The sequence below is a fragment of the Stenotrophomonas sp. YJH_SMC_94-11 genome (assembly GCF_059370435.1).
In genome coordinates, this window is record NZ_JCAFTR010000005.1 from 1 (window position 1) to 56,468 (window position 56,468).

The window sequence follows — 56,468 nt, forward strand, 5'->3', positions numbered from 1 at the left end:
CACCGTGCGGTGCCCGTTGAGCAGGATGCGGTGCTCCACATGGCGGCGCACCGCGCGCGCCAGCACCAGCGATTCGGTATCGCTGCCCAGCCGCACCAGCTCGCGCGGCGCCATCGCGTGGTCCACGCGGGCCACGTCCTGTTCGATGATCGGGCCTTCGTCCAGATCCTCGGTGACGTAGTGCGCGGTGGCACCGATGATCTTGACCCCGCGCGCGTGCGCCTGGTGATACGGCTGCGCGCCCTTGAAGCTGGGCAGGAAGCTGTGGTGGATGTTGATCGCACGGCCGGCCAGCGCGCGGCACAGCGTGGGTGACAGGATCTGCATGTAGCGCGCCAGCACCACCAGGTCGATGCGCTCACGCTCGACCAGGTCGATGATCTGCTGCTCCTGCACCGCACGCGTATCGGCGGTCACCGGCAGGTGGTGGAACGGTACCTGGTAGGACGCGGCCAATGGCGCGAAGTCGGCGTGGTTGGACGCCACTGCCGCGATATCGACCTTCAGCTGGCCGCTGTGGGCACGGAACAGCAGGTCGTTGAGGCAGTGCCCCTGCTTGCTGACCAGCACCAGCAGGCGTGCCCGGCGGCGCCCATCATGCAGCTGCCAGTCCATGCCGAAGCCTTCGGCAAGTTTGGCCATCGCGGCATGCACGGTCTCCAGCGGCAAGCTGGCATCGCGGTCGAAATGCACGCGCAGGAAGAAGCGGCCACTTTCCTCGTCGCCGAACTGCTGGGCGTCGAGGATGTTGCAGCCGTGGTCGAACAGCAGGCCGGACACTCGGTAGACGATACCGGTACGGTCGGGGCAGGACAGGGTGAGGATGGAATCGGGGCGCATCTCCACAGTGTAGGGCAGCTTCCTGCCCAGCAGCCGGATGATCACCGATGCAACCGAACCGCTTGGTTCAGTCCCAAGCGATACTTGGCCATCACCGTGGCAAGCTGGTCGGTCATGAACCTGTTGCAACTGATCCGCAGCTTCACCCGCACCGCAGAGACCGGCAGCATTGCCGCCGCGGCCCGCATCCTTGGCATCAGCGCCACCGCAGTCGGCCAGAACATCAACCGACTGGAAGCGCATCTGGGCGTACGGCTGCTGAACCGGAGTACGCGCCAGCTGGCCCTCAGCGAGGCCGGCGCGCTGTACCTGGCGCAGGTGCGCCACATCGAGGGCGACCTGGCGCGCGCGCAGGCGATGGTGACTGCCGGTGATATCGAACCGGCCGGTCCCCTGCGCATCGCCAGCAGCAGCGCCTTCGGCCGCCACGTGCTGGCACCGTTGCTGCCGTCACTGCAGCAGCGCTACCCGCAACTGCAGCTGGAGCTGCGCCTGACCGACCGCGCCGTGCAGCATGGTCCAGAGGCGGTGGATGCCAGCATCCGCATCGGCGCGCAGCTGGAGGACGGTGTGGTCGCACGGCAGCTGGCGCGCGTGCCATTCGTGTTCTGCGCCTCACCAACCTACCTGAAGACCCATGGCACGCCGCAGGAACCCTCGGACCTGGGCAGCCATCGCGGGCTGCTGCACCGCTTCCCCACCGATGGCCGGCCGCTGCGCTGGGGCCTGCTGAAGGACGGCCAGCGCGTGGACGCCGCGCTGCCGCCGAGCATGGTCTGCGATGACATCGATGCGCTGGCGTCGCTGGCGGCGGCCGGTGCCGGCATCACACGATTGGCTGCGTTCGTGGCCGAGCCCTACCTGCGCGACGGCCGCCTGCAGGCGGTGTTCGGCGCCGACACGGCGTGGCGCCCGGAGCCAATGGAGGTCTATTTCTGCGTCAGCGACCGCCGCGACTTCACCGCCAAGATCCGCGCGCTGTTCGAGCATCTGCAGGCCGGCATGGCGCCGGCCTGGCGGGTGTGAGCCTCAGCGCGCCTTGAACACGCCACGCGCATCGCGCGGCTCGCAGCGCAGGTACTGCGGCGCCGGCTCCACGCTGTCGCGCAATGCGGCAGCAGCGTGCCACGGCCAGCGCGGGTCGTAGAGGATGCCGCGTGCCAGCGCTACCGCATCGGCGTGGCGATGGCGCAGGATCGATTCGGCTTGCTCGGGCTCGGTGATCATGCCCACCGCGATCACCGGCATGCGTACCTTGGCCTTGATCGCCGCGGCGAACGGCACCTGGTAGCCGGGACCGACGGTGATCTTCTGGCGTTCGTCCAGGCCACCGCTGGAGACATGCAGGAAATTGCAGCCGCGCGCGTCCAGCACCTGGGCCAGCGCTTCGCTCTGCACCAGGTCCCAGCCACCCTCGACCCAGTCGCTGGCGGAAATGCGCACGCCCACGGCGATCTTGTCCGATACCGCCGCACGCACGGCGTCGAACACCTCCACCAACAGGCGCAGGCGGTTCGGCAGCGAGCCGCCATAGCCATCGGTGCGGTGGTTGCTCAGCGGCGACAGGAACTGGTGCAGCAGGTAGCCGTGCGCGGCATGCAGCTCGATCAGCTCGAAGCCCAGGCGCTCGGCCCGCACCGCACTGGCGGCGAAAGCGGCGATGAGCTCGGCGATGCCGGCCTCGTCCAGTTCCTGCGGTGCCGGATCGGCGGCATGGAACGGCAGCGGCGACGGCGCCACCGTGGCCCAGCCACGCGCATCATCGGCCGGCAGCTGGCCGCCGCCGTCCCACGGGCGCTTCACCGAGGCCTTGCGACCGGCGTGGCCGAGCTGGATGCCCAGCGGCATCGGCGACCAGCGGCGGACGCTGGCCAACACCTGTGCCAACGCGGCCTCGGTGCCGTCATCCCACAGGCCGAGGTCGGCCCAGCTGATGCGGCCGCGCGGCTCGACCGCCGTGGCTTCCAGGATCAGCAGGCCGGCGCCGGACTGCGCCAGGTTGCCCAGGTGCATGGCGTGCCAGTCGCTGGCGCGACCGTCTTCGGCGGAGTACTGGCACATCGGCGCGATGACGATGCGGTTGGACAGGGTGAGGGGGCCGAACGAGATCGGCGAGAACAGCTGGCTCAAGACGGTGATGAACGACGTAGGGGGTGCGTATTGCACCGCTGCGCGGCTCGCGGATCAACCATCTGGATGGATCGCTGTTTCGTGTGACCTGCAGCAGCCGAGCGTGCGCCCGGCTCTACAGAAGCCCTCGCCCCTTGTAGAGCCGAGCCCGTGCTTGGCTCAGCGCGCAGCCCACGTGGCCAGCGCTTCAGCGCAGTCCCGCTCATCCTTGAACAACAGCAGGTCGTCGGCTCGGGTGCGGCCTCGGTTCAGCGCCACCACCGGCAACCCTGCCTTCGCGGCCGCCTGCACGAAGCGGAAGCCGGAATAGACCATCAGCGACGAGCCCACCACCAGCACGGCGTCGGCCTGCTGCAGGTGATCGTGCACCGCCGCCACCCGTTCACGCGGCACGTTCTCGCCGAAGAACACCACATCCGGCTTCAGCAGGCCGCCGCAGTAAGGGCAATCGGGCACCACGAACGTGGAGAAATCGGTCTCCAGATCGGCATCGCCATCGGGCGCGATACCGGCCTCCAGCGCATCCCAGCCCGGATTGGCGTCCAGCAGCCGCTGCTGGAAATCCTCGCGGCCACTGCGGCGCTCACAGCCCATGCAGCGCACCCGGTCCAGGCGGCCATGCAGGTCGATCACCTTGTGGCTGCCGGCACGCTGGTGCAGGCCGTCCACGTTCTGGGTCAGCAGCAGCTGCAGCTTGCCGTTGTTTTCCAGGGCGGCCAGGGCCTGGTGGGTGCCGTTGGGCCGGGCCAGGCCGAAGCGCGGCCAGCCCAGCAGGCTGCGTGCCCAGTAGCGCTGGCGGGTACCCGCTTCGCCCATGAACGCCTGGTAGGTCACCGGCGGCGTGCGCTTCCACTGGCCGTCGGTATCGCGGTAATCGGGGATGCCCGAGGCGGTGCTGCAACCGGCGCCGGTCAGCACGAACAGGCGCTGGGCGCGGTCGATGAAGTCGGTCAGCGGCGAGGTCATGGCTGCCAGATGGGGGCGCCGCAGCGCCCGTGCAAGCGCCGGCTCAGGCGGCCGGCAGCGGCGGCACCGCGATCGGGTGGCCGTCCTCGTCCAGCGCGATCATCACGAAGTGGCCGCGGGTACACAGCTTGCGCTCACCGCTGTGCAGGTCCTCGGCGACCAGTTCGACCTCGACCTTCATCGAGCTGCGCCCGACTTCGACGATGCGGCCGATGGTTTCCACCATCTGGCCGATGCGGATCGGCAGCTTGAAGTCGACCTGGTCGCTGCGCGCGGTCACCACGGTGCGGCGCGAATAGCGGGCGGCGGCCAGGAAGGCGGCCTTGTCCATCCACGCCAATGCCTGGCCACCGAACAGGGTGCCGAGGTGGTTGGTGTGGTTGGGGAAGACGATTTCGGCCATGCGCACTTCAGTGGGCGGCACGATCTCGGGGATCGGGGTCATGGGGGTGCTTCGGTGTGGGGTCCGGTAATTTTAAGCCAGGCCCCGTGCAGGCGGCGCTACACTGCGCCACGCCCACTGCCAGGACCGCCCATGCCCGCACTTTCCGACCTGCTGGCCTTCGCGCTGGTTTCCCTGGCCATGGTGCTCACACCCGGGCCGAACATGATCTACGTCATCTCGCGCTCGATCTGCCAAGGGCCGCTCGCCGGGCTGATCTCGCTGGCCGGGGTGGCGCTGGGCTTCGTGTTCTACATGCTGTGCGCGGCGCTGGGCATCACCGCCCTGCTGATGACCGTGCCGTTCGCCTATGAGGCGCTGCGCATCGGTGGCGCGCTGTACCTGCTCTACCTGGCGTGGCAGGCGCTGAAGCCCGGCGGCCGTTCGCCGTTCGCGGTGCGCGAGCTGCCGCAGGACAGCCCGCGCAGACTGTTCACGATGGGCTTGCTGACCAATCTGCTGAACCCGAAAGTGGCGGTGATGTACCTGTCGCTGCTGCCGCAGTTCCTGCATCCGGACAGCGAAGGCAGTGTGCTGATGCAGTCGATCGTGTTGGGCTGCACCCAGATCGTGGTCAGCGTCAGCGTGAACGGCCTGATCGCGCTGACCGCCGGCAGCATCGCCGGCTTCCTGGCCGCGCGCCCCACCTGGCAGAGGGTGCAGCGCTGGCTGATGGGCACGGTGCTGGCCGGGTTGGCGGTGCGCATGGCGGTGGAAGGGCGGCGCTGATCGTAGAGTCGAGCCATGCTCGACTCTACAAAAGCCAGGCGCGCAACAAAAAACCCCGGCATTGGCCGGGGTCTTTCGTTGCGACAGGCCTGACCGGTTCGATCAGAAGTTCATGTCGAAGGCGACTTCGCCCTGCACGCCGACCTGGTAGGCCGAGACGCGGCGTTCGAAGAAGTTGGTCAGTTCCTGCACGTCCTGCAGTTCCATGAACGGCAGCGGGTTGCGCACGTTGTACTTCTTTTCCATGCCCAGCTTGGCAAAGTGCTGGTCGGCGCAGTGCTGCAGGTACTGGCGCATGTCGCGGGTGGAAATGCCAGCCACGCCACCGGACAGCACGTCCTCAGCGAACTGCACTTCGCATTCGATGGCTTCGGCCAGCATGTCGTAGACCTGCTGCTTCATTTCATCGTCGAACAGGTCCGGCTCTTCCTCACGCACCACGCGCACCGACTCGAAGGCGAACTCCATGTGCGCGCTTTCGTCGCGGAACACCCAGTTGGTGCCCGAGGCCAGGCCTGGCAGCAGGCCGCGCGAACGGAAGTAGTACACGTAGGCGAACGCAGCGAAGAAGAACAGGCCTTCGATGCAGGCAGCGAAGCAGATCTGGTTGAGCAGGAACTGGCGGCGCTGTTCGCGGGTCTCGATGCGGGTCAGGTCCTGGATCGAGTCGATCCACTTGAAGCAGAAATCGGCCTTCTTCTTGATCGAGTCGATGTTCTCCACCGCCGAGAACGCCTTGGCGCGCTCTTCCGGGTCCGGCAGGTAGTTGTCGAGCAGGGTCAGGTAGAACTGCACGTGCAGCGCTTCTTCATACAACTGGCGCGACAGGTACATGCGCGCTTCCGGCGCATTGAGGTGCTGGTACAGGTTCAGCACCAGGTTGTTGGACACGATCGAGTCGCCGGTGGCGAAGAACGCGACCAGGCGGTGGATCAGGTGGCGCTCGCCCGGCGACATCTTGCTGTGCAGGTCGGTGATGTCGATCTGGAAGTTGATCTCTTCCACCGTCCAGGTGTTCTTGATCGCATTCCGGTACATGTCATAGAACTGCGGGTAGCGCATCGGGCGCAGGGTCAGTTCAAAACCGGGATCGAGCAGCATCTGCTTGGGCTTGTCGGCCATGGGTGTTTCCTTGAATTCTCGGGTCAAAACGCCGGGCATGGCCCGGCGCTACCTTGGTGTTTCCGTGCTGCAGCCGAGCATGGCTCGGCTCTACAGGTGCGAGGTGTTCGAGTGCCGACCAACGGTCGGCACCCACCGCGCGGCGTGTTACTGGCAGGCTTCGCAGGCTTCCGGGTTTTCCAGCGAGCAGGCGATGGCTTCGTCCGGGCTGAACACCTTGGCCGGTGCGGCGGCACTCACCGTGGTCTTGGCGATCTTGGTGGCCGGGCGCGAACGCAGGTAGTAGGTGGTCTTGATGCCCTGCTTCCAGGCGTACATGTACATGGAGGACATCGCGCCGATGTTCGGGCTTTCCATGAACAGGTTGAGCGAGGCCGACTGGTCGATGAAGGCGCCACGCTCGGCGGCCATGTCGATCAGCGAACGCATCGGCAGTTCCCACGCGGTGCGGTAGACCTCGCGCAGCGTTTCCGGGATCTGCGCCACGCCGGCGATGGAGCCTTCGGCCAGCTTGATGGCATCGCGCATTTCCGGCGTCCACAGGCCCAGCTTCTTCAGCTCGTTGACCAGGTAGCGGTTGACCTGCAGGAAGTCACCGGACAGGGTCTCGCGCTTGAACAGGTTGGACACCTGCGGCTCGACGCACTCGTAGCAGCCGGCGATCGAGGCGATGGTCGCGGTCGGCGCGATCGCGATCATCAGCGAGTTGCGCAGGCCGTGTTCCTTGATGCGCTCACGCAGGGCATCCCAGCGCGCAGTGTCTTCCGGCACCACGTTCCAGGCATCGAACTGCAGTTCGCCGCTGGCGGCACGGGTGTCGTTGAACGACGGGTGCTTGCCGCGTTCCTGGGCCAGCTCGCAGGAGGTTTCCAGCGCGTGGAAGTAGATCGCTTCGGCGATCTTCTTCGACAGCGCGCGGGCTTCGGCGCTGTCGAACGGCAGGCGCTTGCGGAAGAACACATCCTGCAGGCCCATGCAGCCCAGGCCGACCGGACGCCAGCGCAGGTTGGCGCGGCGGGCGGTTTCGATCGGGTAGAAGTTCAGGTCGATGACGCGGTCGAGCTGGCGCACGGCCAGGCGCACGGTCTCGGCCAGCTTCTCGAAGTCGAACTCGTTGTGCTCGTCGAAGTGGTTGCCCAGGTTGATCGAACCCAGGTTGCACACTGCGGTTTCATCGTTGGAAGTGACTTCCAGGATTTCGGTGCACAGGTTGGACAGGTGGATCACGTTGCCCGGACGCAGGGTCTGGTTGCTGGCGCGGTTGCACTTGTCCTTGAAGGTCATCCAGCCGTTGCCGGTCTCGGCCAGCGTACGCATCATGCGGGCGTACAGCTTGCGCGCGGAGATGGTGCGGTTGGCCTTGCCCTGGGCTTCGGCCTGCAGGTAGGCAGCCTCGAAGGCTTCGCCAAACAGGTCGGTGAACTCCGGCACGACGCGCGGATCGAACAGCGACCATTCCTGGTCGGCCTCGACGCGCTTCATGAACAGGTCCGGCACCCAGTTGGCCAGGTTCAGGTTGTGCGCACGGCGGGCTTCGTCACCGGTGTTGTCACGCAGTTCGAGGAAGTCCTCGATGTCGGCGTGCCAGGTTTCCAGGTACACGCAGGCTGCGCCCTTGCGCTTGCCGCCCTGGTTCACCGCGGCCACGGACGAATCCATGGTCTTCAGCCACGGCACGATGCCGTTGGAGTGGCCGTTGGTCGACTTGATCAGCGAACCGCGCGAACGCACGCGGGTGTAGCTGACGCCGATGCCGCCGGAGAACTTCGACAGCTGGGCGATGTCGCCGTACTTGGCATAGATCGACTCCAGCGAGTCCTGCGGCGAGTCCAGCAGGAAGCACGAGGACAGCTGCTCGTGGGTGGTGCCGGAGTTGAACAGGGTCGGGCTGGACGGCAGGTAGTCCAGATTGCCCATGCGCTTGTACAGCGCCAGGGTCTCGGACACGTCCTCGCTCAGCGCGCTGGCGATGCGCAGGAAGAACTGCTGCGGGGTCTCGATCACCTTGCGGGTGTGCGGATGGCGCAGCAGGTAACGGTCGTACAGGGTACGCAGGCCGAAGTAATCGAAGTTCAGGTCCAGCGCGCCGTCGATGGCGTCGTTGAGCTTGCGTGCATTGGTCTGCACGAAGTTCAGCAGGCGGTCGTTGATCAGGCCGACTTCATGGCCGCGGCTGACCGACTGCGAGAAGGCGTAGATTTCCTGGCCCGAGACTTCCTTGGCGATGTAGTTGGCCAGCAGGCGCGCAGCGAGGCGGCCGTACTCGGGCTCTTCACCGATCAGCAGGGCGGCGGTGCGGATGGACAGTTCGTCCAGTTCGCGGGTGGTGGCGCCGTTGTACAGGCCGGAAATGGTACGGGTGGCCACGCGCATCGGATCGACGGCGTGCAGGCCTTCGGAGGAACGCTGCACCGCGCGCACGATCTTGTTCAGGTCCACCAGCTCGGTGGTCCCGTTGCGCTTGGTCACACTCATCGCGTTGGCCGTCGGCGGCGACGTCAACAGGAACTCGCTTTCCTTCTCGATGGTGGCGCTGGATTCGGTGCTCACGGCGTATGTCCTCTTGGCGTGATTGGGGGTGCTCGATGCATCGGGGTGACGCAGCCCGGGACATGACGGCCCAGGATGGCAGGACGGCGTCGCAGGGGATGAGACCCTGCGCCTGCCACTGCCGTTGACGATCGCGGATGGGTGCTGCTGCCAACCCCCAGACCTGGGGTTACTGCGACCGACGGCCACAAGATAGTGGGGGTAGTGGGGTCCGTCAACGCCAAATGTAGTGAAATTCGGCAATCCCTTGCGCCGCAAGGATCGTGCCGACGGCGCCCGGATCAGACGCTTCAGACCTGCCGGAACGGGCTGCGCAGTCAAGCCCGAAAGGCGTCACTGCGGTGGCACAACGCACCGCGGAAACGGAACAATGACAGCTTCACATGACAGTGATGAAGCTGGCTAGGGACAACCCTGTGGATAGGTGGTGGGCATCCGGTGGACGTCGGGATCACCCGCCGGGCAGCGACGCGAGGCCGCATGTGTCGGCCGGGCCGGAGGAGTGGCCGTTGGGGAGCGCGGTTGCGCCCACCCGATAGCCGCGCCGTGCTGTTGTAGAGCCGAGCCCACGCTCGGCTGCTTCTGAATGATGTGCCGAAAAGCAGCCGAGCGTGGGCCCGGCTCTACAAACGGCACTACCCTCACGCCCGGTGCGGGGTGCCCAGGTACTCGGCGCTCTGCATCTCGATCAGGCGCGAGGCGGTGCGCTCGAACGCGCCCTGCAGGCGCTGGCCGGTGTACAGCTCGACCGGCGAGGTGCTGGCCGTGCAGACCAGGTTGACGTGGCGGTCGTACAACTCGTCGATCAGGTTGACGAAGCGACGCGCGGCATCCTCGTTCAGGCGATCGAAGGCCGGAATGCCGCCCAGCAGCACCGTGTTGAACTCGTGCGCGATCTCGATGTAGTCCGAGGGCCCGCGCGGGCCCTCGCACAGCGCGGCGAAATCGAACCAGGCGATGCTCTTGCCGCGGCCGCGGACCGGAATCTTGCGGCCCTCGATCTCGATGTTGCCGGGCCTGGCCGGTTGGCCGCCGCTCAGTTCGCTCCAGCGCGTGGCCAGCCAGTTGTCGCTGTCGGCGGCCAACGGTGCGCGGTACACCGGCGAGCGGGTCAGCGCGCGCATCCGGTAGTCCTCGGTGCCTTCGGCGTACAGCTCCACGCAGAAGCGCTGCAACAGGCCGATGGCCGGCAGGAAGCTCTCGCGCTGCAGGCCGTTGAGGTACAGGTTCTCCACTGCGGTGTTGGAGGTGGTGACCAGGGTCACGCCCTCGGCGAACAGGCGCTCCAGCAGCCGAGCCAGCAGCATCGCATCACCGATGTCGGTGACGAAGAACTCGTCCAGCACCAGCACGCGCAGGTTGCTGCGCCACTCCTGGGCGATCTTCGCCAGCGGGTCGCTCTGCCCCTGGTGCTCGCGCAGACGCTCGTGGACGCTGCGCATGAAGCGATGGAAATGCGTGCGGTACTTCTGCTTGATCGGCAGCCCGTCGTAGAACAGGTCGACCAGGAAGGTCTTGCCGCGGCCGACGCCGCCCCAGAAGTACAGGCCCTTGACCGGCTCGGGCTTCTTCCAGAACGAGGACAGGCGGTCCAGCCAACCGTCCTCGGCACTGTCCAGCAGGCCCAGGTGGATGCGGTCCAGCTCGGCCAGCGCTGCATGCTGGGCCGGGTCGTCCTGCCAGTCACCACGGGCGACCCCTTCCGCGTACCGCTGCGACGGGGTCAACTCGGTTGCACTCATGCCGCCGCGCCCAGCCAATGCTTCACGCCGTGGGTCAGCGCGCCGCGCAGGTCGATCAGCTTGCGGTGGAAGAAGTGGCTGGTCTCGGGCATGCGCACCAGCTCATGCGGGAACTCCAGCGTGTCCAGCCACTGGTAGACAGCCTGCGGGTCGACGATCTCGTCCTGCTCGCCCTGGATCACCAGCCAGCGCGCCGGCGGTACGATGCCATCGAAGTCCCAGCGGCCGGCCGGTGGCGCGATCGAGATCAGCGCCTCCGGCTGCAGCGCGGCAGCCGCCTTCAGCGACACGAACGAACCGAAGCTGAAACCGGCCAGCCACAGGCGGTCGTGCGGGCGCTGGCTGCGCACCCAGGCGGCGACCGCCTTCAGGTCATCCTGCTCGCCCACGCCGCCATCGAAGGTACCGGCCGAAGCGCCGACGCTGCGGAAGTTGAAGCGCACCGTGGCGATGCCCAGCTCGCGCAGGGTGGTGGCGGTCATGGTGACCACCTTGTTGTGCAGGGTGCCGCCTTCGGTGGACAGCGGATGGCAGACAATGGCCACGATCGGCTGCACCGGCACATCGGCCTTGGGCAGGTCGACGACCACTTCCAGCGGGCCGGCCGGGCCATCCAGTTGGAGACAGGCGGTTTCGCCGGGGGCGACGGGGAACGAGGGCTTGTGCATGGCACCATGATACCGTCCCCCGCCCCTGCCCTGTGCCCGCCCCATGCTCTACCTGTCTTTGGCCGTGATCTGCAGCGTGCTGGTTTCGGTGGTGTTGAAGGTGGCTGGACGCCGCCAGCTGGATGTCGCGCAGATGGTCACCTGGAACTATCTGGTGGCGGCAACGCTCACCGCGGTGGTGCTGCAGCCGCCGCTGGATGCGCTGCGCGCGCCGCATGCGCCGTGGCTGTCATTGCTGGCGCTGGCGGTGGTGCTGCCCTCGATCTTCCTGGTGCTGGGCCGCGCAGTGGCGGTGGCCGGCATCGTGCGCAGCGATGTGGCGCAGCGCCTGTCGCTGCTGCTGTCACTGGCTGCCGCCTTCCTGTTCTTCGGCCAGAGCGCGACGCCGTGGAAGCTGGTCGGCCTGGCGCTGGGCCTGGTCGCCATGGCGGCGATCAGCCTGCGCCCGCGCGGCCCGGCGGTGGCGTCCTCGCCCGGCGGCTGGGGCTGGCTGCTGGGCGTATGGGGCGGGTTTGCGGTGGTGGACGTGCTGCTCAAGCAGGTGGCGCTGTCGGGCACGCCGTCGATGGCGGCGGTGCTGGCCAGCTTCAGCGTGGCCTTCGTGCTGATGCTGGCCCTGCAGCTGTGGCGGCATGTCAGTGGCCGCAGCCGGCTGTCCTGGCGCAACCTCGGCGCGGGTGCGCTGCTGGGCCTGCTCAATGGCAGCAACATCCTGTTCTATGTGCATGCGCACCAGTCGATGCCGGACAACCCGGCCACCGTGTTCGCCGGCATGAACATCGGCGTTGTGGTGCTGGGTGCACTGGTGGGCGTGTTCGTCTTCGGCGAGGCCACCACGAAGTGGAACCGCGCAGGTCTGGCGCTGGCGGTACTGGCGATCGGCTTGATCGCCTGGGGGTGAGCGTTGGTTGCGGCGGGCCATTTCCGCGCCCGCGGTGGGATGTCACTTTTCTTTTCGCGCGAAAAGAAAAGTAACCAAAAGAAACGCGCCGCCAGCCGCGAGCCGGCGCTGTGCACCGGTACCCTGCGCTTCTCGGCGAACCAGGGGACGGCGCCGAACTCGCTGCGCTCAGACATCGGCGCCTCTTCGCCCCTGGTTCACCTGCGATGCTCGGCTCGCTTGAAGGCGGACTGGTAGATCAAAAGCAAAGGCGGCATCCGTGCCGATCAAGGTGACTACCAGAGCAGATCCCCGGCGAACCTTATCTGTCGAAACCCAGCAGCAGCGGGTCGTGGTCGGAGCTGCGCCACGGGCCCTGCACGTTGCGGCCCTGGTAACCGCTGGCGTCCTGCTCGTCGGCGTTGCTGTGCCATTCGGCGGCACCGCGCAGGCGCTTGGCCATGCCCGGGCTGAGCAACGCGTGGTCAAGGCGGCCGGTGTAGCCGTTGTAGACGTAGCTGTAGGGATGCTCGACCTTGGCGACCTTGAACGCGTCCTGCCAGCCCAGGTCGTGCAGGGTGCGGATCGGGTCTTCCATCGCGTAGGCGTTGAAATCGCCGAGCAGTACCGCGTCCTTTGTACCGGTACCGGTCGGATCCGTCTGCAGCCAGGCATGCAGCTGCTGCGCCGAGGTCACGCGGGTGGCGTTCCAGCAACCCTGGTTGTCGTTGCGGTCGGCGTCGGCGCCGCTTGCGTCGCGGCAGCCCTTCGACTTGAAGTGATTGGCCACCACCACGAACGGCGCGCCCTGCTTGCCCTGGAAGGCCTGCGCCAGCGGCACGCGGCTGTGCTCGACGAACGGGCCGCCGGTCAACGTGGCCGGCGTGCCGACCGGCTGCAGGCGTGAGCTGCGGTAGATGATGCCGACCCGGATCGGGTTGTCGCCGGGGCCGTTGCCGGCATCGACGAAGCGCCAGTCGCCCTGCGCGCCGCGGTCACGGTTGAGCGCATCGACCAGTTCGGCGATGGCCGACTGCGGTCCGTAGCCGTCGTTCTCCAGCTCCATCAGCGCGGCGACGTCGGCGCCCAGCGCGTTGACCGTGGCGACCAGCTTGGCCACCTGCGCTTTGTGCTCGTCCAGCGTGCGGGCGCCGCGCAGGGTGGGGAAGCCGCCGCCCTGGCCATCACCGTTGAAGAAGTTCTCCAGGTTGAAGGCGGCCACGTGCAGGCTGCCTGGCACCGTCGGCACCGCCGGACGCTTGAGTTCCGGCAGTTTCAGCACACCCTCGACCTGCAGGCGCGGACGGCCCTGTGCATCCACGCGCACGATGCCCTGCACGTCGCGCAGCTGCATGCCGGTGCGCAGCACCGGGCTGCCCGGCAGGTACGCCACGCTGGCGGGGGCTCGGGCATCACTGCCATCTTCCAGCACCAGGCGGCGGCGCTGGTTGTCGGCCATCACCTGCTCATAGCCGGCCGTACCCGGCGCGGCCACTTCGGTCGGCTGCCAGAGGCGACCATCGAAGGCTACGGTGAGCTGGCCGAAGCGCTCCAGGCCGTCGCTACCGGCCAGGGTCAGCGGTGCGGCGATGCGCACGCGCTGGCCATCCAGCGCGCGCCAGTCGGCCGGCGCGGCGGTCAGCACCACGGTGGCGCTGCTGCGCGCGGCGGAGGGTGGCGCGACCGGTGCGGCCTGCGGCTGGGCCTGGGCAAAGGCGCTGGCCGGCAGCAGCAGGGACAGGGCAAGGGCGAGGGAACGGCGGCGCATCGACGGGCGATTCCTTGGAAGAGGGCGCACAGACTAACCCTGAAATGCGAAACCCCGCCTGCGCATCGGGGGCATATGACGATCAGGCCTCGGTGGGCAAAGCCGGGGGATCGTAGAGCCGAGCCCATGCTCGGCTGCACCTGGCCACACCGCGCGCAGAGCAGCCGAGCGCGGGCTCGGCTCTACAGGAAGCGGCGCGTTGCGGCGGTTACTTCAGGTTGCCCAGCATCCAGTCCACGGTGGCATGGATCTGTTCTTCGGTCAGGGCCGGGTTGCCGCCCTTGGGCGGCATGATGCCGCCGTCGGGGCCGGTATAACCCTCGATGGCGTGCTTGTAGAGGGTGTCCTTGCCCTGTGCGATGCGCTTGTCCCAGTGCGAATGGTCCAGCGTCGGTGCCATGCCCACGCCGGTGGTGTGGCAGGCGGTGCACAGGTTGTCGAAGATCACCTTTCCATCCTTGGTGCCGCCGTAGGCCACCTGCGACGCAGCCTTGGCCAGCGCGGCGGCCTTGGCTGCGGCCTGCGCGGCGGCGCCGGTACTGCCGGCATAGACCGCGCCGGTGGGCGAGATGCGCTGTTCGGTGCGCTTGGCTGCGGTCGGCGACACCTCGGGCGGAATCCGGGTGTGGATGTAGGCGGCAAGGAGGATGAGGCCGAGGGTGATGGTCGCCAGCAGCGCGATCACCATGGAGAAGCGTTTCAGGAACTCCAGATCGTAATTCCGCACTCTTCGTTACCCCTGGCTGATAGTCGTTGGACCACGGCTGAGCGACTGCGTGATGGGCCGAGTATAGAACGCACTTTGCGTGCGACAACAGGCGTCACTGCTGATGCGGCGCAGCATGCGGCCGTGGCCGCATGCGGGTAGCGCCGGGCCGTGCCCGGCGAGCGCGAAGCGCGGCAACAACGGTCGAGGATGGCAACAGCCGCCGGGCATGGCCCGGCGCTACCGTTTTGCGGGGGCGCCGATCGCACGCAGGCAGAAGCTGCAGATCGCATCCACCAGCGCATCCTCGTCGCGGTGCGCTTCGCGGCTGGGCGCGGTCGGGCCGACCATCGCTTCGGTGAAGGCACCGACCAGGCACGCGGCGGCCACATGCGCGTCCTGCACCGGCAGCTCGCCGGCCGCTACGCCCTCCTCCACCAGCCGCAGGAACACGTCGCCGAAGGCGCGACGGCCGCGCATGCGCTCGGCTTCCACGTCCGGGTCGACCGGTTCAACGATGAAGGCGTGCGCCAGCCCCGGCCCGGCCAGGGCACGACGGACGAAGGCGGTGATCGCCAGCCGCAGCCGCTCGCTGGCCGCCTCCGGGCCACTGGCGATGCGCTCCATGATCGCGACCTCGTGGGCGACGGCGGCATTGAGGACTTCCACGAACAGCTCTGCCTTGGACGGGAAGTGGCGATAGATCAGGCCGGTGGACACCCCGGCCTGGGTCGCCACGGCCGTCACCGGGGCATTGCGCCAGCCGCCAGTGGCGACCAGCTCGCGGGTGGCCAGCAGGATCCGTTCACGGGCGCCCGCCAGGCGTTCTTCCATCAATGCAGAGCGTTTATAAGCCATGTTCTGATTCTAGTTTCAATTTTTGAATTCGTATTCACTTCTTACCCGAACCCCGCTACGCTGGGGCCATCGCCCGTGTGGGTGGCGGTCCTGCAGACCGCCCCCCACTCCCCCGCCGGGTGCGTCCATTCCTGCCATCCCGCCGTGGAGCCACCACAATGCACGTGCCATCCCTGAACTTCGATCTTGGCGAAGACATCGACCTGCTGCGCCAGAGCGTGGCCCATTTTGCCGCCGCCGAGGTCGCTCCGCTGGCCGCCGAGGCCGATGCCAGCAACCAGTTCCCTCTGGCGCTGTGGCCGAAGCTTGGCGAACAGGGGCTGCTGGGCCTCACCGTGGAAGAAGCATACGGCGGCACCGGCATGGGTTACCTGGCCCACGTGGTGGCGATGGAAGAGATCTCGCGCGCGTCCGGCGGCATCGGCCTGTCCTATGGCGCGCACTCCAACCTGTGCGTGAACCAGCTGCGCAAGAACGGCAACGAGGAACAGAAGCAGCGCTTCCTGCCCGACCTGTGCAGCGGCGCCAAGGTGGGCGCGCTGGCGATGAGCGAACCAGGCGCCGGTTCGGACGTGGTGTCGATGAAGCTGCGTGCGGACAAGCGCGGCGACCGCTACGTGCTCAACGGCAACAAGATGTGGATCACCAACGGCCCGGATGCCGACGTGCTGGTGGTCTACGCCAAGACCGACATGGAGGCCGGCGCCAAGGGCATCACCGCGTTCCTGGTCGAGAAGGGCATGAAGGGCTTTTCCACCGCGCAGAAGCTGGACAAGCTGGGCATGCGCTCTTCGCCCACCTGCGAGCTGGTGTTCCAGGATTGCGAGATTCCTGAAGAGAACGTGCTGGGCCAGGTTGGCGGTGGCGTGCGCGTGCTGATGTCCGGCCTGGACTACGAGCGCGTGGTGCTGTCCGGTGGCCCGCTGGGCCTGATGGCTGCGGCGATGGACGTGGTGATGCCGTACGTGCACGAGCGCCACCAGTTCGGCGAGCCGATCGGCAGCTTCCAGCTGATCCAGGCCAAGATCGCCGACATGTACGTGGGCCTGGGTGCCTGCCGCGCGTATGTCTATGCCGTGGCACGTGCCTGCGACCAGGGCCGCACCACCCGCCAGGACGCCGCCGGTGCCATCCTGTACGCCGCCGAGAAGGCCACCTGGCTGACCGGCCAGGCGATCCAGATCCTCGGCGGCAACGGCTACATCAACGAATACCCGACCGGCCGCTTGTGGCGCGATGCCAAGCTGTATGAGATCGGCGCCGGCACGTCCGAGATCCGCCGCATGCTGATCGGCCGCGAACTGTTCCAGCGCACCCTGTAAGGCCACTGCGATGACCGTATTGAGCACCCAGCTGCAACCGGGCAGCGAAACGTTTGAAAGCAACCGCGCGGCCATGCAAGCCGTGGTCGACGACCTGCATGCCACCCTCGCCCGCACCGCGCTGGGTGGCAGCGAAGCCGCACGCGCCAAGCACACCGCGCGCGGCAAGCTGCTGGTGCGTGACCGCATCGACGCGCTGCTCGACCCCGGCAGCGCCTTCCTGGAAATCGCGCCGCTGGCTGCGCACGGCATGTACGAAGACGCCGTGCCGGCCGCTGGCGTAGTGGCCGGCATCGGCCGCGTCAGTGGCGTGGAATGCGTGATCGTGGCCAACGATGCCACGGTCAAGGGCGGCACCTACTACCCGATGACGGTGAAGAAGCACCTGCGCGCGCAGGAGATCGCCGAGCAGAACCACCTGCCGTGCATCTACCTGGTCGATTCCGGTGGTGCGTTCCTGCCACTGCAGGACGAAGTCTTTCCCGACCGCGACCATTTCGGCCGCATCTTCTACAACCAGGCCAACCTGTCGGCGCAGGGCATTCCGCAGATCGCCTGCGTGATGGGCAGCTGCACCGCTGGTGGTGCCTATGTGCCAGCGATGAGCGACGAGACGGTGATCGTGCGCGAGCAGGGCACGATCTTCCTTGGCGGCCCGCCGCTGGTGAAGGCGGCCACCGGCGAAGTGGTGACGGCCGAGGAACTGGGCGGCGCCGATGTGCACACGCGCATCTCCGGCGTGGCTGACCACATGGCCGACAACGATCTGCAGGCGCTGGCACGGGTGCGCGCGATCATCGCCCAGCTCAACTGGCGCAAGCCGGAACCGGCGATGGCGGTGCAGGCGCCCGAGGAACCGCTGCTGCCGGCACACGAACTGTACGGGGTGATCCCGGCCGATACGCGCAAGCCCTACGACGTACGCGAAGTGATCGCGCGGCTGGTCGATGGCTCACGCTTCGACGAATTCAAGCCGCGCTACGGCGCAACGCTGGTCACCGGCTTCGCCCATCTGAACGGCTACCCGATCGGCATCATCGCCAACAACGGCATCCTGTTCTCCGAGTCGGCACTGAAGGGCGCGCACTTCATCGAGCTGTGCACCCAGCGCAACATCCCGCTGGTGTTCCTGCAGAACATCACCGGCTTCATGGTCGGTCGAAAGTACGAACAGGGTGGTATCGCCAAGGACGGGGCCAAGCTGGTGATGGCGGTGGCCTGCGCCAAGGTACCCAGGTTCACCGTGGTGATCGGTGGCTCGTTCGGTGCCGGCAACTACGGCATGTGCGGCCGTGCATACTCGCCGAACTTCCTGTGGATGTGGCCGAACGCGCGCATCGGCGTGATGGGTGGCGAACAGGCCGCCAGCGTGCTGGCCACGGTCAAGCGCGATGGCATCGAGGCCAAGGGTGGCCAGTGGCCGGCAGCGGAGGAAGACGCGTTCAAGGCACCGATCCGCGACCAGTTCGAGCAGCAGGGCCACCCGTACTACGCCAGCGCGCGCCTGTGGGACGACGGCGTGATCGATCCGGCCGACACCCGCCGGGTGCTGGCGCTGGCGCTGTCGGCCAGCCTCAACGCCGCCCCGCAGCAGACGCGCTTCGGCGTGTTCCGCATGTAACCCGTGCCATGACCGAGCCTGTTGCCATGTTCACCAAAGTCCTGATCGCCAACCGCGGCGAAATCGCCTGCCGCGTCATCGCCACCTGCCACCGCCTCGGCATCGCCACCGTGGCGGTGTATTCCGATGCCGACCGCAACGCACGCCACGTACGCCTGGCCGACGAGGCCATCCACATCGGCCCGGCCGCCGCGCGTGAGAGCTACCTGCGCGGCGATGCCCTGCTCGACGCCGCACGCCTGACCGGCGCGCAGGCGATCCACCCCGGCTACGGCTTCCTGTCCGAGAATGCCGACTTCGCCGATGCCTGCGCTGCCGCCGGCATCACCTTCATCGGGCCGCCGGCCAGCGCCATCCGCGCGATGGGTGACAAGAGCGCCGCCAAGGCATTGATGGCCAAGGCCGGTGTGCCGCTGACCCCGGGCTACCACGGCGACCAGCAGGCGCCGGACTTCCTGCGCGCGCAGGCCGATGCCATCGGCTACCCGGTGCTGATCAAGGCCAGCGCCGGTGGCGGTGGCAAGGGCATGCGCAAGGTCGAACGCAGCGAGGACTTCGTCGATGCACTGGCCAGCTGCCAGCGCGAAGCCGCCTCGGCATTCGGCAACGACCATGTGCTGGTCGAGAAGTACGTCGAGCGCCCGCGCCATATCGAGATCCAGGTGTTCGGCGACAGCTACGGTGAGGCGGTCTACCTGTTCGAGCGCGACTGCTCGGTGCAGCGCCGCCACCAGAAGGTGCTGGAAGAAGCACCCGCCCCGGGCATGAGCCCCGAACGTCGTGCTGCGATGGGCAAGGCCGCGGTCGATGCCGCGCGCGCGGTGGGCTACGTCGGTGCTGGCACGGTGGAATTCATCGCCGGCCCGGACGGTGATTTCTACTTCATGGAGATGAACACCCGCCTGCAGGTCGAGCATCCGGTCACCGAGTACATCACCGGCACCGACCTGGTGGAGTGGCAGCTGCGCGTAGCCTCGGGCCAGCCGCTGCCGCTGCGCCAGGAGCAGCTGGCGATCCACGGCCACGCCATCGAGGCGCGGCTGTATGCCGAAGACGCCGACCGTGGTTTCCTGCCGTCCACCGGCCTCCTGCGCCGCCTGCGCCTGCCGTCGCCGTCGACTCATGTGCGCGTGGATACCGGTGTCGAGGAAGGCGATAGCATCACGCCGTACTACGATCCGATGATTGCCAAGCTGATCGTCTGGGACGTGGACCGCGACGCCGCGCTGCGCCGCATGAGCCAGGCCCTGGCCGACTGCCAGGTGGTGGGCGTGACCACCAATGCCGGTTTCCTGCGCCGCCTGGTGAACACCGATTCGTTTACCCACGCCAAGCTGGATACCGCGCTGATCGAGCGCGAGCAGGCCGCATTGGGCCGGGTAGGTGACAGCGATGATGCGCTGTGGCTGCTGGCGGCGGTGGCCGCCGTGGCCACTACTGCAGGTGCAGCCAGCGACGCGCGCGACCCGCATTCGCCGTGGCAGGTGCAGGATGGCTGGCGCCTTGGCGCGCCCGCGCCACGCGTGCTTCCGCTGCAGCAGGGTGAACGCCGGCACACGCTGAAGGTGTGGGCGCAGACCGATGGTTGGCGCGTGCAGTGCGACGACGCGGCACCCGTGCAGGTGATCGGCACAGCCGATGTACGGGGGCTGGCGGTACAGCTGGGCGACCGCCGCGGGTCGCTGCAGCTGCTGCGCGACGGTGACCAGCTGTACCTGTTCGGCACCGACGGCCAGCACCGTTTCACCCTGCATGATCCGGTGAGCGAATCGGACCACGCCGTGGCCGATGCCGGCAGCCTGCTGGCACCAATGCCCGGGAAGATCGTGGCCACGCTGGTCGCCGCCGGTACCGAGGTCAAGCGCGGCACGCCGCTGGTGGTGCTGGAAGCGATGAAGATGGAGCACACCCTGCAGGCGCCGGCCGACGGCACGGTGAAGGGCTACCGCGCCAAGGCCGGTGACCAGGTCAGCGACGGCGCGGTGCTGGTGGACTTCGAAGCGGCGTGAACGCCGGGGCGACGGTCGCTCAGCGGTCGTCGCCCGCCGTCACCCGACCTGCGGGATCGAATTCGGCCGTGTCCAGCGTGGCACTGCGCCAGCCCAGGCCGCAGATGGCCATCGCGCTCTGACCGATGCCATCGAAGCCGAAGGCACGATCGACATCGGCATCGTTGATGGCCGCTGTCACGAACGCCGCCAGCCCGCGCTCGGTCGCGCACAGGTACAGCAGCTGCGAGATGTGGCCAACATCCAGCGTCACCGCACGATGCGCCTTGGCGTGGTTGCGGTACTTCCAGAAGCAGCGGTCATAGCGCGGCGCCAGCACCAGCAGCGCCGGCGCGTCGGCGAACCACGCCTGCCCGGACAGCATCCGCCGCGCCAGCGCCGGCAGTGCCTGCGGCGGTGGCGAGGGCAACGGCAGCACGGCGTGCTGCACCGGGTGGTAGTGGTACAGGCCCGGTGCCAGTCCTTCCACGTTCTGCACCAGCAGGAAGCCTTCGGTAGGATGCAGGCCGCCACCGGAAGGCACGTTCTTCTTCAGGAACTCGGTATCGCGCTCGACCTTCTGCACCGCGTGCGCCATCAGCGTGCGCTGCAGCACCTGGGCCAGCAATGGCAGCGGCAGCGCGCGCTGCGGGTCGAAATTGCGGCAGGTGGTGCGGCGCGCCAGCAGTGCGTCGAACGCGGCCTCTTCGCTGCGCGGCAGCGGCTGGTAGTCGCCCTGCATGGGCTGCACCACCGGCGGTGGCGGCCCGAGGCGCTGGCGCAGGCCGGCAGCGGTGTCCAACCCCTGCCGACGCATGTCCTCCACGCTGTCCACGGCCTGCCAGCGCGCATGGCGATGGGCCAGCGCGGCTAGCGGCCACCACTGGCTGCGCCGCAGCGCCTCGTCGCGCAGCTGGTGCCCCACCTCGCTCGGCGGGTCGGTCAGCAGCAGGCCCTGCTCGACCAGGCGGGCCAGCATCGCCGGGGAGGCATCGGCAGGCGGTTCACTCCAGCGGTGCGCGCTGAGCTCGCCCAGCAGCTGGCGCTCCTCGGCGTCCACCGGCAGTGGCTGGTCCAGATGTGCGGCCAGCGCCACCCAGCTGATCTGGCTGTCCATCTCGGCGTGGCCGGCCAGCATCGCGCGCAGGTCCAGGGTGACCGCCTCGCGGGGTTCGAACATCAGGCTGGCGCAGCGGCGCAGGCGCATAAGTTTCCTTCCTTCTGCCGCACAACCGGCATAGCAGCAACGACCGCGGCGCGGCCAACTTTAGCGATGTGGGCAGCGCGGCCCTCAATGGCAGGCTGTCGCGGCCGATACGAGAAACTCCACCTACGGACGATCCCCATGAGCACCCATCCCCGCCTTTCCGCCGCAGACGCCAGCACCCTGCTGGACCACCTGATCGGCAGCGACGACTTCCGCCGCCACTTCACCGCGTCGCCGGCCAAGGCCCTGGCCTCGATCGGCCTGGACGGTGCCGTTGGCGAGAACGACTGCATGAAGATCGGCACCCTGGCCTCGGTCGAGGAGCTGAGCCAAGTGCGTGACGGGCTGCAGGCCCACCTGTCCGGGTCGGTGGCGGCCATGACCGTGGTGTTCTGCTTCGAAGCCGGCAAGGTCGGCGAGCGCATCGACGGCTGACCCGCCATCAGGGCGCGCCGGCCGTGGCCGGCGTAGCCCACGTGGAGACGTCATACACGTTCAGCGGTTGCCACACCTGCAGGGCGGTGACCTCGGCAATGGCCTGTCCGCGATGCTGGGCCAGCCAGGCCTGCTGGCGGCGCACGGCGGCTTCATCGCCCTGCGCACGCAGCGCGAGCAGCAGCACGACGCGCGCCTGCACCGGCTCGCTGCCATCCAGGATCGGCTCGATCAGGGCGCGGGCAGCCTCGGGACGCTGCATCTGCAGCTCATCCATGGCGCTGACGATGCGCAGCCAGCGGTCCGCGACCGGACTGCGCAGGCTGCGCAGCAGGGGCCGCTGCTCGTCCAGCCAGCGCCTGGCCAGTTCGAACTGGCCCTGCCGCTGCGCCAGGTGGACCAGTGCCAGCCATTGCAGGCCACGGGCATGCAGCATGGGATCATCACGCTCCTGCAGCATCGGCTGCAGCAGCGCCGCGATCGCCTGCAGCCCGGCACGGTCAGCGCCCGGGCACAACGCCGCCACGCTGGCGTGCTGCAGGCGCTGCTGCACCTGAAGATCGACCAGCGTCGGCGCCGCTGCATCTTCGCGTATCGCCCGCTGCATCGCCGGGCAGTCGCGCTGCGCGGCCGCCAGCAGCAGCTGCGCACGCAGCTTCATCCGCTGCTGCAGGGCATCGCTGGCATGGATCTGCGGCAACAGCTTCGCTGCCTTGGCGTACTGCCCCTGCGCCACCAGCACATCCACGCCGGTCTCATCGGCGTCATCACGGCCGCGCAGGATCTGCGCCTGTGCCAGTGTTTCGGCGGCAAGCTGCGGTTGGTTGGCAGCGATCTGTATCCGCACCAGGTGGACCAGCGGATACAGCCGCAGCGGATCCTGCGGCACTGCGGCGGCACGCGCATAGGGCTCGGCCTCGCTGAACTGGTTGGCCTGCAGCAGGTACCAGGACGTGTTGGACAGCCCCGCGAACGAATCCGGATAGACCTTGGCCAGCGTGCGCCATTGCTCCAGCGCCCAGCCACCCGGCTCCAGCTCGGCCATCCAGGCCTTCAGGTACAGCCGCTCGCGTGGCGGCAGCCGATCCTGCAGGTCCAGCGCATGCTGCATGGCTTCGCGTGCACGCCGCCCTTCCTCGACGCGCGCATGCAGTTTGGCCACGCCCATGTAGGCCAGGGCGAAACCGGGATCGATATCGATCGCCGCCTGGTAAAGGTTGCGCGCCTCCTCGAAGCGACGCTGGCCCAGTGCACTCTCCGCCAGCGCGAATGCACGCAGTGCGCGCAGGTCCTGGGTCGATGCCCGCGGCAGCGGCAACGACTGTTCCAGGCTCGCCACCGATTCGCCCAGTCCGCGCCGCAGGCGCCCGACCACATCGTCCACCGCGAACACCATCTGATCGGATCGATCCGCGGTGGCGGTGAACGTCTGGATCACCTGGCCGCTGCCCGGTGCTGCGACGTCGATGGCCAGCTCGTAGCCACCGATCTTCTGCCGCACGGTCGGCAACAGCACGGCGCGCGCGCCTTCCCGCACCGCCACGTTGGCCGCGGTATCGCGGCTGAGCCGGGTATCGCCCGAGAGCCGCGCCATTTCCAGGCTTTCGCGGATCTTGCCCTCCGACAGCACGTTCACGTAGCGCGACTGCTCCAGCGCGATCCGGATCGCGTGCCGCATCGAGTCGTCGAAGATCGGGTCGCCGGTGAGGTTGTCGACATCGCCGAGCACCACCCAGTCGCGCTCAGCGAACGCAATCGCCGGTTCCGGCCGCAGCAGCAGCCAGCCGCCGAGCACCGCCACCGCCAGCACCAGGCCTTCGGCGGCCAGCACCAGCGGCTGCCGCCACAACGGCAGGTCGCGGCGGGCCTTGGCATTGGCACGTGGCATGCGCAGCGGTGCGGAGCCGATCTCGCCCACTTCGATCACTTCCTGTACCACCGCCACGCCCTTGAAGCGCCAGCGCCCGTGCGACTTCCACAACAGGCGCGTGCCGCGCTCGCCCAACGCATCGGTGGCACGGCGGGTCAGCGATTCGGCTACCGCCGACAACAGGATCTGGCCGGGCCGCGCCAGCATCATCAGGCGCGCCGCCATCGGCTTGGCCAAGCCTTCCACTTCCATCGACTTGGCGCCGGCGCGGACCGCCTCTGCACTGTTTTCCCAGGTCAGCACGTCACCCACATGCAGGCCGGCACGCGCGCGCAGTTCAATCGCACGCTGCTGGCCCAGCGCATGCAGTTCGCGCTGGTAGTCCAGGGCGAAGCCCAGGGCATCGATGGCGCGCTCGAACAGCATGAACAGGCCGTCCGAACGATCGATCAGCTGGCCGTTCCAGCGGTGCTGCAGCACCAGCACCAGGCGGTCGTGTTCCTGGAACAGGCTCGCCGCCGCCACGTCGCCGATCCGCTCGACCAGCTGCAGCGAATCACACAGATCAGTGAACAGCAGGGCGCGTAGCTGTGGGCTATGCGGGGCTGACGTTCCGTTGTCGCCATTCATCGCCTGCATCTCCCTATTGGCCGTCCGGATCATCCACCCAGCGCAGGCAGTTGCCGCCATCACGCTTGGCCCGGTACAGCGCCCGATCGGCGCTGGCATACCACTCGCTCCAGTCCGCGTCGGCATCCAGCAGGCTGGCTCCGATGCTGACCAGGCTTACATGCGGCGTGCCATGGCTGCGCTCGAGCAGGCCGTGCACCGCGCTGAGGATGAACTCGGCAGCGTGCTGCACGATCTCGCGGTTGCCACGGCGCAGCATCAGGCAGAACTCATCACCGCCAAGCCGGCAGGCCAGGTCCTGTTCGCCAGCCATCGAGCGCAGGATGTTGCCCATGCTCTGCAGCACGCGGTCGCCGGCCTGGTGGCCGTGGCGGTCGTTGATCTGCTTGAAACGGTCGCAATCGATCAGCAGCAGCGCCTGCGGCGGCCCCTCGGCACGCTCGCGGCACTCCTGCAGGTACAGGGTGAGGCCACGGCGGTTGTGCAGACCGGTCAGTTCATCGGTACGCACCAGCTCGCGGGTGTGGGTCAGCTGGTGGGTGGTGATGTAGAGGTTGTCCAGCGCGGTTTCCAGATCGTGGTTGCGCCGGCGCAGCTGGCTGATCAGGGCCTGTTCGTTGGCCAGCACGCGCATGATCGTGCGGCGCAGGAAGTAGGCCACCAGGCCCGGATCGGATTCGACCAGCCGGTGGAAATCAGCCGGCCCCAGTTCCAGCACATCGCAGTCGACCAGCGCGCGCGCGCTGGCGCTGCGCAGGTGGTCGCCGACCAGCAGGCCCAGTTCTCCGAAGAACTCATGCGGCCCGAGTGTCTTGATCACCAGGTCCTCGCCGAAGTCCAGTTCGATCTGGCCTTCGAGGATCACATACATGCGCTCGCCGCGGTGGCCACGCTGGAACAGCCACTGTCCGGCACGGAGCTTGCATGCGCGGGCGAATCTGGCAAACAATGCCACCTCGGCATCTGACAACAGCGCGTGCACGATCTCGGCCATCGCCACCCGGGCGATACCTGTCGTCACATCACTGTTCTCGGCCGCACCCCTGCCGGTCATTCCCTGCACCCGCCGCCAGCGTCCCCTGGTGAGCCGCGGAGCATAGCACCGCTTTAAAGTGTGCGCCCTATCTCATTTTGACCGTTCTGCCGATCTTGATTGATGTGAAGATCGGTGGTGGCCCGTTCTGGTCACGGGTGCCCGGGCAAAACCCCTGCTGGATCAATTCGATGCCGGGTTTCACAGGGTTTCGGCCAAGTTGCCGGAACCCGGGGTGCGCCTGATTGACGCTGCCCGCTGGCTGCCCCCCTTGCATCGATACAACAACGCCGGCAGGTCCCCCGACCGGCCGGCGTTGCCTGGCCCTTCCCTGGCCACCCTGATCGGATTTCCAGGCCCCGGTAGAGCCGGCCGCTGGCCGGCTGCCACGCAGCGCCCGGAGCATCCTGTGATTGCCGGCCAGCGGCCGGCACTACCGGATCACGCGGCGCACCGGATCACGCCGCGCGTTCGCTGCGCCCGCCGTGGAACTGCTCTTCCTCGGTCGATCCGGTCAGCGCGGTGGTCGACGACTGGCCCTGCTGGATCGCCTGGGTCACCGCATCGAAATAGCCGGTACCGACCTCACGCTGGTGCTTGACCGCAGTGAAACCGCGCTCGGCCGCTTCGAACTCGGCTTCCTGCAGTTCCACGAACGCACTCATCTGGCGGCGCGCGTAGCCGTGAGCCAGATTGAACATGCCGTAGTTCAACGCATGGAACCCGGCCAGGGTGATGAACTGGAACTTGTAGCCGTAGCTGCCCAGTTCGCGCTGGAACTTGGCAATGGTGGCGTCGTCCAGGTTCTTCTTCCAGTTGAAGCTGGGCGAGCAGTTGTAGGCCAGCAGCTTGCCCGGGAACTTCGCGTGGATCGCCTCGGCGAACCTGCGGGCGAACTCCAGGTCCGGCTTGCCGGTCTCGCACCACACCAGGTCGGCATAGGGTGCATAGGCCAGGCCGCGGCTGATCGCCTGGGCCAGGCCGTTGCGGGTCTTGTAGAAACCTTCGACGGTGCGCTCACCGGTGGTGAACGGCTTGTCGTTGCCGTCGATGTCACTGGTCAGCAGATCCGCAGCTTCGGCATCGGTACGTGCCACCAGCAGGGTCGGCACGCCCAGTACATCGGCGGCCAGGCGCGCGGCGTTGAGCTTCTCGATCGCCTCGCGGGTCGGCACCAGCACCTTGCCGCCCATGTGCCCGCACTTCTTCACCGAGGCCAGCTGGTCCTCGAAGTGCACGCCGGCGGCGCCGGCCTCGATCATCGCCTTCATCAGTTCAAAGGCGTTGAGTACGCCGCCGAAGCCGGCCTCGGCATCGGCCACGATCGGCTGCAGGAAGTCGATGTCATCCTTGCCTTCGGCGTGATGCAGCTGGTCGGCGCGCAGCAGCGTGTTGTTGATGCGCTTGACCACCGCCGGCACCGAATCAGCCGGGTACAGCGACTGGTCCGGATACATCTGCCCGGCCAGGTTGGCGTCGGCCGCCACCTGCCAACCGGACAGGTAAATCGCCTTCAGGCCGGCCTTGACCTGCTGCATGGCCTGGTTGCCGGTCAGTGCACCCAGCGCGTTGACGAACTCGCGCTCGTGCAGCGACGCCCACAGCTTCTCCGCACCCAGGCGGGCCAGCGAATGCTCGATGTGGACGGTGCCGCGCAGGCGCACCACGTCGGCGGCGCTGTAGTTGCGCTGGATGCCTTCCCAACGCGGGTTGGTATCCCAGTCGTGCTGGATCTGTTCGGCAGTGGGCAGCTTGCTCATGTCTTTCTCCAGTTCGGTTCGTGCGTGCAGCGGGGAGGGAAACGGCGGTAGACGCGGGCGGCAGTCAATCGATGCGCGCGTAAGCCGGCAGGGTCAGGAAATCGGTCAGTTCTTCGCTGCGGCTCAGTTCGCCGAGCAGGGCGATGGCCTCGCTGATGCGCGCGCCACCGGGCAGCGCGGCGGTATCGCCCAGCCGTGCCGGCAGCTGCGACAGGGTGGAATCCAGCAGGGCCAGGTCGATGGCGGTGCCATCGTCCAGCTGCTGGCCCGGCGTATGCAGCCACTGCCACAACTGGCTGCGGCTGATCTCGGCGGTGGCCGCGTCCTCCATCAGGTGATGGATCGGCACGCAGCCGTTGCCATCCAGCCACGCCGCCAGGTAACGCACGCAGACTTCCACGTTGCCTTCGAAGCCGGCGCGGGTGATGGTGCCCGGCGGCCGCGCGATCAGTTCGTCGCGGCCGACGCGCACATCCTGGCGCAGCACGCCGTGCTGGTTCGGGCCGGGCATGTGCTCGTCGAAGATCGCCATCGCCACCGGAATCAGCGCCGGGTGCGCGACCCAGGTGCCGTCGTGGCCGGCGCTGACTTCGCGTAGCTTGTCGGCGCGCACGCGGGCCATCGCCTGTTCGTTGGCAGCGGCATCGTTGTTGATCGGAATCTGCGCGGCCATGCCCCCCATCGCATGCGCGCCACGGCGGTGGCAGGTCTGGATCAGCAGTTCCGAATAGGCCTTCAGGAACGGCTGGGTCATGGTCACCTGGCCACGTTCGGGCAGGACGCGGTCGGCGTGGCGGCGGAAGGTCTTCAGGTACGAGAAGATGTAGTCCCAGCGCCCGCAGTTCAGGCCGACGATGCGATCACGCAGCGCGTGCAGGATCTCGTCCATCTCGAACACCGCCGGCAGCGTTTCGATCAGCACGGTCACCTTGATCTGGCCGTGCGGCAGGCCGAGCATGCCCTCGATGTGCGACAGCGCGGTCTCCCACAGCGCCGCCTCTTCCATGCTCTGCAGCTTGGGCAGGTAGAAGTACGGGCCACGATCCTTCGCCTGCAGGGTGTGGGCGTTGTGGAAGGCGAACACCGCTGCGTCGAACAGGCCACCGGCGAGGAACTGGCCGTCGACGCGTACGTGCTTCTCGTCCAGGTGCCAGCCGCGCGGGCGCACGATCAGCACCGCCTGTTCGTCGTATGGGCGCAGCGTGTAATGCTTGCCATTGGGGGCGGTGTATTCGAGATCGCCGCGCACCGCCGCGGCCAGCGACTGCTGCCCGGCCAGCAGGTTGCGCCAGGTCGGCGAGGTCGAATCCTCGAAGTCGGCCATGAACACCTTGGCGCCGGAGTTCAGCGCGTTGATGACCATCTTCGGGTCGGTCGGGCCGGTGATCTCGACGCGGCGGTCCTGCAGCGCGGCCGGCAGCGGTGCAACGCGCCAGTCGCCGCTACGGATCGCGGTGGTGTCTTCGCGGAAGTCCGGCAGGCCGCCCTGGTCGAAGAACGCCTGGCGTTCACGGCGGGCCTGCAGCCTCGCCTGCCGGCCCGGCTCCACCGCACGGTGCAGCGACACCAGCAGGGCCAGCAGCGGCGCCGGCAGCAGGGTGTCCTGGCCGGCCACGCGGGTCGCCAGGGCGATGCCGGGAGTAGCCTTGGTGGCGGGAGTGGGAACGGCGGAAGCGACGGCGGACATGGGCGACTCCAGCGGTGGGGGAACGTCTCCACGGTGCCGCCGGGCCTCAGTATTTGGCAAAACAGTTTTTGCAATGTTTTACATAAGTTGTGCTAATACTCGTTACACGATGAGCACACGCGCCCCGCCAAGTCCTCGTTTTTCCTACAAATCCGACCGGCTCAAGCCGCTGCGCGCGTTCTGCCAGACTGTGCGCCTCGGCTCGGTCTCACGGGCGGCTGAGGCACTTTTCGTCAGCCAGCCGGCCATCAGCCTGCAGTTGCAGGCGTTGGAACGGGAGCTGGGGGTGCCATTGTTCGAGCGCAGCGGGCGGCGCCTGGTGCCCAGCCGCGAGGGCCAGCTGCTGTACGAGATGGCACAGCCGCTGGTGGAGAACCTGGACGGGCTGGAGGCGCGCTTCCGCGACAAGGTGCGCGGCCTGGACGCGGGCGAGCTGAACATTGCCGCCAACAGCTCGACCATCCTGTACCTGCTGCCGAAGATCGTCGAACGCTTTCGCCTGCACCACCCGGACGTGCGCCTGACCCTGCACAACGCGATCAGCGCCGACGGCACCGACCTGCTGCGCGAGGATGCCGCCGACCTGGCGATAGGTTCGATGACCGATGTGCCGGCCGACCTGACCTACGCCCCGGCCTACCGCTTCGAGCAGGTGCTGATCGCACCGCACGATCATCCGCTGGCCAAGGGCGGCGAGCTGGAGCTGGCCGACATCGCGCGCTATCCGCTGGTGCTGCCGCCGAAGCGGCAGATCACCTACCGCCTGGTGGACCAGGTGTTCCAGCGCCACCGCATCGCCTACACCGTGGCGCTGGAAGTGGGGGGCTGGGAAGTGATCAAGCAGTACGTGGCGATGGGCATGGGCATTTCCATCGTGCCGGCGCTGTGCCTGAACGAGGCCGACCACGAGCGGCTGGCGGCGCGGTCGATGAAGCGCTGGTTCCCCGAGCGCAGCTACGGGGTGATCGTGCGCCGGGGCAAGGCGTTGTCGGCGCAGGCGCGGGCGTTCATCGAGCTGATCCAGCCGGAGTTGTTCAGTCCGCGCGATTACGATCAGAGCGGGCATTCGGAGCGGTAGGGGTGTTCGGCAGGGCTGCGCCCTGCACCTGCCGAAGCCGAAGCCGAAGCAACAGCAGAAGCCGGCTATCCGTGGGATGGCGGGGCGGTGTGGGTGGGCAGGACACGCCGTAAACCCGTCCATGGGGGCTCGATGGCGCCATCCATACGGTCCTGCCCACCCACACCGCCCCGCCTCTGACAGTTGGTCGCTGCTGTTGGTGGGTGCCGACCGTTGGTCGGCACGGGGTCAGAGCCCGTTGCTGTGCAACGGGCTCTGACCCCATCTCTGATTCATTTCCGGCCGGCGATGCATAGACTGGGCGCATGTCCATCGAACTGCGCCACCTGCGCTACTTCCTCGCCGTCGCCGATACGCTGCACTTCGGCCAGGCGGCGGAGCGGCTGGGCATGTCACAGCCGCCGCTCAGCCAGCAGATCCGCCAGCTGGAAGAACTGATCGGGGCGCGCCTGTTCGTGCGCAGCCATCGCCGCGTGCAGCTGACGCCTGCGGGCGAACTGCTGCAGGAACGTGCACGCGCCATCGTGCAGCAGGTGGAAACGGCCGTGGACGAGGTGCAGCGTGCACAGCGTGGTGAGCAGGGTGAACTGCACATCGGTCTGACTCGCGCCACGCCGCTGTCGCCGCAGATTCCGCGTTCGATCCTGCGCTACCGTCAGCAGTACCCGCAGGTGCGGCTGCAGCTGAGCGAGATGAACACGCTGCAGCAGATCGACGCGCTGCTCGACGGTTCACTGGACGTGGGCATCATCCGCAAGCGCGCGCTGCCGCCGGAACTGGTGGCGCACAGCCTGTTCGTCGACCCGCTGGCGCTGATCGTGCACGCCGACCACCCTGCCCTGCGCAGGCTGTCGAAGCAGGGCACGCTGTCGCTGCGCGACTTCGCGCAGGAGCCTTTCGTAGCATTCCGCCGCAGCGCCGGCGCGGGCATCCACGACCACATGATCGCGTTGTGCGCGGCGGCGGGCTTCACGCCGCGCATCGTGCAGGAAGCCGGTGAAGCATCGACGTTGATCAGCCTGGCCGCTGCGGGCCTGGGTGCGGCGATCCTGCCGTCGTCATGCGATCACATACGCGTGGAAGGATCGCGCTTCGTGGCACTGGCCGATGCCGGCGCGCATTCGGAAGTGCAGCTGGCCTGGCACCGCGAACGGGTAACGCCGCTGATCCGCAATTTCGCCACGCTGCTGCGTGAGGCGTTCGCCGAAGGGTGAAGTGCAACCCACCCGGGTAGTGCCGGCCGCTGGCCGGCAACCCCACATGGGCCGGCATGCCGGCCAGCGGCCGGCACTACCGTACGCGGTGGATCACGCGGTGACCGGCTGCGGCGCGCGCTGCTGCAGTGCCCAGACGATACCGCCGCCGACCAGCGTCAGCACGGCCGCGAACGCGCACACGCCGAGCCAGTCCCAAGCCGCATAGGCCAGGCCACCGACCCCGCCCAGCACGCTGGATCCCAGGTAGTAGGCGAACAGGTACATCGCCGAGGCTTCGGCGCGCATCGTACCGGCGCGGCTGCCAACCCAGCTGCTGGCCACCGAGTGGCCGCCGAAGAAGCCGAACGTGACCAGCGCGATACCCAGTGCCATCGCACTCAGCCACGGCATTGCCAGCAGTGCGATGCCCGCGCCGATCAACGCGAACGAGACCGACAGGATGCGGCCGCGCCCGTAGCGCGTTGCCTGCTGGCCCATCCACGCCGAACTGAAGGTGCCCACCAGATAGACGCTGAAGATCAGGCCGACCACGGTCTGGCTGAGGTGGTACGGCGGCGCCAGCAGGTGGTAGCCCAGGTAGTTGTAGAGGGTGACGAACACGCCCATCAGCACGGACGAGGTGGCGAACAGCCACGGCAGGCCCGGGTCGGCGAACAGCATGCGCCAGCGCGACGGCAACTGGCGCAGGCCGTCACGACGGGGATGGAAGTGGCGCGACGGCGGCAGCTGAAGCCACAGCAGCACGGTGCTGGCCACCGCGATGATCGAGACCACGCCGATACCCCAGCGCCAGCCCCAGTGGTCGGCGATGATGCCGGCCAGCAGGCGTCCGCTCATGCCACCGATGGCGTTGCCGCCGATGTACAGGCCCATCGCCAGGCCCAGCGCGCGGCTGTCCATTTCCTCGACCAGGTAGGTCATCGCCACCGCCGGCACGCCGCTCAGCGCCAGGCCGAGCAGCGTGCGCAATACCAGCAGCGTGGTCCAGTCATCCACCAGCGCCGAGCTCAGCGACAGCATGGCCGAGGCCAGCAACGCGACGATCATCAACGGGCGGCGGCCGACCGCATCGGACAGCAGACCAGCCAGCAGCATCGCCACGGCCAAGGTGCCGGTGGTCAGCGACAACGACATCGCGCTGCCGGCGGCGGACACGCTGAAATGGCGGCTGAACTCGGGCAGCAGCGGCTGCACCGTGTACAGCAGGCCGAAGGTGGAAAAGCCGGCCAGGAACAACGCCAGCGCGGTGCGGCGGAAGGCCGGTGTGCCCTGCTGGATGCGGGTCTCGGCGCTGGAGTCGACAGTGGGGGGGCGGCATTCGACGGCCGCCGCGGTTTCGCCAGTCATGGGATCGATGGGCCGGTGGGGGCGGCCAAGCGTGGGAGGGAACGGGCCTCAGACTAGGCCCGTCTATCCAGTCGATCCATAACCTGATAGGTCATGATTGATATACGAGAAGTATCAATTCAGCTTACAGGCGCTGCCACTCGAAGCCGTCGCCCCGGCGGTAGTACACCGCCACCGCGCGGCCGTAGAGCTTGTCGGCGTCGACGAAGCCGAAGAAGCGGCCATCGAAGCTGTTGCCGCGGTGGTCACCCAGCACCAGCACCTTGCCGGCTGGCACCACCAGGTCGGCGATGTCCGGACCGCCGCCCATGTCCAGATCAAGGCGGGCACGTCGCTCGCCGAAGGCTTCCACGTCCTGCAGGTCGGCCATCTGCAGCGGCTGCCCGTTGATGCTCAGATGGCCCTCGCGCATCTGCACATGGTCACCGGCCACCGCCGCCACGCGCTTGATCAGGCGGGTGCCGTCGGCCGGTGAGTCGAAGACCGCCACCTCGCCACGCTGCGGGGTGCCGGTCGCCATCAGTTCCGTGTTGGTGAACGGCAGGCGCAGACCGTAGGCGCGCATGTCCACCACCACCCGGTCGCCGGGCTGCAGGGTCGGCTGCATCGAACCACTCGGCACCACGTAATGGTTGGCCAGGGTATCGCGGGCGGCGGCGAGCAGGCCGAGCATCACCAGCAGCGGCAGCGCCTCTTTCTTCAGCCAGGCCAGCGCGCGTTCGGAAAAGGGAGGGCGGGCAACAGCGTCCATGGCAGGCTCCGGTTGGGTGGTGGCTGCATCAGACCACGTCCGGGCGCAAGAGGTTCCCGCGCCGCGCTCCTGTAGAGCCGAGCCTACGCTCGGCTTGTTCTTTGTAGCGTCGAGGTTGCCCGACTGGGGCGCAGAGCAGCCGAGCGTAGGCTCGGCTCTACAGGATGGGTTACGCAGGTTTTACGCCCCGGCCCGGCCGCGGGCATCGCACCTTTACGGGCAGCACGCGCATCGTGTGCCCACCGCGCCACACGGCGCATTCCGCAAGGTGTTGTATGACCCTCCTGGTGATCCGCCACGCCTCTTCGTCGGCACCGCGCCCCCAACTGCCGGCACAGCTGGCCGGCCATCGCGTGCTGTGCAGCGACTGCGCCAGCCTGTCCGAGGTACGCCAGTGCCTGTGCCAGCCGCAGGCGCGCTCGGCCGACTGGGTACTGCTGGATGTCGGTGCCGCCGACGAGGCGCAATGGCAGGCCGAAGGTGGCGCGCTGCAGGCGGCGCTGGAACGGCTGCCGGCGCAGTACATCGAGTTGCAGGCACCCAGCGAACCTGGCCTGGATGCACGCCTGCGCCTGCAGCACGGCCCCGCCGCCGTGGTGGTCGACCAGCGGAGCCAGCAGGCCGGTTACCCGTTGTCGCTGGCCATTGTCGGCCGCCGCCTGGCGCAGGAGGGCTGAGTCATGTCGATCTTCATCATCCGCGGCCCGGAAGCGGCCGGCGCCCTGATCCGCACCGCGATGCCGCTGCCGGCACCGGTCCTGAAGTCGCTGGTGCATCGCGCGATCGACGCCGGCACCAGCGTGGCGATCCGCGCCTGCGGTTCGGAACAGGAGCTGCTTGATGCGCTGCGCGTGGCCGATCACAGCCGCGGCGAGGTGACGCTGCTCGATCCGGGTGCGTGTGCCAACAGTCTGCGCCTGCAGCGGCTGCTGCCCTATCTGCACAACGCGTACGTAGAGGTGCATGACGACGGCGCAGTGGCCGAACCGTGCCTGCCGGCTGGTGTCGGCCAGCGCCTGGGCATCGCTGCTGGGTATGGCGCGCAGAGTTATGTGCTGGCGCTGGATATCGCGCTCGATCACCTGGGCCTGGCCGAGCAGGCGAACCGCGTGCACGTGGGGACGTAATGCCGATCGTAGCGCCGAGCCCATGCTCGGCTGCGTCTCCAGAAAAAGCCAGCCGAGCATGGGCTCGGCTCTACACAAAGAAAAACGGCGGGGTTGCCCCCGCCGTTTCCGCTTTCTTATTTCAGCCCGCGGAACTTCAGCAGCGGTTCCACCGACGGGTCCTTGCCGCGGAAATCGCGGTACAGGGTCGACAGCTCCACGCTGTTGCCGCGCGAGAGGATCTTGTCGCGGAACTCCTGGCCGTTGGCCGCCGTCAGCCCACCGTGTTCGGTGAACCACTGGTAGGCGTCATGGTCCAGCACTTCGGCCCAGAAGTAGGCGTAGTAACCGGCCGAGTAACCACCACCCCAGATATGGTCGAAGTAGGTGGTGCGGTAGCGCGGCGGTACCTGCGGCAGGTCGACCTTGAACTTCTTCAGCGCGCTGGCTTCAAAGGCGCCGACATCCTGCAGCGGTGCATCGGCCTTCTGCGTGTGCCAGGCCAGGTCGAGCAGCGCGGCCGACAGGTATTCGGTGGTCGCATAGCCCTGGTTGAAGCTGCGCGCCTTCAGGATCTTGTCGACCAGTTCCTGCGGCATCGCCTCGCCGGTCTTGTAGTGCTTGGCGTAGTTGGCGAATACCTTCGGGTCCAGTGCCCAGTGCTCGTTGAACTGCGACGGGAACTCGACGAAGTCACGCGAGGTGGCGGTGCCGGCGATCGACGGGTACTTCACGTTCGAGAACATGCCGTGCAGCGCATGGCCGAACTCATGGAACATGGTGGTGACGTCGTCGAAGCTGATCAGCGCCGGCTGGCCGGCGGCCGGCTTGGTGAAGTTGCAGACGTTGTAGACCACCGGCTTGGCACCGGTCAGGCCGTCCTGCTCGACGAACACGTCCATCCAGGCGCCGCCGGACTTGCTGTCACGCTTGAAGTAGTCGGTGTAGAACAGCGCCAGCGAGGTGCCGTCCTTGTCGAACACTTCGTACACCTTCATGTCCGGGTTGTAGGTCGGAATGTCGGTGCGCGGCTTGAAGGTGATGCCGTACAGCTGGGTGGCGGCGTAGAAGACGCCGTTCTGCAGCACGTTGTCCAGTTCGAAGTACGGCTTGATCTGCGACTCGTCGAGATCGTACTTGGCCTTGCGCACCTGCTCGGCGTAGAAGTCCCAGTCCGAAGCGGCGACCTGGAATCCGCCCTTCTGCGCGTCGATGACCTTCTGGATCTCACCGGCCTCGGCGCGCGCCTTGGCGGTGGCGGCTGGCACGGTGTCGGTCAGCAGCTTGAGCGCGGCAGCCGGAGTCTTGGCCATCTGGTCGCCCAGCTGATAGTCGGCGAAGGTGTCGAAGCCGAGCAGCTTGGCCTTCTGCGCACGCAGCTGGGCCAGGCGCTGCACGGTCTGCCGGGTGTCGTTGGCATCACCGCGCTCGGCGCGGGTTTCAGAGGCCTTCAGAACGGCGGCACGCTGGTCGCGATCGCTCAGCGAGCCGAGCACCGGCTGCTGGGTGGTGTTCTGCAGCGGCAGCAGGAATTTGCCATCCAGCTTGCGGTCCTTGGCGGCGGCCGCAGCGTTGTTGATCGCGCCCTCGTCCAGGCCGGCCAGCTTGGCCTTGTCGTCAACGACAACAGCCGCAGCGGCGGTCGCGGCCACCAGGCGGGTGTGGAACTGGGTGGAGAGCGTGGTCTCTTCCACGTTGAGCTTGCGCAGGGTCGCCTTGTCAGCGTCGGACAGCTGCGCACCGGCGCGCACCAGGCCATCGTAATAGTGCTCGACCAGGCGCTTCTGCACCGGGTCCAGCTCCAGCGTGTCACGCTGGTCGTACAGCGACTTCACGCGCGCGAACAGCTTCGGATCGAGGTTGATCTCGTCCTGGTGCGCGGCCAGCTTTGGCGCCACTTCTTCCTGGATCTTCTGGCGCGCATCGTTGGTGTCGGCCTGGACCAGGCCGAAGAAGATGCGCGACACGCGGGTCAGGGTCTCGCCGCTGCGCTCCATCGCCACGATGGTGTTGTCGAAGGTGGCCGGCTCGCTGCTGTCGGCGATCTTGCGCACGTCGGCCAGGTGCTGGCGCATGCCTTCTTCGAAGGCCGGCAGGTAGTCGCTGTCCTTGATCTTGTCGAACGGCGGCGCCTGGAACGGCAGCGTGCTGGCGCTCAGCAGCGGATTGGTGGAGGCTTCGGCCGGCTGCGGGGCCGGGGTCTTCTGGGCATCGGTCACGGGGGTGGACTCCTTGCCGGAACAGGCCGCCAGCGCCAGGCTGATGGCGGCGGCCAGGACTACGGTACGCGACATGTAAAACGCTCCTTGGGCAGACGGTATGGATACCAGCCCTCCACCCTACTCCTGTCGCGCTCGCCCGGCATGTGCCGGACGTGGCGTCTATGCGGCGGCCTGCGGCCGGCTCAGACCGTGCCGCGGGTCTTGCCGATCCAGGGCCGGTAGAACTCGCGGATGGCAGCCATGTCGGCCACATCGTCGCCACTCGGGGTGAACAGCGGACCGATGCCGATGGTCTTTTCCGGATAGTGGAAATACGCGGTCAGGATCGGCACGTCGGCCATCCGGGCGATCTTCAGGAAGCCGGCCTTCCACTCCTTCACCGCCTTGCGGGTGCCCTCGGGCGTGATGGCGAACCACATCTTCTCGTTGTTGCGCAGCAGGTCCACCGCCTGGCCCACCGTACCCTGTGGCGAGCTGCGATCGAGCGGAATCACGCCCAGCCGGTGCAGCAACGGGCCCAGCGGCCACCAGAACAGCGAGGCCTTGCCCAGCACCTTCACCTTCATGCCCAGCGCGATCTTGGCCGCCATGCCCCACAGCCCGTCCCAGTTGGACGAATGCGGGGCGATGATGAAGACCAGCCTCGGGATGTCAGGCAGGGTGCCGGTCACCTTCCAGCCCCCCATGCGCAGGGTGCAGCGCGCCAGCCAGCGCAGGAAGGCGTTGGGTTTGACCTGCGGCATCTGCGGCGGCACGGCCGGCAGCAACGAAGTCGGGTTGTTCAAGCAATCACTCCCAGTCACGTGATGAGCGCCCGCGCTTGATCTGCGCGCGCCCGCGTTTGGCGTCCAGACGACGCAGTTTCGACCCGAGGGTCGGCTTGGTGGCTTTGCGCGGTTTGGGCACGCTCAGCCCGGCCTGGATGAAGGCCGCCAGCCGCTCGCGCGCATCCTCGCGATTGCGATCCTGGGTGCGGAAACGTTGCGCGTCGATGACCAGCACGCCTTCGCCGGTCATGCGCCGGTCACGCCGCGCCAACAGCCGCGCGCGCAACGGTTCAGGCAACGAGGGCGAGTTGGCCACGTCGAAACGCAGTTCCACCGCAGTGGACACCTTGTTGACGTTCTGGCCGCCGGCGCCGCTGGCGCGCACGAACCGCTCGACGATCTCGCCGTCGGGGATTTCAAGCTGCGCGCTGATGGTGACCGGTCCACTGCCCATCCGCGCATTGTAGCGGCAGGCACGTGGTGGAGTGCGCCATCGCGCCCCGTATGCCGCCGATCAGGCGCCGAACACGCCGCCTTCGCCTGGGCTGCGGGTATGCTGGCGGTCCCATGTACCGCAGGAAGCCCGCATGACCCGCTTCGCACCCGCCCTGCCGTCCCTGCTGCGCCGCGCCGCACTGCTGCTGGCACTGGCCACGGCCAGCGTCCCGGCCCTGGCCGCCCCGCCGACCGACGGCGACATCAACCGCCTGCTGTCGGCCTCGCGCGCGCAGAGCATGATCGACACCATGGTGCCGCAGATCGAAGCCATGCAGCAGCAGCAGTTCCAGCAGGTGGCCGCGCAGCGCCAGCTCACCGCCCAGCAGCAGGAGCAGCTGAAGCGGATCCAGGCGCGGACCAGCCAGACCCTGCGCCAGGCCATGTCGTGGCAGCAGCTGCGGCCGATGTACGTGGACCTGTACAAGAAGACGTTCAGCAAGGAAGACGTGCTGGCGATGGCCGAGTTCTACGAGAGCGCGGCAGGCCAGAGCCTGCTGGACAAGACCCCGGCACTGATGCAGAACGTGATGGTGGCCATCCAGGCGCGCATGCAGCCGCTGTTTGCGGACCTGCAGAAAGACCTGGAAGCGATCGTCAACGAGCCGGAAAAGAAACGAGAATGAGGTAGTGCCGGCCGCTGGCCGGCTCCCCAGTACACCTGGAATCACGCAGCTGCCGGCCAGCGGCCGGCACTACCGTCAAACTGCGTCCACCTGCCAGCCGAACAGGTCCAGTGCCTTCTGGAACTGGTGGTCCAGCGGCGCACTGACATCCACGTTGCCGCCCTCCGGATGCGGAAAACGCAGGCGCTCGGCGTGCAGCAGCATGCGGTGCACGCCCTGCATGCGGAAGATGCGGTTGTGGCGCCCATCGCCGTGGCTGGTATCGCCGATCATGTGATGCGACAGGTGCTTGAGGTGACGGCGGATCTGCCGGAAGCGCCCGGTCTGCGGCTGGCAGCGCAGCAGCGCGTAGCGCGAGCTGCTGAATTCGCCCACCGGCACCGACAGCTCGCCAGTGGCCAGGCGCTGGAAATCGGTGATCGCCGGCTTCTTCACCGGCTTGCCCGGCCCACCGTCCAGATCATGGTCCACCCGCCAGGACAGCTCGGCCGGCCAGCCTCGGCAGACTGTCAGGTAGTCCTTGGCCACTTCGCCACCCATCAGTGCCTTGCCCAGCGAACTGGCGGTTTCGCGGTCAAAGGCCAGGAGCAGGCAGCCACTGGTGGCCCGGTCCAGGCGGTGCACGAGGAAGATCGGCCGCCCCAGCTGCTCACGCAGGCGGTCGGCCAGGAAATCATCTTCGCCACGGGCCAGCTTGCTGTCGTGGACCATCAGCCCGGCAGGCTTGTTGACCACGGCCAGGCGCTCATCCAGGTGCAGCAGCTGCAGGGGCGCGGTTTCAGTCTCGACCGCGGCGAGGGTGTCAGGTTCGGTACTCACCGCGGGATTATAAGGGTGCCCTGTATGGGGTCAGATCCCTTTTCCACGGGAAAAGGGATCTGACCCCGGGTCTGTGGCGTGGCAATCAGCCGTTGCGCACGGCCAGCAGTTCGCCGTTGCCCACCGGCACCACGCTGGTGCTGAAGTCCGGATCGGCATCCAGCAGCAGGCACAAGGGTTTCATCTCTTCCGCGTGCGAGGTGGCGTTGTCCACAACCAGCAGGCCCCCTGGCCGCAGCACGCGGCGCAGTTGCGGCCACCAGCCGGCGTACTGCCCGCGGTCCGAATCCAGGAACAGCAGGTCGATGCAGCCTTCGCCGGCCTCTGCCAACCACTGCCCGGCATCGCCATGCACCAGCGTGATGTGCGCGGCCAACCCGCTGCGCGCAAAGGTGGATCGCGCCATCGCCACCTTGTCCTCGGCGAATTCCAGCGTGGTCACGTGGCCGTCGATGGCGGCGGCCGCTTCGGCCAGCCACAGCGTGGAGTAGCCATTGGAGGTGCCGATTTCCAGCACCCGGCGCGCGGTGCCGAAACGCACCAGTACCGACAGGAATTCACCGGTGTCCGGCGTGATGTTGAGCATGCGCCGAGCGCGCTCGGTTTCATGCGCGTCGTTTTCAGCGCCGAAGTGCATCAGTTCCTTCTTCAATTCCGAAAGCCGCATCGTCATCGCTTCTTTCAATTGCCGCAGCAAGGGTGAGCATTGTGGCCTGTCCGGCCACATTTCGTACTCCTCCTAGCCCCACGCCGCGTTCACGTTGCGATAGTTCCCGCCTTCTTCACGCGGGACGGTGCACCCGCCCGCTGCCCTCTTGGTATCCGCAAGGACACGGCCATGGTTCTCGACATTCTGGCAATCGGCGCCCACCCCGACGACATCGAACTCGGTTGCGGCGGCAGCCTGGCCAAACTGGCCCGCGCCGGTGCACGCATCCATGCGCTGGTGCTCAGCCGTGGGGGCCGTGGCTGCCATGCCGGCATCGACCGCGGCGACGAATCGCACCGCGCGTTGCGGCGCTTGGGTGTGGCCGAGGTGATCCAGCGGGACTTCCCGGATACCCGCTTTCCTGCCTGCCGCAACGACATCGTCGCGGCGCTCGAGCAGGCCTGCGCGCAGATCGCACCGCATCGCGTCTACACGATGTGTGGCGAAGACCATCACCAGGACCATCGCACCGTCCATGAAGCGTCGATCATCGCCTGCCGCAGCATCCCGCAGATCCTCTGCTACGAGAGCCCCAGCACGTTGCCACAGTTCGCACCGCAGGTATTCGAGGACATCAGCGCACAGCTGGACCTGAAGATCCATGCCTTGCGCGAGCATGCCAGCCAGGGCGATCGCCACTACATGCAGGAGGATCACCTGCGCTGCCATGCGCAGTTCCGCGGCCAGCAGATCGGCATCGGCCCCAGTGAAGGTTTCGTGCCCTACCGGCTGGTGCTGTGATGAAAACGCTGCTGTTCCTGGCCATGTGTGCCTTCATCCTGGTGCGTGTGTGTGTGCAGGCCTTGCGCCGCCCCAGCACGCGCCTGTACAGCATCGATGCGATCGTGCCGGCCTACAACGAAGCCCCCTGCCTGGAGCGCTCGTTGACCAGCCTGCTGCAGAACCCCTACGTGGCGCGGGTGATCTGCGTGAACGATGGTTCCACCGACAACACCGCGCAGGTGCTCGATGCGCTGCAGGCGCACTGGCCCGGGCGCCTGGTGGCGGTGCATCAGTCCAACACCGGCAAGGGCGGCGCGCTGATGCATGGCCTGCAGCACGCCACCGCCGAGCAGGTGTTCCTGACCGACGCCGACACCCATATCGATCCGCGCGGCCACGGCCTGGGCCACCTGCTGGACGAGATCGAGCGCGGTGCCGATGCGGTCGGTGGCGTGCCGTCGTCCAGCCTGCAGGGTGCCGGCTTCCTGCCGCATGTGCGCGCCAGCCTGAAGCTGCCGATGATCGTCATCAAGCGCAGCTTCCAGCAGTGGCTGGGCGGCGCCCCCTTCATTGTCTCCGGTTCGTGTGGCCTGTTCCGTACCTCGGTGCTGCGCAAGGTCGGCTTCTCCGACCGCACCCGCGTGGAAGACCTGGACATGTCCTGGTCGCTGGTCGCGCAGGGGTACCGCGTCCGCCAGAGCGTGCGCTGCGTGGTCTACCCGCAGGAATGCAACACGCTGGTGGAGGAATGGCGGCGCTGGCGGCGCTGGATCGTCGGCTATGCGGTGTGCATGCGCCTGCATCGCGGCCTGCTGCTGACCCGATTCGGCCTGTTCAGCATCCTGCCGATGATGCTGCTCGCGCTGGCCGGCATCGTGCTGACCCTACAGGTCTGGTTCGGTGCGGCCCTGCTGCATGGGCCTGGTGGCCTCGCCCTGTCGGTGATGCCGCTGTTCTGGATTGGCATCGTCATGTTGCTGGCGGTGATCAGTGCGATCCACCACCGCCGGGCGTGGCTGGTACCCGCCGCCGCGTTCTCGATGTTGTACGTGCTGCTCGCCTACGCGGTCTGGTTGATGCACGGCGTGGCCGGGCTGTTCACCGGACGCGAACCGCTGCGCGACAAACCGACCAGGTATCCGCATGTGGTGGAATGACCTGGCCGCGATGGCCGCCGCGCTTTCGACGCTGCCACCGCACGTCGATTCCACTGCACAGGTTTCTCCGCGCGCGGTGGTGCAGGGCAAGGTGAGGATCGGCGCCGGCAGCCGCATCTGCGACGGCGCCCAGCTGCAGGGGCCGGTATCGATCGGCCGCGACTGCCTGATCGGCAACAATGCGCTGCTGCGCGGCCCACTGCGTATCGGTGACGGCGTGCGCATCGGCTTTGCAGGTGAACTGAAGAACGCACTGATCGGCGACGGCGCCTGCATCGGCCCGCAATGTTTCATCGCCGACAGCCGCGTCGACGCCCGTGCCTACCTGGGCGCGCTGGTACGCACCAGCAACCATCGCCTGGATGGTGCGACGGTCGCCGTCCACATCGGCAATACCGTCATCGACAGCCAGCGCGACAAGCTCGGCGCCTGGATCGGTGAGGGCGCCGCGCTGGGTGTGGGCGTGATCATCCTGCCCGGTCGCATCGTCGCGCCGGGCAGCCAGTTCGGACCGCGCATCACCGTGGAACGAAACCTGCCGCCCGGTCGCTACCGGCTGCTGCAGTCGCTGCATTCCCAACCCCTGGAGTAACCCCATGCGATTGATCATCCGTGGCGCACTGCCGTGTGCCCTGCTGCTGGCTGTGTCCAGCGCCCACGCCGGCATCGACCGGGTCTCGGTGCAACTGGACCATGCCGACTACACCGACGGCTTCGGCAAGCGTGACGTACAGACCGTGGACGTGGCCGGCCGCAGCGGTGACAGCCGTTGGCACCTTGGCCTGGCCCATGGCGAACGCGACTACGGCAGCAAGCGCTTCGGCGGCAATCGCGTGCAGGGTTCGCTGCACCAGCGCTGGAGTCCTCGCGTCTCGACCCGCACTGCCTTCACTGCCTCCAACGATGACCCGGTATTCGTCAACCGCCAGGTCAACCAGGACCTGCAGTGGCACGTGGCACCGCAGACCGTGCTGAGCGTAGGCGGCAAGTACGCCCAGTACCATGCCGGTGCATACGTGAGCGGCTGGTCGGTGGGCGCAGCGCATTACTTCCCGCGCGTGACCGCCTCACTGCGCCACGAGCGGCATCGCCAGTCCAATGGGCCCGACGGCCATGGCACCACGTTGTCACTGCGCCTGAAGGATGCGCAGGGCCGTGGGTCGACCCAGCTGTGGCTGGGCAGCGGTACTTCCGGCTACACCGCCGATGCCGATCCGCTGCTGCTGCGCGAACACGATGCACGACGTGCCTTCCTGCGCCGCAGCCAGCCGCTGGGCGAGCATCTGGTGTTGGACATGGGCATCGGCAAGACCTGGCACCGGACGCGCCTGGACCGCTTCCAGAGCGTGCAGTCGCACCTGGGCCTGGGCTATCACTGGTAGAGCCGTGGCCGGTCGGCGGCGCGTGACGCCGCCGACTGTGGATCAACAGGGATCAGCGCCACCACGCGCGCGCCAGCGCCGCCGCGCCGACGGCACCAGACACCCAGCTCCACATCGGCAGGTCGCCCCAGTACCAGCCCGGTGGCTGCAGCACGTACATCAGCGCGGCGATGGCCAGCAGGCCGACGCCGGTGATCGCGCCGACCGCGCGCCTCTGCAGGCGCTGCACGCTGGCATCCAGCGCAACCAGATCGCGCGAGCGCATCGCCAGCTCGTGGCGCCCCTCCACCTGCTGGGTCAGCCAAGCGTGTACCAGGCGCGGCATGTCCGGCGCGTGGGTCATGATTTCCGGCAACCGCTTGCCGATCTCGCGCACCACCCGGCGTGGGCTGTAGCGCTCGCGCAGGATCTTCGCCAGCACCGGCTTGGCCACCGCCCAGATATCGATCTGCGGATCCAGCTGGCGGCCAACACCTTCGATGTTCAGCAGGGTCTTCTGCAGCAGGATCAGCTGCGGCTGCAGGGTCAGCTGGTAGCGCTGCGCCACGCGGAACAGCTTCATCAGCACTTCGGCCAGCGAGATCTGCGACAGCGGGCGGGTGAAGTACGGCTCGCACACCGAACGCACGGCCGCTTCCAGATCATCGATGCGTACGTGATCGGGCATCCACCGCGCCTGCACGTGCAGTTCGGCGATGCGGCGGTAATCGCGGTTGAAGATGGCCATGAAGTTCTCAGCCAGGTAGTACTGATCCTCCTGCGACAGCTGGCCCATGATGCCGAAGTCCAGCGCGATGAATCGCGGGTTGGCGCGGCGGCCCGGATCGGTGTCGACCCAGATGTTGCCGGCGTGCGCATCGGCATGGAAGAAGTTGTCGCGGAACACCTGGGTGTAGAAGACCCGCACGCCCTTGGCGGCCAGTGCCTTGCGGTCGATGCCCGCCTTGTCGAGCGCGGCGATGTCGTCGGACGGAATGCCCCACACGCGCTCCAGGGTCAGCGCGCGCTCGGCGGTATGGCTCCAGATCACTTCCGGCACGTACAGGTCGTCGCTGTTCTCCCAGAAGCGGCGCAGCACGCTGGCATTGGCGCCTTCGCGCTGCAGGTCCAGCTCGGCGGCGAGGGTGTTCTCGACTTCGGCCACCACTTCGCGCGGTCGGATCTTGTCGGCACGCGGATGGGTACGCTCGACCAGCGCGGCCAGCGAGTTGAGCAGGGCGATGTCGGCATCGATCTGCTTCTCGATGCCGGGGCGCAGTACCTTGACCACCACCTGGCGGCCATCGGCCAGCGTGGCCGCATGCACCTGCGCGATCGAAGCCGAGGCCAGTGGTTCGGTATCGAAGCTGGCGAACGCCTCGCTGACCGGCAGGCCAAGCGCTTCCTCGACAATGCGGCGCGCAGTGTCACCGTCGAACGGCTTGACCCGGTCCTGCAGCAGGGTCAGCTCATTGGCCACATCCGGCGGCACCAGGTCGCGGCGTGTGGAGAGGATCTGGCCGAACTTGACGAAGATCGGGCCGAGATCCTGCAGCGCCAGGCGCAGGCGCGCACCGCGCGACTGTGCGGCGATGTCGGCCGAGGCACGCGGCACGAACGGCTTGGCCAGGCGCAGCCAACGCTCGGCCGGCGTGCCCTGCAGCAGATCGTCAAGGCGGTAACGCAGGATCACCCGGCCGATGCGGCTCGCCCGCAGCACGGCCTTCATGCGGCACCCCGCAGGCGCTGCACGCGCGCGCCAAGACGCTCGACGTCATCGCGCAGCACGTCCACATCATCATGGAAGGCATCCAGTTCGGCGCGCGGCACCACGTCGCGCGATTCCTCGGTGATGAATTCGGCGGCGCTGTGGGCCAGGTCGATCGCCCCCTGGCGCGCGTGCTGCAGGGCGCTGCGCAGGGTGTTGGCGACCTGCACGCCCAGTACCTCGCCGAATACGCTGACGAAGGGCTGCTGCCAGTCCGGGTCGAAGCCCTTGGCCAGCTGCTGCAGGCGCCGCGCCAGTTCGGCGTCACCGGCCACGCGTACACGGCCTTTGTTGTTGGACTCGCCGCGCCGTGCGTTGGCCAGCAGCGGCAGCTGCGCCAGCACGCCGGCCAGGCTGCTGCGCACGGCCAGGTCGGCTTCCTGCGCATCCACCGGGCCGACCCGCAGCTGGTCGCCGTCGACGCTGATGCGCATCGCCAGCGACGGCGCTTCCAGGGTCAGGTCGATGTGCCGGCCATCGAGGCTGGCCAGGGCATGGCGGGTATCCGGATCCAGCGCCAGCGCGCGGTTCAGGGCGATCTGCAGGGCGCGGCCAGCGACCGGCTTGAGGGACTTGAGCAGGGAAAGAGCCATGGGCGCATTCTACCTGCGTGGGTGGGGGGCTTGGGCCGGGCTACCGCCCGGCACCCGCGGTAGTGCCGGCCGCTGGCCGGCAACCTCAACACCAACAGCAACAGCATGCATTCCGTGGGTTGGCGGGATGGGTCCGGTTGCGGGAGACGCCGTAAACCCATCCGTGGGGGCTTGGCCGCGGCATCCATGCCGCGGACACTCCCGCAACCGGACCCACCCCGCCTTCGACAGATTCCTGTCGTCTGTGGGGTCGGATCCCGTTGCTGCGCAACGGGCTCTGATCCCAATGCTGATGGGATCTGGCGTTGGTAGATGCCGACCTTGGTCGGCGCTGGATTTCCCGGGGGCCAGCCAAGGTCGGCCCCTACCCGAGCCGGCGGCCCGGCGGTTCATCCGTGCCTCACCCGAGCGGCGATGGAAGGTTCATGCTGTACGGCCACGCAACGCACAGGACATCGCATTCCCCATGGCACGGACCCGGGTCGGCATCATCTTCGGGGGCAAGTCTTCCGAGCACGAAGTTTCACTGCAGTCGGCGAAGAACATCCTCGATGCGCTTGATCGCGAGCGCTTCGAGCCGGTGCTGGTCGGCATCGACAAGCAGGGCCAGTGGCATCTGAGCGAGCCTGCGACCTTCCTGCTCAATGCCGATGATCCGGCACGCATCGCGCTGCATCGCTCCGGCCAGTCGCTGGCGGTCCTTCCCGGTGCCGAGCAGGCACAGCTGCAGCCCTCCGATGCGGCCAGCGTGCTGGGCCAGATCGATGTGGTGCTGCCGATCGTGCACGGGCCTCTGGGCGAGGACGGTGCGCTGCAGGGCCTGCTGCGCATGGCCAACCTGCCCTTCGTCGGTTCGCCGGTATTGGGCTCGGCAGTGGCGATGGACAAGGACGTGACCAAGCGCCTGCTGCGCGACGCCGGGCTGCAGGTGGCGCCGTGGCTGTGCATCCGCCGCCACCAGGTGGCGGAAGTGGATGTCGATGCGGTGATTGCCCAGCTTGGCCTGCCGCTGTTCGTGAAGCCGGCCAACCAAGGCTCGTCGGTAGGCGTGAGCAAGGTCAAGGATGCGGCGGGCTTTGCCGAAGCGCTGGCATTGGCGCTGCGCTACGACCACAAGGTGCTGGTGGAATCGGCGGTGATCGGCCGCGAGATCGAGTGCGCGGTGCTGGGCAACGAACATCCGCAGGCCAGCCTGTGCGGCGAGGTGGTGGTGCACGACGAGTTCTACGCCTACGACACCAAGTACATCAACGCCGATGGTGCCGAAGTGGTGGTACCCGCGGATATCGATGCTGCAACCCAGGCACGCATCCAGCAGATCGCGCTGCGGGCCTATCAGGCGCTGGAGTGTGCCGGCATGGCGCGCGTGGATGTGTTCCTCACTGCGGGCGGCGACATCATCATCAACGAGGTCAACACGCTGCCGGGCTTCACCCGCATCAGCATGTACCCGAAGCTGTGGGGTGCCAGCGGCGTGGACTACACCACGCTGATCACCCGCCTGATCGAGCTGGCGCTGGAGCGCCATGCGGCGGACCGAGCGCTTCTGTAGAGTCCAGCCATGCTCGACTCTACAGAAGGTGCGCCGATCAAGGTCGGCACCTACCAGGCGATAGTGTGCTGATCAAGGTCGGCACCCACCTGGAAGCGGCGTGCCGGTCGATGACCGGCACGCCCTGCAGTTTCTATCCGCGCTTGCGGAACATCGAGATCACCGCAAGGATCAGGAACACCACGAACAGGATCCAGGCGATGTTGGTTGCGGCGCCGGCGATTCCGGAGAAACCCAGAACAGCGGCGATGATGGCGATGACAAAGAAGATGATGGCGTAGTGCAGCATGGCGCTCCTCGCGGGTGGTCGAGCCTTGGATGGCGTGGGTCCATCCTCCCGATCCTGCGGTGTGCAACCAGTGACGGCGATCTATGCAGCAGATGAAGCCTTCAGCCTGCGCAGCCCCTCTTCGATGCTGACCTGCGGCACGTAGCCGAAGTCACGGCGCGCCGGTTCCATGCTGTACCAGTGCGGCGTGCACAACTGCTCGGCCAGGAAGCGGGTCAGCGGCGGCTCGCCACGCAGGCGCAGCAGCGGCCACAACCGCTCGCAGACAGCGCCGATGCGGTAGGCGGTCTTGAAGCTGATCGCCTTGTCCACGGTTGGTGCGCCAACAGCGGCCAGCAGCTTGTTGACCAGCTCGCGCATCGGCAGCGGTTCGCCGTTGGAAATGAAGTAGGCCTTGCCCGCACACGCAGCGCCCGGCGCCAGTGCCTCGAAGGCGAGGAAGTGCGCGAGTGCGGCGTTGTCGATGTAGGTGGTGTCCACCCTGTTGTCGCCATCCCCCACCAGGCGCAGGCGGCCCTGCCGCGCACGCTCGGCCAGCCTCGGCACCAGCTGCTGGTCGCCCGGGCCCCAGATCAGGCGCGGGCGCAGTGCCACCGTCGCCAGCGACGCATCGTTGGCGGCCAGCACGCGCTGTTCGGCGATTGCCTTGGTAGCCGCATACGGCGCCTGGAAATCTTCGCCGTACGGCACCTCGTCAGCCCCGAGGCCTTCCACCGGGTGCGTGGCACGATGGGTCACGCTGGGCGTTGAGGTGTAGACCAGCCGGTTGATGCCGTGCGCGCGGCAGGCGGCGATGACGTTGTCGGTGCCGACCACGTTGGCCTGGTGGTAGCTCTCATAGCTGCCCCACGCACCGGCCTTGGCGCCGTTGTGGAACACCGCATCGACGCCGGCCACCGCATGCAGCACCGCCTGCGCATCGGCCAGATCGCCGCGGATCTGGCCCACGCCCATGGCCTGCAGTTCCGGGTAGTGGCTGCGGTTGAACGCCAGCACCTGGTGGCCACGCTCGACCAGCCCGCGGCACAGCGCCTGCCCAAGGAAACCACCGCCACCGGTGACCAGGATCTTCATGCGCGCTTCTCCAGTTCGGCGCTGGCCCAGACGGCGAGCTTCTCGCGGCCGATCTTGGCGTTATGACGGATATCGACGGGGAACGAAGGGTGTACCAGGAAGTGCTCCAGCCCGGCTCCGGCCAGGCATGCGGCGGCCTTGGCACGCAGCGCTTCCTGCAGTGCCGGGCTGTCGGACCGGCCACGCTGCAGCTCCACGCACAGCACCGGCACCTGCGCACCGGCGGCACCCACGCCAACCAGCGCAGTGCGCGCCACGCCGGCCACGGTGTTGAACATCGGCTCGACCTGCTCGGTGTACAGCGGCCCGTGCGCGGTTTCCACGCGCTGCGTCTTGCGCCCGCAGAACCACAGGCGGCCCTGCACATCGAAATAACCAACGTCGCCCATGCGATGCACCACGCGGGTGCTGCCATCGGCCAGCGTCTCGCGGATCTTCGCGGCGGCGGTGGCCTGCGGGCGGTTGAAGTAACTGTCGGTGGCGGTCGGCCCGGCCACGGTGATCTCGCCCACCTCGCCGGTGGCCAGCACACGTGCCTGCGACCAGTCGGCCAACGGTGCGTCGTCGATGGCGATGATGCGCACCTCGTTGGGGGCCACCACGTTGCCCACGCAGGTGCCGGCACCGGCCTCGGTCGCCGCGCGGGTGCGCTCCAGTTCGCGGCCTTCGACCACCGCCACCGGCAGGCACTCGGTGGCGCCATAGGGAGTCCAGAACTGCGCATCGGCCGGCAGCAGGCTGCGGATGGTGGCGACCACGTCCGGCGGCACCGGTGCCCCGGCCGAGGTCACCCGGGTCACCGTCGGCAGTGGCCGCCCGTGCCGGGCCAGCACCCGCATCAGCGCTGGCGAGCCGAACAGCTGGGTTACGCCGAAGCGCTGGATGGCATCGTGCAGGCGTCCCGGGTCGGCCTGCGCCGGCCGCGTCGGGTCCATGTCCGGGATCACCGAAGTCAGGCCCAACGCCGGGTCGAACAGCGCGAACGGTGGGAAGGTCGGCAGGTCCACCCCACCCGCTTCCATGCCGAAGGCACTGCCCAGCAACTGGATCTGGCCGACGAAGTGGCGGTGGCGGTAGACCACGCCCTTGGGCACGCCGGTGGAGCCGCTGGTGAACAGGATCGCCGCCATGTCCTCGCCATCGGTATCGGCCAGCATGGCCCCCCCCTTGGCACCGGCACGTTCCAGCGCGGCCAGGCTTGTACCGCCCCAGCCGAGGCGGCGGCCGACCGTCACCAGCCGGGTGGCCGACGGCGCCCAGCGCAGCACCAGCCGCGCCACATGCGCCAGCGGAATGCCGATGAAGGCCTGCGGCTGCGCCTCGTCCAGGCACTGCTTCAGCGCGCGCCGGTCGATGCCCGGATCGACCAGCACCGGCACTGCGCCCAGCTTGAACAGCGCGAACATCAGCAGGAAGAACTCCGGAGAAGGCCGCACCATCACCACCGTGCGCACGCCACGGCCGATCCCGTAGCCGGCCAGGCCGGCGGCCATGGCATCACTGCGGGCGTCCAGCTGACGGTAATCGAGGGTGACATCGTAGGCGGCCATGCCGTTGCCGGCGCCGCGGCGGCCCGGGCAGCGGATGGCGATCTGGTCGGGGCGTTCACGCGCCAGTTCAGGCAAACGGGCCGCAATGTTGCAGGGTCGGTTCATCCGTTCATTGTCGCCGCTTACGGAATTTCTTGCGCGGCGGCCCACTTCGTGGAAAATCCGCACCCTCGTTCCCGATTCCGACTGCCGCCCGAGGCGGCTTGCCCATGCAACATCCCTGCATGACCTGCGGCGCCTGCTGCACCCAGTACCGCGTGGCCTTCCACTGGATGGAATCGGACGAGGTCACCCCCGGCGGCGTGCCGCACCAGCTTACCGAGGTGCTGGACCCGCATCGCCTGTGCATGCGCGGCACCCATTCCAAGCCGGTGCGCTGCGTCGCGCTGGATGCGCAGATCGGCGTGTATTCACGCTGCACGATCCACCCCAACCGGCCCAGCGTGTGCCGTGAGGTGGATGCATCGTGGGAATACGGCAAGGCCAGCCCGCAGTGCGACAAGGCGCGCATTGCCTATGGCCTGGATCCGCTGACGCCGGCCGACTGGCGTTGGCGCGATGACGCCGACAATGACGACGATCATCCGGACGACAACGGCAACAGCCCGTCCTCGCCACCACAGGCGCCGGTCGCCGCATAATCCGGTGTGCCGACCAACGGTCGGCACCCACCCATACCTTCCACTTGTGGGTGCCGACCGTTGGTCGGCACACCGCTCAGATCGGGTTCTTGTCCAGGAACGCGCGGATCTCCGGCACCAGCACGTCCTGCTTGTCTTCCAGCACGTAATGCCCGGCATCCTCGAAGGCATGCACCTGGGCCTGCGGCAGCGCGGCCTGGAAGCCCTTCAGGAAATGATGGTCGAACACGAAGTCGCGCAGGCCCCAGCCGAGGAAGGCGGGACGGTCGGCGAACGACGGCAGCGCCTTGCCGGCGCGTTCCAGCAGCGACCAGGCCTTGTCGGCCGGCGACAGCGGGATGTCCTGCATGAAGCGGATGGTGCTGATGCGGTTGGCCCAGCTGTTGTACGGCGACACGTAGGCGCGGCGCACATCGGCCGGCATCTTCCGCTCCACGCCCAGCCACGAGGCACCGGACGAGAACGCGTTGAAGGTGCGGATGATCCACTCGCCGATCTTCCAGTGGCGACCCAGTGCGATCTGCCACGGCATCTTCTTTGCCGGCGGCATCGGGAAGGCAGCGGTGTTGAGCACCACCAGGCGCTTCACCTGCTCGTGGTGCGACAGCGCCCAGCCGAACCCGATCATGCCGCCCCAGTCGTGCACGGCCAGGGTCACCGGGCCGGTGATGCCCAGGTGCTTCAGCAGCGCATCAAGATCGTCCACGCGCGACTGCAGCGTGTACTCATAGCGGCTGTCGTCCGGCTTGTCCGACAGGCCCATGCCGATGTGGTCCGGCACGATGCAGCGGTAGGTGTCCGACAGGCCGGCCACCAGCGTGCGCCAGTAGTAGCTCCACGACGGGTTGCCGTGCACCATCACCACCACCTCGCCATCGCGCGGGCCCTCGTCGAGATAGTTCATCGACAGGCCGGGGCGGACCTCGAAGCGCTGCGGGTGGGCGGGGTAACCGGGAAGATCGCGCATGCGGAGCACCTAAGGAGAGTCGCGGCGCAATGTAGAGCCGAGCCGATGCTCGGCTGCTCTCCGGTCCGCTGCGGAAGAGCCGCGCTGCGCGCGTGAGCCGAGCATGGCTCGGCTCTACAGGAGGTCGGGCAACGGGCTGCTTACCAGACCACTTCAGCCATCGAGCAGTTCAGGCCCGAGCCAATACCCAGAAGCGCGATGCGATCGCCCTTCTTCAGCTTGCCCAGCTGCTTGAGCTTGCTCAGCACGATCGGCACCGAGGCCGGGCCGATGTTGCCGTGCTCGCCGAAGATGGTCATGACCTTCTTCGGGTCGATGCCGAAGTTCTTGATGAACGCGGCGGTGTGCGGCTGGCTGACCTGGTGGATCACGAACTGGTCCAGCTCCTCCACGGCCCAGCCGAGTGCGATCTTGGCGGCGCTGAAGGTCTTCTGCGCCAGCTTGATGCCTTCGATCAGCAACAGGCGGGTGTCGGTGACCATGCGGTCCAGGTTGCCCAGGCACAGCTGGTTCCACTCGGTGGCCGAGCGGGTCACGCCGCCCTTGTAGCGCGGCGCGTCCGGCACCAGCTCCGCGCGCGCCATCACCATCGCGGCGGCGCCCGACCCGGTGGTCAGCGCGGCCAGCTCGTTGCGGAAGTCATCGGCGGTGACGTCCGGGGCGGTCATGCGCTCCAGGGTCTTCTCGTACACCAGATTGGCGGTCTCGCCGTCCACCACCAGCGCGTAGTCGATATCACCGCGCTCGATCATGCGCGCCGCGATGTCCATGCCGTTGATGAAGGCCAGGCAGGCGTTGGCGACGTCGAAGGTCATGCATTCGTCGCTGACACCGAGGTTGCCCGACACGATCGAGGCCGTGGACGGCTCCAGGTAGTCGCGGCTGACCGAGGTGTTGACCAGCAGGCCGACCTGGGTCGCGGTGATGCCCGCGTCTTCCAGTGCCTTGCGGCCGGCCATGGTGGCGGCGTCCGACGCCAGCACGCCGTTGTCCCACAGGCGGCGGGCGTGGATGCCGGCGATGTCGCCGAGCACATCGGTGCGGATACCCAGGCGATCCAACGTCGGCTGCAGGCGTTCGTTGATTTCCTTGGTCGTCAGCGTATGCGGTGCGTCGACGTGTGCCAGGCCGGCGATCGAGACATTCTTGAAGAGCATCGAGGTTAGCGCCAAGGCTCAGGCAAAAGGGGGCGCTATTCTATAACCCCCGCGCTTTCACCGCATCTTTACGAATTCAGCCTCGGCCGTATGGTGAAGCGTTCAGCGCGGCGGGCACTGGAACGCGGCGAAGCGCTGGCTGCCATCGGCGGGGGCCGCAGCGGCCTGGACGGCATTGGCGCCGGCGCTCGGGGCCTCGTTGCGGGCCAGGGTTTCCAGCTCTTCCTGCACCCGCAGCGGGTTGCGGTTGTAGAAGCCGACCTTGCTCTTCACGGTGACCACCACCTCGCCCTTGGCGATGCAGCCGGCCGGAACCGGCCCTGCCGGCAGCACGCGGGTTGCCTTGCCGGCCGGTTCGATCGGCACCCAGGTACAGGCGGTGACGGTGAGCAGCAGGGAGGAAAGCAGCAGAACGCGCATGGGCAGATCCTGGAAGGGTATGGGGGGATTCTGCCTGAACAGCCTGAATCGGGGGTAGCCGGGCCGGAGCCCAGGTAGCGCCGGGCCATGCCCGGCGAGCGCACAGCGCGGCATGGCTGGCCGCCGGAAAGCCGCCGGGCATGGCCCGGCGCTACCACGGGAGACCTGCCCGCCGGGGGCGGGCAGGCACATCCCTTATTTCTTGACCGGGTTGCCTTCGGCGTCGATCACCGTCACCTCGCCCAGGTTCAGCGCGCGCACGGCCGCTTCGGTCTGCTTGAGGTCACCCACCACCACCCAGGTCAGGGCCTGCGGCTTGATCTCTGCGGCGGCCTGCTGCACCTGCGCCGGGGTCATCGCTTCGATCTCGGCCTTGCGCCGCAGCACGTAGTCGTCCGGGCGCTTGAACTGCACGATCGAACCGATGGTCGACGCCACCGCACTGGCGGTCTCGTAGGCACCGGGCAGGCTCAGGGTCTGGATGTTGCGGATGCGGTTGACCTCGGCAGCGGTGGCCGGCTTGCTGCCATCGGCGAACGCGGCGATTTCCTTGCGCATTTCCGCCAGTGCCGGGCCGGTCTTGTCGATCTGCACCGGCGCGCTGGCCATCCACGGGCGCTGGCCCACCGAATTGACCGCGCTGCTGCGCGCACCGTACGACCAGTGCTTGTCCTCGCGCAGGTTCATGTTCAGGCGCGAGGTGAAGTCGCCGCCGATCACGCCGTTGGCGATGTCGAAGCGGGTCGAACTGGTGGCGCTGGAAGGTGCCACCACCTGGCCGGCGAACAGGTTGGCCTGTACCGCGCCCGGCTGGTCGATCAGGAACACGCGCGGGCCCTTCGGCAGCGCAACGTCGGTGGCCGCCTTCACCTGCGGGGCCTCGCCACTGGCCTTCCAGTCGCCCAGCTGCTTGTCCAGCAGCGGCACGATCTCGGCCAGGGTGGTGTCGCCGACCACGATCAGGGTGCCGTTCTGCGGGCGCAGCCAGTCGTGGTGGAAGTCGACCAGGTCCTCGCGGGTCAGGCCGTTGATCGCCGCCTCGTCACCGCTACCGGTAAACGGAATGGCATACGGGTGGCCCTTGCCGTACAGCAGCGGGGGCAGCACGCGCATCGCCACCGCACCCGGGTTGACCTTCTCCTGCTGGATGCCAGCGATCCAGCTCGCCTTGACCCGGTCGATCTCGCCCTGCTCGAAGCGCGGCTCGCGCAGCAGGTCGCGGTACAGCGCCAGCGACGGCACCAGGTTTTCCTTCAGCGCCGACAGGTCCACGCTCATCGAGTCCAGGCCGGCCGAAGCATCCAGGCTGGCACCCAGTGCGTCGGCGGCATCGGCGAAGGCCAGCGAGCCGAGCTTGCCGGCGCCTTCGGTCATCAGGCTCATGGTGAAGTTGGCGGTGCCCGGCTTGCGGCCCTGGTCGGCGCTGAAGCCGCCCGGGAACTGGTAGCTGAACTGCACCACCGGAATTTCATGGCGTTCGGCCAGGATCACCTGGGTGCCGTTCTTCAGCGTGGCGCGCTGCAACGCCGGGAACTTCAGCTGCGGGAACTCGCGGGTCTGCGGCACGCCCGCCTTGCGGTCGACCTGCTCCGGCAGGGTGCTGTACTTGGGGTCCACTGCCGGCACGGTGAAGGGCTTAGGCGCCTGGCTCGGGTCTTCCTTCAGCGCCACGCGCTCACCCGGTGCGATCACCAGGGTATGACTGCCCTTGTCCAGCCACTGCGCGCCCAGCCGGCTCAGATCAGCAGCACTGGCCTTCTCGATGTTGGCCAGCGAGGTGCGGAAGCAACCCGGGTCGCCGGTGAACACCGCGCACTCGGCCAGTGCGTCGGCCTTGCCGCCGAAGCCACCGATGCGCTCGATGCCGCGGATGAAACCGGCGCGTGCACCGGTCTTGGCGCGCTCCAGTTCGGCCGCGGTCGGGCCCTGCTTGATCAGCCGGTCCAGTTCCTCGTCGATGATCTTCTCGACCTTGGCCGGGTCCTGGCCCTGCTTGACCGTCGCCATGATCACGAAGTTCGAGCCCAACTGCGAGGTCGACAGGCCCGACGCGATGCTGTCCACCAGCTTGTCCTGGTGCTGCAGGCGCTGGCTCAGGCGCGAAGACTTCGCACCGCCGAGCACCTGCGCGAACAACTGCAGCTGATCGACCTCGGTGGTGCCGACCTGCGGTACGTTCCAGGCACGGTAGATGCGCGCCTGCGGCACCTTGTCGGTCATCGTCTCGCGCGTGTCGGCACTGCGCTTGGCCACGTTCACCGCCGGCTGCGCCATGGTCGGGCCGGCCGGGATGCTGCCGAAGTACTTGGCGACCTTTTCCTTGGCGGTGGCCAGGTCGATGTCGCCGGCCAGCACCAGCACCGCATTGTTCGGGCCGTACCAGGTGCGGAACCAGGTCTTCACGTCATCCAGGGACGCCGCGTTCAGATCGTTCATCGACCCGATCACGCCGTGGTGGTACGGGTGGCCCACCGGGTACAGCGCCTTGTTGAGCTGGTCCCAGGCCTGGCCGTAGGGCTGGTTCTCGCCCTGGCGCTTCTCGTTCTGCACCACGCCACGCTGCTCGTCCAGCGCGGCCTGGTCGATCGCACCGACCAGATGGCCCATGCGGTCCGATTCCATCCACAGTGCCATGTCCAGCGCGGTGGTCGGCACGTTCTCGAAGTAATTGGTGCGGTCGGTGTTGGTGGTGCCGTTCTGGTTGGTGGCACCCACCTGCTTGAACGGCTCGAAGAACTCGCCATCGTGGTTTTCGCTGCCCTGGAACATCAGGTGTTCGAACAGGTGCGCGAAGCCGGTACGGCCAGCCGGCTCGTCCTTGCTGCCCACGTGGTACCAGACGTTGACCGCAACGATCGGCGCCTTGCGATCGGTATGCACGATCACGCGCAGGCCGTTGGGCAGGGTGAACTGCTCGTACGGGATATCGACCTTGGCCGGTGCCGCCGCCTTGGCGGCGAGCGCATGGGTGGGCGCGAGCGTGCCCAGGGCGGTGCTGAGGGCGACGGCCAGCAGTGCAGCGCGCGGGCGAAGGGCGAGAGACATATCCGGATCCTTGGTCACGAAGGTGAACCCCGATCCTAGCCTGCACACGCGACAGCCGGAATCGGTCGCCAGTCACTGGG

General features: G+C 67.6%; 50 protein-coding genes. 18 read left to right on the forward strand and 32 right to left on the reverse strand.

The genetic code is table 11. The features are described from left to right. Positions 1–840: formyltetrahydrofolate deformylase (gene purU, locus AC5P74_RS10435; RefSeq protein WP_495204938.1), on the reverse strand; the 840-nt coding region annotated here is incomplete at its 3' end. A 114-nt stretch (positions 841–954) separates the two neighbouring features. Between purU and AC5P74_RS10440 the strand changes: the two genes are divergently transcribed. Then, positions 955–1,866 carry a LysR family transcriptional regulator gene (locus AC5P74_RS10440; RefSeq protein ID WP_069138218.1) on the forward strand — a complete coding sequence of 304 codons (912 nt, stop codon included), beginning with the start codon at positions 955–957 and terminating at the stop codon, positions 1,864–1,866. A gap of 3 nt (positions 1,867–1,869) precedes the next feature. Here the strand turns inward: AC5P74_RS10440 and AC5P74_RS10445 are convergent, their stop codons facing one another. From AC5P74_RS10445 to AC5P74_RS10455, 3 genes are all read right to left on the reverse strand, one after another. Then, positions 1,870–2,970: an NADH:flavin oxidoreductase/NADH oxidase gene (locus AC5P74_RS10445; protein WP_080375098.1), complete on the reverse strand. Its 1,101-nt coding sequence runs from the start codon at positions 2,968–2,970 to the stop codon at positions 1,870–1,872. 159 nt (positions 2,971–3,129) lie between these two features. Further along, positions 3,130–3,936 carry an NAD-dependent protein deacetylase gene (locus tag AC5P74_RS10450; RefSeq protein WP_206619877.1) on the reverse strand — a complete coding sequence of 269 codons (807 nt, stop codon included), beginning with the start codon at positions 3,934–3,936 and terminating at the stop codon, positions 3,130–3,132. 43 nt (positions 3,937–3,979) lie between these two features. Beyond that, positions 3,980–4,381, reverse strand: coding sequence for an acyl-CoA thioesterase (locus AC5P74_RS10455; protein ID WP_053499266.1), 402 nt, complete (start codon positions 4,379–4,381; stop codon positions 3,980–3,982). A 90-nt stretch (positions 4,382–4,471) separates the two neighbouring features. Between AC5P74_RS10455 and AC5P74_RS10460 the strand changes: the two genes are divergently transcribed. Continuing rightward, positions 4,472–5,107 (forward strand): LysE family translocator, encoded by a 636-nt coding sequence (locus tag AC5P74_RS10460; RefSeq protein WP_053499268.1) that lies wholly within the window; start codon positions 4,472–4,474, stop codon positions 5,105–5,107. Between the two features lie 102 nt (positions 5,108–5,209). On the opposite strand, the gene AC5P74_RS10465 is transcribed toward AC5P74_RS10460, so the two are convergent. The 4 genes from AC5P74_RS10465 to AC5P74_RS10480 form a co-directional block, all read right to left on the reverse strand. Beyond that, complete coding sequence (locus AC5P74_RS10465; protein ID WP_005420683.1) at positions 5,210–6,229, reverse strand: ribonucleotide-diphosphate reductase subunit beta; 1,020 nt, start codon at positions 6,227–6,229, stop codon at positions 5,210–5,212. A 147-nt stretch (positions 6,230–6,376) separates the two neighbouring features. Further along, positions 6,377–8,779: a ribonucleoside-diphosphate reductase subunit alpha gene (locus tag AC5P74_RS10470; protein ID WP_053499270.1), complete on the reverse strand. Its 2,403-nt coding sequence runs from the start codon at positions 8,777–8,779 to the stop codon at positions 6,377–6,379. Positions 8,780–9,420: 641 nt separating this feature from the next. Then, positions 9,421–10,521, reverse strand: coding sequence for a cell division protein ZapE (zapE, locus tag AC5P74_RS10475; RefSeq protein WP_171958053.1), 1,101 nt, complete (start codon positions 10,519–10,521; stop codon positions 9,421–9,423). Next, positions 10,518–11,189, reverse strand: coding sequence for an alpha/beta hydrolase (locus tag AC5P74_RS10480; RefSeq protein WP_134972556.1), 672 nt, complete (start codon positions 11,187–11,189; stop codon positions 10,518–10,520). The genes zapE and AC5P74_RS10480 overlap by 4 nt, the downstream gene beginning before the upstream one ends. A gap of 43 nt (positions 11,190–11,232) precedes the next feature. Here AC5P74_RS10480 and AC5P74_RS10485 point away from each other — a divergent pair, with 43 nt between their 5' ends. Next, a complete protein-coding gene (locus tag AC5P74_RS10485) occupies positions 11,233–12,090 on the forward strand; it encodes an EamA family transporter (protein WP_053499276.1) in 858 nt (285 codons plus the stop codon). A gap of 301 nt (positions 12,091–12,391) precedes the next feature. On the opposite strand, the gene AC5P74_RS10490 is transcribed toward AC5P74_RS10485, so the two are convergent. From AC5P74_RS10490 to AC5P74_RS10500, 3 genes are all read right to left on the reverse strand, one after another. Next, positions 12,392–13,837: an ExeM/NucH family extracellular endonuclease gene (locus tag AC5P74_RS10490; RefSeq protein WP_346607959.1), complete on the reverse strand. Its 1,446-nt coding sequence runs from the start codon at positions 13,835–13,837 to the stop codon at positions 12,392–12,394. Between the two features lie 208 nt (positions 13,838–14,045). Continuing rightward, positions 14,046–14,564 carry a c-type cytochrome gene (locus AC5P74_RS10495; protein WP_005407662.1) on the reverse strand — a complete coding sequence of 173 codons (519 nt, stop codon included), beginning with the start codon at positions 14,562–14,564 and terminating at the stop codon, positions 14,046–14,048. 219 nt (positions 14,565–14,783) lie between these two features. Then, the gene (locus AC5P74_RS10500; protein WP_053499280.1) at positions 14,784–15,401 is read right to left on the reverse strand and encodes a TetR/AcrR family transcriptional regulator; all 618 of its coding nucleotides are present in this window, start codon (positions 15,399–15,401) and stop codon (positions 14,784–14,786) included. A 158-nt stretch (positions 15,402–15,559) separates the two neighbouring features. Between AC5P74_RS10500 and AC5P74_RS10505 the strand changes: the two genes are divergently transcribed. The 3 genes from AC5P74_RS10505 to AC5P74_RS10515 are packed head-to-tail and all read left to right on the forward strand — an operon-like array spanning position 15,560 to position 20,353. Beyond that, entirely contained in the window at positions 15,560–16,723 is a 1,164-nt protein-coding gene (locus AC5P74_RS10505; protein WP_053499282.1) for an isovaleryl-CoA dehydrogenase, read from the forward strand. 10 nt (positions 16,724–16,733) lie between these two features. After that, positions 16,734–18,344 carry a carboxyl transferase domain-containing protein gene (locus AC5P74_RS10510; protein ID WP_206619872.1) on the forward strand — a complete coding sequence of 537 codons (1,611 nt, stop codon included), beginning with the start codon at positions 16,734–16,736 and terminating at the stop codon, positions 18,342–18,344. Between the two features lie 26 nt (positions 18,345–18,370). Next, on the forward strand, positions 18,371–20,353 hold the full coding sequence (locus AC5P74_RS10515; protein ID WP_171958048.1) for an acetyl/propionyl/methylcrotonyl-CoA carboxylase subunit alpha: 1,983 nt from the start codon (positions 18,371–18,373) through the stop codon (positions 20,351–20,353). A 19-nt stretch (positions 20,354–20,372) separates the two neighbouring features. On the opposite strand, the gene AC5P74_RS10520 is transcribed toward AC5P74_RS10515, so the two are convergent. Beyond that, entirely contained in the window at positions 20,373–21,539 is a 1,167-nt protein-coding gene (locus AC5P74_RS10520; protein ID WP_005420721.1) for a putative peptide maturation dehydrogenase, read from the reverse strand. Between the two features lie 138 nt (positions 21,540–21,677). Between AC5P74_RS10520 and AC5P74_RS10525 the strand changes: the two genes are divergently transcribed. Continuing rightward, positions 21,678–21,974, forward strand: coding sequence for an NHLP-related RiPP peptide (locus tag AC5P74_RS10525; protein ID WP_065178400.1), 297 nt, complete (start codon positions 21,678–21,680; stop codon positions 21,972–21,974). A 7-nt stretch (positions 21,975–21,981) separates the two neighbouring features. On the opposite strand, the gene AC5P74_RS10530 is transcribed toward AC5P74_RS10525, so the two are convergent. The 4 genes from AC5P74_RS10530 to aceB form a co-directional block, all read right to left on the reverse strand. After that, a complete protein-coding gene (locus AC5P74_RS10530; RefSeq protein WP_495204915.1) occupies positions 21,982–24,474 on the reverse strand; it encodes a putative peptide modification system cyclase in 2,493 nt (830 codons plus the stop codon). 13 nt (positions 24,475–24,487) lie between these two features. Further along, positions 24,488–25,528, reverse strand: coding sequence for a GGDEF domain-containing protein (locus AC5P74_RS10535; RefSeq protein ID WP_206619868.1), 1,041 nt, complete (start codon positions 25,526–25,528; stop codon positions 24,488–24,490). Between the two features lie 437 nt (positions 25,529–25,965). After that, on the reverse strand, positions 25,966–27,267 hold the full coding sequence (gene aceA, locus AC5P74_RS10540; RefSeq protein WP_346607962.1) for an isocitrate lyase: 1,302 nt from the start codon (positions 27,265–27,267) through the stop codon (positions 25,966–25,968). 64 nt (positions 27,268–27,331) lie between these two features. After that, a complete protein-coding gene (gene aceB / locus AC5P74_RS10545) occupies positions 27,332–28,954 on the reverse strand; it encodes a malate synthase A (protein ID WP_346607963.1) in 1,623 nt (540 codons plus the stop codon). A 109-nt stretch (positions 28,955–29,063) separates the two neighbouring features. Here aceB and AC5P74_RS10550 point away from each other — a divergent pair, with 109 nt between their 5' ends. Together AC5P74_RS10550 and AC5P74_RS10555 are read left to right on the forward strand one after the other, a co-directional pair. Next, positions 29,064–30,032: a LysR family transcriptional regulator gene (locus tag AC5P74_RS10550; RefSeq protein WP_053499296.1), complete on the forward strand. Its 969-nt coding sequence runs from the start codon at positions 29,064–29,066 to the stop codon at positions 30,030–30,032. 305 nt (positions 30,033–30,337) lie between these two features. Beyond that, the gene (locus tag AC5P74_RS10555; protein WP_346608116.1) at positions 30,338–31,246 is read left to right on the forward strand and encodes a LysR family transcriptional regulator; all 909 of its coding nucleotides are present in this window, start codon (positions 30,338–30,340) and stop codon (positions 31,244–31,246) included. Positions 31,247–31,339: 93 nt separating this feature from the next. Here AC5P74_RS10555 and AC5P74_RS10560 read toward each other — a convergent pair whose 3' ends face one another. After that, positions 31,340–32,596: an MFS transporter gene (locus tag AC5P74_RS10560; RefSeq protein WP_346608117.1), complete on the reverse strand. Its 1,257-nt coding sequence runs from the start codon at positions 32,594–32,596 to the stop codon at positions 31,340–31,342. Between the two features lie 124 nt (positions 32,597–32,720). Next, positions 32,721–33,347, reverse strand: a complete 627-nt coding sequence (lepB, locus tag AC5P74_RS10565; protein WP_053501214.1) for a signal peptidase I — start codon at positions 33,345–33,347, stop codon at positions 32,721–32,723. Positions 33,348–33,622: 275 nt separating this feature from the next. Between lepB and AC5P74_RS10570 the strand changes: the two genes are divergently transcribed. Both AC5P74_RS10570 and AC5P74_RS10575 read left to right on the forward strand, forming a co-directional pair. Beyond that, entirely contained in the window at positions 33,623–34,024 is a 402-nt protein-coding gene (locus AC5P74_RS10570; RefSeq protein WP_019661885.1) for a hypothetical protein, read from the forward strand. 3 nt (positions 34,025–34,027) lie between these two features. Beyond that, positions 34,028–34,474 (forward strand): 3-dehydroquinate dehydratase, encoded by a 447-nt coding sequence (locus AC5P74_RS10575; protein WP_004153636.1) that lies wholly within the window; start codon positions 34,028–34,030, stop codon positions 34,472–34,474. A gap of 116 nt (positions 34,475–34,590) precedes the next feature. On the opposite strand, the gene dcp is transcribed toward AC5P74_RS10575, so the two are convergent. The 3 genes from dcp to arfB form a co-directional block, all read right to left on the reverse strand. Beyond that, positions 34,591–36,747: a peptidyl-dipeptidase Dcp gene (gene dcp, locus AC5P74_RS10580; protein ID WP_053500815.1), complete on the reverse strand. Its 2,157-nt coding sequence runs from the start codon at positions 36,745–36,747 to the stop codon at positions 34,591–34,593. Positions 36,748–36,857: 110 nt separating this feature from the next. After that, entirely contained in the window at positions 36,858–37,460 is a 603-nt protein-coding gene (locus AC5P74_RS10585) for a lysophospholipid acyltransferase family protein (protein WP_005420754.1), read from the reverse strand. A gap of 4 nt (positions 37,461–37,464) precedes the next feature. Then, on the reverse strand, positions 37,465–37,896 hold the full coding sequence (arfB, locus tag AC5P74_RS10590; RefSeq protein ID WP_005420755.1) for an alternative ribosome rescue aminoacyl-tRNA hydrolase ArfB: 432 nt from the start codon (positions 37,894–37,896) through the stop codon (positions 37,465–37,467). 133 nt (positions 37,897–38,029) lie between these two features. On the opposite strand from arfB, the gene AC5P74_RS10595 reads away from it, so the two are divergent. After that, complete coding sequence (locus tag AC5P74_RS10595; protein ID WP_005420757.1) at positions 38,030–38,563, forward strand: DUF2059 domain-containing protein; 534 nt, start codon at positions 38,030–38,032, stop codon at positions 38,561–38,563. A gap of 75 nt (positions 38,564–38,638) precedes the next feature. Here AC5P74_RS10595 and AC5P74_RS10600 read toward each other — a convergent pair whose 3' ends face one another. Together AC5P74_RS10600 and AC5P74_RS10605 are read right to left on the reverse strand one after the other, a co-directional pair. Next, a complete protein-coding gene (locus AC5P74_RS10600; RefSeq protein ID WP_053500817.1) occupies positions 38,639–39,382 on the reverse strand; it encodes a pseudouridine synthase in 744 nt (247 codons plus the stop codon). Positions 39,383–39,467: 85 nt separating this feature from the next. Further along, the gene (locus AC5P74_RS10605; RefSeq protein ID WP_053500819.1) at positions 39,468–40,055 is read right to left on the reverse strand and encodes an O-methyltransferase; all 588 of its coding nucleotides are present in this window, start codon (positions 40,053–40,055) and stop codon (positions 39,468–39,470) included. A gap of 165 nt (positions 40,056–40,220) precedes the next feature. Between AC5P74_RS10605 and AC5P74_RS10610 the strand changes: the two genes are divergently transcribed. Genes AC5P74_RS10610 through AC5P74_RS10625 form a run of 4 tightly spaced genes read left to right on the forward strand, consistent with a single transcriptional unit; the run spans position 40,221 to position 43,353 of the window. Next, positions 40,221–40,832 carry a PIG-L deacetylase family protein gene (locus tag AC5P74_RS10610; protein ID WP_053500821.1) on the forward strand — a complete coding sequence of 204 codons (612 nt, stop codon included), beginning with the start codon at positions 40,221–40,223 and terminating at the stop codon, positions 40,830–40,832. Further along, positions 40,832–41,971 (forward strand): glycosyltransferase family 2 protein, encoded by a 1,140-nt coding sequence (locus AC5P74_RS10615; protein WP_206619864.1) that lies wholly within the window; start codon positions 40,832–40,834, stop codon positions 41,969–41,971. The genes AC5P74_RS10610 and AC5P74_RS10615 overlap by 1 nt, the downstream gene beginning before the upstream one ends. Further along, entirely contained in the window at positions 41,958–42,563 is a 606-nt protein-coding gene (locus AC5P74_RS10620; protein ID WP_171958042.1) for an LbetaH domain-containing protein, read from the forward strand. Before AC5P74_RS10615 ends, AC5P74_RS10620 begins: the two co-directional genes overlap by 14 nt. A gap of 4 nt (positions 42,564–42,567) precedes the next feature. After that, a complete protein-coding gene (locus AC5P74_RS10625; RefSeq protein ID WP_005420769.1) occupies positions 42,568–43,353 on the forward strand; it encodes a YaiO family outer membrane beta-barrel protein in 786 nt (261 codons plus the stop codon). A 52-nt stretch (positions 43,354–43,405) separates the two neighbouring features. Here the strand turns inward: AC5P74_RS10625 and ubiB are convergent, their stop codons facing one another. Both ubiB and AC5P74_RS10635 read right to left on the reverse strand, forming a co-directional pair. After that, complete coding sequence (gene ubiB, locus AC5P74_RS10630; protein WP_005420771.1) at positions 43,406–45,061, reverse strand: ubiquinone biosynthesis regulatory protein kinase UbiB; 1,656 nt, start codon at positions 45,059–45,061, stop codon at positions 43,406–43,408. Next, a complete protein-coding gene (locus tag AC5P74_RS10635; protein WP_005420772.1) occupies positions 45,058–45,693 on the reverse strand; it encodes a ubiquinone biosynthesis accessory factor UbiJ in 636 nt (211 codons plus the stop codon). The genes ubiB and AC5P74_RS10635 overlap by 4 nt, the downstream gene beginning before the upstream one ends. 466 nt (positions 45,694–46,159) lie before the next feature. Between AC5P74_RS10635 and ddlA the strand changes: the two genes are divergently transcribed. Then, positions 46,160–47,245, forward strand: a complete 1,086-nt coding sequence (gene ddlA / locus AC5P74_RS10640; RefSeq protein ID WP_206619863.1) for a D-alanine--D-alanine ligase — start codon at positions 46,160–46,162, stop codon at positions 47,243–47,245. 133 nt (positions 47,246–47,378) lie between these two features. On the opposite strand, the gene AC5P74_RS10645 is transcribed toward ddlA, so the two are convergent. The 3 genes from AC5P74_RS10645 to oleC form a co-directional block, all read right to left on the reverse strand. After that, positions 47,379–47,534, reverse strand: coding sequence for a DUF1328 domain-containing protein (locus tag AC5P74_RS10645; protein ID WP_005407633.1), 156 nt, complete (start codon positions 47,532–47,534; stop codon positions 47,379–47,381). An 81-nt stretch (positions 47,535–47,615) separates the two neighbouring features. Beyond that, on the reverse strand, positions 47,616–48,608 hold the full coding sequence (gene oleD / locus AC5P74_RS10650; RefSeq protein WP_346608213.1) for a 2-alkyl-3-oxoalkanoate reductase: 993 nt from the start codon (positions 48,606–48,608) through the stop codon (positions 47,616–47,618). Beyond that, positions 48,605–50,263, reverse strand: a complete 1,659-nt coding sequence (gene oleC, locus AC5P74_RS10655) for an olefin beta-lactone synthetase (RefSeq protein ID WP_346608212.1) — start codon at positions 50,261–50,263, stop codon at positions 48,605–48,607. Before oleC ends, oleD begins: the two co-directional genes overlap by 4 nt. 104 nt (positions 50,264–50,367) lie before the next feature. Between oleC and AC5P74_RS10660 the strand changes: the two genes are divergently transcribed. Further along, positions 50,368–50,799, forward strand: coding sequence for a YkgJ family cysteine cluster protein (locus AC5P74_RS10660; protein WP_005407630.1), 432 nt, complete (start codon positions 50,368–50,370; stop codon positions 50,797–50,799). A gap of 76 nt (positions 50,800–50,875) precedes the next feature. Here AC5P74_RS10660 and AC5P74_RS10665 read toward each other — a convergent pair whose 3' ends face one another. The 4 genes from AC5P74_RS10665 to AC5P74_RS10680 form a co-directional block, all read right to left on the reverse strand. After that, on the reverse strand, positions 50,876–51,766 hold the full coding sequence (locus tag AC5P74_RS10665; RefSeq protein WP_372485052.1) for an alpha/beta fold hydrolase: 891 nt from the start codon (positions 51,764–51,766) through the stop codon (positions 50,876–50,878). 140 nt (positions 51,767–51,906) lie between these two features. Further along, complete coding sequence (locus AC5P74_RS10670; RefSeq protein ID WP_005420782.1) at positions 51,907–52,923, reverse strand: 3-oxoacyl-ACP synthase III; 1,017 nt, start codon at positions 52,921–52,923, stop codon at positions 51,907–51,909. A gap of 102 nt (positions 52,924–53,025) precedes the next feature. Then, a complete protein-coding gene (locus tag AC5P74_RS10675) occupies positions 53,026–53,343 on the reverse strand; it encodes a DUF4156 domain-containing protein (protein WP_005407628.1) in 318 nt (105 codons plus the stop codon). Positions 53,344–53,538: 195 nt separating this feature from the next. Continuing rightward, complete coding sequence (locus AC5P74_RS10680) at positions 53,539–56,388, reverse strand: M16 family metallopeptidase (RefSeq protein WP_346607772.1); 2,850 nt, start codon at positions 56,386–56,388, stop codon at positions 53,539–53,541. Between the last annotated feature and the right edge of the window lie 80 nt (positions 56,389–56,468).

Coding starts and splice junctions, on each gene's coding strand:
- AC5P74_RS10530 (WP_495204915.1), bottom strand. CDS start 24,474: ATGAATGGCGACAACGGAACGTCAGCCCCGCATAGCCCACAGCTACGC.
- AC5P74_RS10575 (WP_004153636.1), top strand. CDS start 34,028: ATGTCGATCTTCATCATCCGCGGCCCGGAAGCGGCCGGCGCCCTGATC.
- arfB (WP_005420755.1), bottom strand. CDS start 37,896: ATGGGCAGTGGACCGGTCACCATCAGCGCGCAGCTTGAAATCCCCGAC.
- AC5P74_RS10450 (WP_206619877.1), bottom strand. CDS start 3,936: ATGACCTCGCCGCTGACCGACTTCATCGACCGCGCCCAGCGCCTGTTC.
- AC5P74_RS10460 (WP_053499268.1), top strand. CDS start 4,472: ATGCCCGCACTTTCCGACCTGCTGGCCTTCGCGCTGGTTTCCCTGGCC.
- AC5P74_RS10665 (WP_372485052.1), bottom strand. CDS start 51,766: ATGCGCGATCTTCCCGGTTACCCCGCCCACCCGCAGCGCTTCGAGGTC.
- zapE (WP_171958053.1), bottom strand. CDS start 10,521: ATGAGTGCAACCGAGTTGACCCCGTCGCAGCGGTACGCGGAAGGGGTC.
- AC5P74_RS10605 (WP_053500819.1), bottom strand. CDS start 40,055: ATGACGATGCGGCTTTCGGAATTGAAGAAGGAACTGATGCACTTCGGC.
- lepB (WP_053501214.1), bottom strand. CDS start 33,347: ATGGACGCTGTTGCCCGCCCTCCCTTTTCCGAACGCGCGCTGGCCTGG.
- oleD (WP_346608213.1), bottom strand. CDS start 48,608: ATGAAGATCCTGGTCACCGGTGGCGGTGGTTTCCTTGGGCAGGCGCTG.
- AC5P74_RS10490 (WP_346607959.1), bottom strand. CDS start 13,837: ATGCGCCGCCGTTCCCTCGCCCTTGCCCTGTCCCTGCTGCTGCCGGCC.
- AC5P74_RS10440 (WP_069138218.1), top strand. CDS start 955: ATGAACCTGTTGCAACTGATCCGCAGCTTCACCCGCACCGCAGAGACC.
- AC5P74_RS10510 (WP_206619872.1), top strand. CDS start 16,734: ATGACCGTATTGAGCACCCAGCTGCAACCGGGCAGCGAAACGTTTGAA.
- AC5P74_RS10660 (WP_005407630.1), top strand. CDS start 50,368: ATGCAACATCCCTGCATGACCTGCGGCGCCTGCTGCACCCAGTACCGC.
- AC5P74_RS10625 (WP_005420769.1), top strand. CDS start 42,568: ATGCGATTGATCATCCGTGGCGCACTGCCGTGTGCCCTGCTGCTGGCT.
- AC5P74_RS10675 (WP_005407628.1), bottom strand. CDS start 53,343: ATGCGCGTTCTGCTGCTTTCCTCCCTGCTGCTCACCGTCACCGCCTGT.
- AC5P74_RS10635 (WP_005420772.1), bottom strand. CDS start 45,693: ATGGCTCTTTCCCTGCTCAAGTCCCTCAAGCCGGTCGCTGGCCGCGCC.
- AC5P74_RS10520 (WP_005420721.1), bottom strand. CDS start 21,539: ATGCGCCTGCGCCGCTGCGCCAGCCTGATGTTCGAACCCCGCGAGGCG.
- AC5P74_RS10570 (WP_019661885.1), top strand. CDS start 33,623: ATGACCCTCCTGGTGATCCGCCACGCCTCTTCGTCGGCACCGCGCCCC.
- aceA (WP_346607962.1), bottom strand. CDS start 27,267: ATGAGCAAGCTGCCCACTGCCGAACAGATCCAGCACGACTGGGATACC.
- ubiB (WP_005420771.1), bottom strand. CDS start 45,061: ATGAAGGCCGTGCTGCGGGCGAGCCGCATCGGCCGGGTGATCCTGCGT.
- AC5P74_RS10500 (WP_053499280.1), bottom strand. CDS start 15,401: ATGGCTTATAAACGCTCTGCATTGATGGAAGAACGCCTGGCGGGCGCC.
- AC5P74_RS10505 (WP_053499282.1), top strand. CDS start 15,560: ATGCACGTGCCATCCCTGAACTTCGATCTTGGCGAAGACATCGACCTG.
- aceB (WP_346607963.1), bottom strand. CDS start 28,954: ATGTCCGCCGTCGCTTCCGCCGTTCCCACTCCCGCCACCAAGGCTACT.
- AC5P74_RS10680 (WP_346607772.1), bottom strand. CDS start 56,388: ATGTCTCTCGCCCTTCGCCCGCGCGCTGCACTGCTGGCCGTCGCCCTC.
- AC5P74_RS10645 (WP_005407633.1), bottom strand. CDS start 47,534: ATGCTGCACTACGCCATCATCTTCTTTGTCATCGCCATCATCGCCGCT.
- AC5P74_RS10555 (WP_346608116.1), top strand. CDS start 30,338: ATGTCCATCGAACTGCGCCACCTGCGCTACTTCCTCGCCGTCGCCGAT.
- AC5P74_RS10670 (WP_005420782.1), bottom strand. CDS start 52,923: ATGCTCTTCAAGAATGTCTCGATCGCCGGCCTGGCACACGTCGACGCA.
- ddlA (WP_206619863.1), top strand. CDS start 46,160: ATGGCACGGACCCGGGTCGGCATCATCTTCGGGGGCAAGTCTTCCGAG.
- AC5P74_RS10455 (WP_053499266.1), bottom strand. CDS start 4,381: ATGACCCCGATCCCCGAGATCGTGCCGCCCACTGAAGTGCGCATGGCC.
- dcp (WP_053500815.1), bottom strand. CDS start 36,747: ATGTCGCGTACCGTAGTCCTGGCCGCCGCCATCAGCCTGGCGCTGGCG.
- AC5P74_RS10485 (WP_053499276.1), top strand. CDS start 11,233: ATGCTCTACCTGTCTTTGGCCGTGATCTGCAGCGTGCTGGTTTCGGTG.
- AC5P74_RS10620 (WP_171958042.1), top strand. CDS start 41,958: ATGTGGTGGAATGACCTGGCCGCGATGGCCGCCGCGCTTTCGACGCTG.
- AC5P74_RS10465 (WP_005420683.1), bottom strand. CDS start 6,229: ATGGCCGACAAGCCCAAGCAGATGCTGCTCGATCCCGGTTTTGAACTG.
- AC5P74_RS10480 (WP_134972556.1), bottom strand. CDS start 11,189: ATGCACAAGCCCTCGTTCCCCGTCGCCCCCGGCGAAACCGCCTGTCTC.
- AC5P74_RS10615 (WP_206619864.1), top strand. CDS start 40,832: ATGAAAACGCTGCTGTTCCTGGCCATGTGTGCCTTCATCCTGGTGCGT.
- oleC (WP_346608212.1), bottom strand. CDS start 50,263: ATGAACCGACCCTGCAACATTGCGGCCCGTTTGCCTGAACTGGCGCGT.
- AC5P74_RS10550 (WP_053499296.1), top strand. CDS start 29,064: ATGAGCACACGCGCCCCGCCAAGTCCTCGTTTTTCCTACAAATCCGAC.
- AC5P74_RS10610 (WP_053500821.1), top strand. CDS start 40,221: ATGGTTCTCGACATTCTGGCAATCGGCGCCCACCCCGACGACATCGAA.
- AC5P74_RS10525 (WP_065178400.1), top strand. CDS start 21,678: ATGAGCACCCATCCCCGCCTTTCCGCCGCAGACGCCAGCACCCTGCTG.
- AC5P74_RS10560 (WP_346608117.1), bottom strand. CDS start 32,596: ATGACTGGCGAAACCGCGGCGGCCGTCGAATGCCGCCCCCCCACTGTC.
- AC5P74_RS10535 (WP_206619868.1), bottom strand. CDS start 25,528: ATGACCGGCAGGGGTGCGGCCGAGAACAGTGATGTGACGACAGGTATC.
- AC5P74_RS10515 (WP_171958048.1), top strand. CDS start 18,371: ATGTTCACCAAAGTCCTGATCGCCAACCGCGGCGAAATCGCCTGCCGC.
- AC5P74_RS10595 (WP_005420757.1), top strand. CDS start 38,030: ATGACCCGCTTCGCACCCGCCCTGCCGTCCCTGCTGCGCCGCGCCGCA.